The sequence below is a fragment of the Candidatus Methanoperedens sp. genome (assembly GCA_012026795.1).
Lineage (GTDB): Archaea > Halobacteriota > Methanosarcinia > Methanosarcinales > Methanoperedenaceae > Methanoperedens.
Genome location: VEPM01000011.1, coordinates 57436 through 115106 on the forward strand (window position 1 = coordinate 57436; position 57671 = coordinate 115106).

Genomic DNA, 57671 nt, shown 5'->3' on the forward strand with positions numbered 1-57671 from the left:
TTGAAACTGCATCCAGGGGGGCCGTGCAGTATGACAACATCGGTATCAAGGTCTCTTAACGTGTACAATGCGGCTACGATCGAACTGGGCCGCGGGTGCATTATAAGTGGTTCTTTTTCTTTTTTAACAGGCATCCTTTTTCTCCGAATTTAATAGAATTATTAATTATTATGAAAACGGTGGTTTTTATAGGGCACTTTATTGGATAATACTTTCGGATAAGAATTTGGTGCAGGGCTTCAATTCGGTGCGACTATATCCATTTAAGGAAGGTGCGCTGCAAGCCCTGGACCGGATGGCTTGCCATTTCCTGCGAAGTCACCTGCGCCAGGCATATATTTGATGGCAACAATATTTTAAACTTACGCTTTGATAACAGTCTTGTTTTTCTTCTTGCCCTTTCACAAACAATTATTACACAGCAACCCATTAAAGCCCAAAATCTGGGATTACAATGACACAAATCAAACCTCACGGCGGAAAATTAATCAACCGAACCTTAACCGAACAAAAACGAAACAAGATCATAGACCAGGCTTCGCAATACCAGAGCGTTCCTGTCACCGTTGACCTGATGAAGGATATTGAAAATATCGCTTCCGGGCTTTTCAGCCCTCTTGAAGGCTTCAATGGCCGGGAAGATTACGAAAGCATACTCTACAACAAGCGCCTCTCCAACGGCCTCCCCTGGACGCTTCCTATTGTTCTTGACACAGATAACAAAGATATAAAAGAAGGAGATGAAATTCTCCTCAAAAATGATGCAAATCTCGTTGCAGTGATGCAGGTTGAAGAAATCTACAGCTATGATAAAAGAGCATTCGCAGAGCAGGTTTACGGAACAAACGATGCAGCACATCCGGGCGTGGCAAAGACGTATTCCATGAAGGACACACTGCTTGGCGGAAAGATAAGCCTTATAAACGAATCGGAAACCCCTTATTTCAAATATGCGATGAAACCCGCCGAGACAAGGAATCTCTTCAAGGAAAAAGGCTGGGAAAAAGTAGTCGGTTTCCAGACAAGGAACGTCGCGCACCTGGGTCATGAATACCTGCAAAAATCAGCGCTTACAATGGTCGATGGGCTTTTCATAAATCCTGTTATCGGCAAGAAGAAGAAAGGGGACTTCAGGGACGAGGTTATCCTCGAAAGCTATGAAGTCCTGATCGACAATTATTATCCAAAGGACAGGGTCGTCCTTGGTATTTTCCAGACAGAAATGCGCTATGCGGGCCCCCGCGAAGCCATATTCCATGCCATCGTGAGAAAGAATTACGGCTGCACCCATTTCATCATCGGCAGGGATCATGCAGGTGTGGGGAGCTACTATCATCCTTTTGCTGCTCAGGAGATATTCAAGGAGTTCCCCGATATCGGTATTGAGCCGATGTTCTTCATGTCGTTCTTCTATTGCAACAAGTGCGGCGGCATATCCAACGACAAGGTCTGTCCGCATACTGACAGGGTGGATTTCAGCGGTACGAAAATGCGTCAGATGATCGAAGCGGGAAAAAGACCGCCGGCGGATTCCATGAGGCCGGAAGTTGCTGATGTGATATTGAAGTCAGGTCATCCATTTGTGGAATGACCCTTCTTTTTGATTGGAAATCATTAAGACCTTTTAATCTCTCTTTAGGAAGATCAAATAATGAGAAGGAGAGTGAATCATGCTCGATAAAGATGCCTTAAAAGGTATTATAAAATCACTGGGTCTTGTTTTCGGGGATATAGGTACAAGTCCGATATACACTCTCACAGTTATTTTTCTATTGACCCCACCTACGTTGTCTCATGTTTTAGGTATTCTTTCCCTTATTATCTGGACACTTATTATCGTAGTTACGGTAGAATATGCGTGGCTCGCCATGAGCCTTGGCCAGAAAGGTGAAGGAGGCACCATTGTTCTTCAGCAGTTGCTAATCCCCATGCTGAAATCAGGCAGGCAGATATCGTTTGTCACTTTGCTCACTTTTATTGGCATATCGCTCCTTTTCGGAGATGGGGTGATTACTCCTGCCATCAGCATACTCAGCGCTGTTGAAGGAATGAAATTGATCCCGGGACTTGAAGGAACAAGTATAGATACACTCGTTATCATAGCGGCCATTATCGCGATTATATTATTTGCAGTTCAGAAAAAAGGAACAGAAAAGGTTGCGTGGTTATTCGGACCAGTTATGGTTTTATGGTTCATATCGTTAACTTTTTCCGGTTTTATCAACATTATCAGTTTTCCGGCCATTTTGCAGTCTTTTAGCCCGTACTTTGCAATAACCTACCTTTCAGAGAACGGTATCACAGGATTTTTCTTACTTTCCCAGGTTATCCTTTGCGCTACAGGAGGAGAAGCATTATATGCAGATATGGGGCATCTGGGGAAACTTCCAATAATAAGAGCATGGTATTTTGTATTATTCGCCCTTTTATTAAATTACCTGGGGCAGGGATCGTATATCATCCAGCATCCTGATGCGCGTAATGTGCTTTTTGAAATGATATTCTACCAGGCTCCGATATTTTATATCCCATTTCTTATCTTAAGTATCCTTGCCACGGTAATAGCATCCCAGGCGATGATTAGCGGTATGTTCTCGATAGTGTACCAGGGAATTACAACGCACATTCTGCCTATGTTAAAAGTGGATTATACGTCAAAGGAAATGATGTCCCAAATATACATTGATTCTGCAAACTGGTTCCTGCTGGGTTCGGTTCTTACTATTATGTTCATTTTCAAACAATCGTACCTGCTTGCTGAGGCATATGGTCTTGCAGTTACCGGAACTATGACTCTTACCGGTGTGATGATGACCTGGATATTCTACTTAAAGGGTAATAGATTAAAGACTGTTATATCTATAATTGTTACCTTTGTTGATATGGCATTCCTGGTGTCAAGTCTTCATAAGATACCATTCGGAGGCTACTGGTCAATAATACTGGCGATAATACCTTTCAGTATAATCATGATTTACATATCAGGCCAGGCCAGACTTTACAGGGCACTTTCGCCTGTGGAGCTTGATCTATTTCTTAACGAATATAATAACGTATATAATAATATGTGTAAAATCAAAGGAACTGCCCTTTTTTTTGCCAGGGATGTAAAAAAGATACCACCATATATCGTAAACACCATGTTCAAAAATAATATCATTTACGAAGAGAATATTATCGTTTCAATTATAAGAATGGATAATCCCTTCGGTGTTTCGGGTTCTTTCAAAGGTCACCTTGGGGATGGATTGAGAGTTTATGAAATATATCTGGGTTACATGGAAGTCGTTGATGTTGAAAAGATTTTAAAAGAATCCGGCATTGAAGAAAAAACCATTTTCTACGGGCTTGAGGACATTGTTTCGGAAAATGTGATCTGGAGAATATATTCGGCTATAAAAAGAAATACTCCTGCATTCGTCCAATTTTATAAACTTCCGTCCCATAAGCTTCATGGTGTCATATCCAGGATTGAGATGTAAAAATCTAAATATATATACTTTTTTTTAGAAACAATTAAAAGGAATGAGATAAATCAGGGAGGAGGATTTAGATAGGGATAAAATAGAACATGCTTGACAGGGAAACCTTTAAAGGAATTATAAAATCGCTGGGTCTGGTATTTGGCGATATCGGAACAAGCCCCATCTATACCCTTACAGTCATTTTATTAATGACAAGCCTTACTGAAGACCATATTCTGGGTATCCTTTCACTCATCATCTGGACACTTATTATAATAGTGTCCATTGAATATGGGTGGCTTGCGATGAGCCTTGGCCAGAAAGGCGAAGGTGGCACCATAGTTCTTCGTGAAATACTTATTCCCCTGTTAAAGTCGGGAAGACAAATCGGATTTGTCTCTCTTCTGTCATTCATTGGTATATCCCTGCTTTTCGGTGATGGTGTGATAACACCCGCAATCAGCATACTCAGCGCTGTTGAAGGAATGAAATTGATCCCGGGACTTGAAGAGACGGGGCAGCAAGTACTGGTCTTTATCGCGGCGCTCATTGCTATAATCCTTTTTGCAGTCCAGAAAAAAGGAACTGAAAAAGTCGCCGGGGCGTTCGGACCTTTAATGTTTTTGTGGTTTATGTCACTTGCAGTTTCGGGTATTGTCTCGATAATACAGGTCCCATCAGTCCTTAAGGCCATTAATCCATACTATGCGATCATTTTCTTACTGGAAAACGGTGTTGCCGGATTTTTTGTGTTATCCCAGGTCATACTTTGCGCCACAGGCGGAGAGGCCCTGTTTGCTGACATGGGGCAATTGGGAAGACTTCCAATCGTCAGGGCGTGGAAATTTGTATTTGTTGCCCTTTTGTTGAATTATCTTGGCCAGGGAGCTTATGTGATCAGGCATCCTGAAACAAAAAGCGTACTTTTTGAGATGATATACCAGCAGGCACATATTCTCTATATTCCCTTCCTTGTTTTAAGTATTATTGCAACTGTTATCGCATCCCAGGCTATGATAAGCGGTATGTTCTCCATAGTATACCAGGGAATAACCACGCGTATATTGCCGATGCTCAAAGTGGATTATACATCAAGGAAACTCCAGTCACAGATATATATTGATTCAGCAAACTGGTTTTTGCTTTTTTCCGTACTCATGGTCATGTTCATCTTCAAAGAATCCAAGAGTCTTGCGGCAGCGTACGGCCTTGCTGTCACAGGTGACATGGTACTTACCGGAATAATGATGTCATGGATATTCTATTTAAGGAAGAAGATGTCAAAATTCACGATCGCAATTTTTATTACGATTATTGATATGGCGTTCCTGTTATCGAGTCTTCATAAGTTACCTTCGGGAGGGTACTGGTCAATAATACTCGCGTTGATTCCGTTCAGTATAATTATGATCTACACGTCAGGCCAGAAAAAGCTTGGAGCGGCGCTTTCACCAGTGATGCTTGATGATTTTCTTAAGAAGTATGATGAATGTTACAAAAACATGCCTAAAATTAAAGGCACCGCCCTTTTCTTTGCCAGGGAGACCGCCAGGATCCCTCCATATATGGCCAATACGATGTTTAAAAATAATATAATTTATGAGGACAATATAATTGTTTCCCTTATTAAAACAGAGAATCCATTCGGAGTTTCAGGTTCGTTAAAGGGAAGCCTTTCAGACGGGTTAAGGGTATTTGAGATATATATGGGATATATGGAAGTTGTTGATGTTGAGGCACTTTTAAAAGAGAATGGGATAGAGGAAAAGACCATCTTCTATGGTCTTGAGGATATTGTTTCGGATAATGTTATCTGGAGAATCTATTCTACAATTAAAAAGCTTACTCCGGCGTTTGTTCAATTTTATAAACTCCCGCCTCATAAGCTTCACGGGGTTATCTCAAGGATAGAGATGTAAAATATATTTAGTCATTATAAAAAGGATGCTCATAAGGTTTAAATATAATCGTATTATATACTGTTTTGCAGATGATCCCGAAACGGAAGGAAAGTTATAACTTGATGAATAAATTCTCTTTTCTATTATTATCCTTATTAATCCTCTCAATGCCTGTTGATGCCTTGAAGAACGAGTCCTTTTTCCTCGAAAACAACACCGGGTTAGATTTCATGAAGGGATATTATAAAATAGAGTTAATCGAGATCAGTAAACCCGGCGATATGCCCTTCGTTAAGGTCAACCTGATTACAGCGGGATTGACAAAATTATATTATTTACGGGAAAATGAAAATCCCTCAATCAATACTGAGCCCTTTAATAAGATCAGTCTTAATTCGTCTTTTATAACCCTGACAGCTGCAAGGGTTTCGGTGCAATACCCTGATAACTGGGAAAGTCCCATCAAATATAACATTGAAATACCCGTTGTTGCCGAGAAAATACCGGAAATCGTGTTAACAAAATCGGTCGATAAAACAACCCTGAATAAAGGTGATGTTGTTGAATTTAAAATTATAGCGGAAAACACCGGTAATGGGACTGCTTATAACCTGACTATCGAAGACAGGTTCCCGCCGGGATTTACAAGCGCGCCGGGTTCAAGGTTCCCACCTGCTATACAGGATGAACTTAAAGCTGGCGAAAGCCTTGAGCTTTTGTTCGCCCTGAAGGCAGTAGAACCCGGGTCTTATAATATTGATCCGACTATTGTCAGGTACAGTTCAAAAAGTGCGCAGTCTAATTCTGTTTCTTTAACTGTTCTTGAGGATAAAAAAGAAAAATCCAGTCTCGTTACGGTTATTACACTGGATAAAGTTAATATATTCGCAGGCGAGCCGGTAAAAGCTATTGTGAAAATCACAAACAAAGGTAATGTATCTGCTGAATCAATCCTCATAAAAGCAATTGTTCCGAAAGGAATGGAAGTGATTGAAGGAGACTTAAGGCAGGCATATACAAAAATAGGGCCGGATGAATCTGAAGAATATTCAGCTACCCTGAAAGCAGTTGAAAGTGGAAATTATTCTATTCAGTTAAAAACCAGTTATTCTGATGATATGGCGGGTTTCCCTTCTAATTCCGATCCTATTACTGTGACAGAAAAAGAAAAAAATTATCTGTATATCCTTATTCCTGTGATGATAATCATAATTGGGATAGTGTTATTTATTATGAAGAGACATAGGGAGTACAGGTTCTAGAGGAAATATGCTGAATGTACTTATTATCGGAGTTGGACAATGTGGCAACAGGATACTTGATTCAATTAACAAGGAAGCATTTGGGGGAAGTTCCCTGGCAAAGTATTATGGAACCCAGAAATTCAAAAGCCACGTTGAAACTATCGCTATTAATACTGCCATAAATGACCTGAAAGAATTGAAGCATACGAAAGCCAAAGACAGGATCCAGGTGCCGCATCTGCATGGGGTTGGAGCTAACAGGAATGTCGGGAAACAGACTTTTGAGGAAAATAAAGAACTGCTGCTTCGGATTATCGAGGAGCGCGGCGATTTTGATGTTGCATTTGTCATAGCCTCGTCATCAGGCGGGACAGGCTCATCTTTTGCGCCCCTTTTGATAAATGCGATGAAAGAACGATATAAATATAATGTGTATGGGATAATTGTCCTCCCGTTCAGGGAAGAAGGCTCTATATATCTGCAAAATTCCATCTTTTGCGTAAAAGAGATAATGGATGGAAATTGTGATGGCACAATAATTGTGGATAACCAGTATTTGAAACATCTCGGGAAGGATATAAAAAACGCTTATGATGAAATAAATTCTACTGTTGCAAAAAGATTTCTCTTCCTGTTAAAGGCGCTTGACAGTGAAATGATGATGGTGACCGATCTTGGGGATTTTAAAACCGTTATGTCAGGAGGGATAAAGCTTGCAACGATGGGTTTTGGTATCGGGGATAAAAATATGCCTGTAAAAGGTGTTATCCAGCATAGTATTTCACAATCCGGTCTGCTTTTTAAACTTGACCCGTATAAGGAATCAAACCGGGCGATGATAATAATAGAAGGAGATCAGAAATACCTGAATATCAATGATATCACAAGTGAGGTCGAGAAGCTATCTGCCGAAATAGGGCAGATATTCAAAGGTATTCTCTTACGGGATGGGCACATGCCAAAAGTGCTGACACTGCTATCGATAAGTTCTTCTTCCGAGCTTGACAGGCTATTTGAAATAGGTATTGATGCGGTGCATAAGGAACGGGAGAGAAAGGAGCAGACAACAGGATTGAACCAGGAAATAAAGAGCAGGCTTGAAGGATTGGAGCCCCAGTATTAATCGAAATATTCATATCACTATACGAGGTATCGTATGTTATGGCAAAGGACAAGAAATTAGTTCAATCTGATATTTGCAACGGATGTGGAATATGTGTATCGGTCTGCCCGCAGAATACAAAACTTTCAAAAGCGGACGATTTTGATATAAACAGGGCAAAGCTTGCGATCTCAGTGACAATGGGCGCAGCGGTTATCGACCAGACTGTGTGTATCGCCTGCGGCATATGCACCCGCAATTGCCCGGTATCGTCGTTGACGATCGTTCCGGCTTAGGTTTAATTAGATAAATACTTTAGAAATCCTTTGCGCTCTTTGCGTAATTTGCGGTTTGATCTTAGATTTTGTCTGAGAATTTGATCTACATTTGGTTTTCACACCGATTCGATGCACATAATTGGTTATGAGTGAGTATTCAGATGCATTTTTGGACAGGATTTACAGGATTTACAGGATGGAAATTAATCCTGTCCATCCTGTAAATCCTGTCCAGAATAAATATTCAGACAAGCTCTTAGACAATAACAACAAACCAATGCGAAACCGAACGAAATATGGAATTGGTCTGTTCAAGTTGACTAAATTAGAGACATTAGAGACAGATGATCAACCACAGAGCACACAGAGAGCGCAGAGCGTACCGATTTTCTCTGTGTCCTCTGTGCTCTCTGTGGTTTTTTCAAAGATATATTTGCCAATCGATGATATTTCAAATTTCAGGTTTCACTTATGCTCATAGGTACGGATATCAGGAAAGCATCAGAAATAATCAGGAATAACGGCATAGTCGTCTATCCCACAGAAACAGTATATGGCGTCGGGGCAAATATTTTTTCAGATATTGCGCTTGAAAAAGTTTTCGCCATCAAGAAAAGGGACAGGGATAAGCCTGTTTCTGTTGCTGTTTCTGATCTTAAAATGATGGAAGATCTTGTATATATCGGGAAAAAGGAAAGGCATTTTATTGAAAAGTTCCTGCCCGGACCTGTTACTGTTCTTCTTAAAAAGAAGGATAAAGTGCCTGGTGTACTCACCTCGGGATCGGAACTTGTGGGCATACGCTTTCCGGCGCATGAAACGACCATCAGGCTCATTCAGCTTGCCGGAGTCCCGATAACATCTACGAGCGCCAACTTTTCAGGTGAAGCGCCGCCACGAAGAGTGGATGAGATCAGGGTAGGTGCAGATTATATCATTGACGGCGGGGAATGCAAAGGCGAGCCTTCGACAGTGGTTGACCTTGTTAATCGAAAGATTATCAGGAAAGGCGCACAATTTGAAGAAGTGAAGGCAGCACTTGAAGATTTTTGATCCCGTTTATTATAGTCATATTGTCTGGCAACCTTCCGGGTTCATCTGGTTGTTAACTATAGCAAAATTAAAAAGCAAAAAGGACTATTTGATTAATATTAGAGTTATTATCTTATATTGCTCTATTATATTGATTGAGGCAAAATATGACACAGACGCTTGAAGAAATTATAGAAGTAATTAAGAAGCGAAAAAATGTTTTAAAGGAAAAATATAATGTAAAAGAGATTGGCATATTTGGCTCTTATGTGAGAGGGGAACAAACTGAGAAAAGCGATGTAGATATACTCGTTGATTTTTATGAATTGCCTGATGTCTTCAACCTGTTAAAATTAGAACGTTCACTTCGTGGTATCTTAAAATGTAAGGTTGACGTTATCAGAAAGCAAGCGATACGAAAGGAACTAAGAGACCAGATCTTATCCGAGGCTATCAGGATATGATACGGAATTATAAACTTTTTGTAATAGATATACTGGATGCGATTGATAAAATCGGTGAATTTATTGGAAATATGGATTATGGGGAATTCATACAGGACGATAAAACATCAACTGCAATTGTCAAAAAGATAGAAATCATAGGCGAAGCCATAAAAAAATATCCCTAAAGAGGTTAAAGTTGAATATAAGACAATACCCTGGAAAGACATAGTAGGGATGAGAAATAAGATTATTCGCAATTATGAATAAAAATTCATTTTAAACTGCTGTTAGTTGGCTTTTGTCGGAGAAATTATTTATATATGTTGAGTTCTTATGACACAAAGGTCTTATAATGCACTTTTTGCGACATAGAAGGCGATGAAGAAATGATTAAAAATGATTCAAGGGGAAAAATATGGTAAAAAGAAAATATGTTATAGAAATTGCGATTGTAGTTTTGATTTTAGGATTTTTATCAAGCGTAATGGGAATAGCAAATGTACCTGCAGGAGATCAAGGTTCAGTAAGCAATAATTCTGGTGAATCAAGAAACTTCAGCATAACAATAACAGGCCAGAATGCAACTGTCAATTGGTACATTAATGGATCTCTTGTAAAAGGACCTCAGATTAATACTACATCATCATTTTATCAGAATAACAGCGCTGCGGCAGGATTTTGGAATGTATCAGTAGTTTCATTCAATGCAAGCAATCCTTCTGATACATCCATGACAACATGGTGGTGGACTGTCACTGCTGCCCCCCCAAGTGAAACTGCTCCAGTCATCACTCCCTCCCCAATCGCTAATCCATTTGATACAAGCGCGAATATTAGCTTCATAGTCAATCAAAGTAATGCAAATACATCCGTTCGATACGGATTATCATCATTGGATTCTGTAAGCACATGGCAGAATGGATCGAGTTATGGTAATTCTAGGACTATACTGCTTATAGGATTGGAGCCTGGTAAACAATATATTTACAGCGTTTTTGCATACAACAACTCTAATACAAGCCTTTTTTCCAATTCCACACCGATTCAAACTTTCACAACGCGTAACCCAACAGCGCCAAATATTACAAGTGTGACGAATGATGGTGCATCAACTTCCAGCATAAATTTTACAATTGGAGTTAACCAAACCGATGCTTATATTGGTATAAAGTATGGAGAAACGGAATCATTGGAACTTCCTGTTAAATGGAAAAATACATCTGGCTCACCAAGAACAATAGAACTTTCTCCTTTAACATCTGGAAAGAAATATTTTTATATTGTATATGCATATAATCAGACCAATCAAACATATTCATCCAATACAACAATTCAAAATTTCACCACAAGATATCCAGGCCCGACAATAGGCACAGCTACTCCCTCAAATACAAGTGCACTGGAAATGACAACAGGTGAATCAAAAAACCTGAGTATAACAGTAGGTAGCCAGAGCGGAAATTTGAGCTGGTATGAAAACAATAATACTTCTCCTATAACTTCAAAATTAGTGACTGCTGGAGAAATTGTAAATTACACCTTCTCAAGAAGCACAAAAGGGACCTACAAAATAACTGCAAATGTGAGCAATGCAAATGGAAGCGACACCCGTGTATGGACAATAAACGTTCATCCCGCAACGTTCTCAACAGGCAACCGCATCTGGGACGGCAGTAATCAGAATGATTTCGGTCTTACTTACACCTGGACCCCCCAGAGCTTTTCAGGATTCTATTATAATGCAAAAGATGATGTAGGCACTGAAAACATAACAATTACAATGGATAGCTACTCATCCAGGACCATAGGAACGAATAAACTCGTTTACTCCACATCACCTCAGGAAGTCAGCTTTGCCCACTCAGGCTGGGGCAAATACCAGGTCATAGGTTTCATGGCTGATAAGTATTTTGCAGGTTATACTTCCAATACTTCTTCAGCTAATACTCGCCCAACTACTACTTTTTCAGGGATGAGCGCACTTGCCCAGGGAGGACTCCATAAAGTGCTTATAGATGATGATACCAAGCAGACTATAGCAGTAGGAGGATCACTTGCCCTGCGGGACGGTTATGTATTAAAAGCAACAGACATTGACCTGAATGCAAGGACAATGCTCCTTTCACTTTTAAAAGATGGAACTGAAGTCGATGTTTCTCCGCTTTCTAAGGACGAGACATATGTTTACACCAAGACCATCGGAGGCGTAGAGAACCTCCCATTGATCATGGTACGGTTCGATAATGTATTCTCAGGCCAGGAATTACAGACAGCATTCATGAAAGGCCTTTTCCAGATATCCGAGGATACTACGGTAATACGTGCAGGGGATCAGTTCGGCAGCATGAAAGTGGACAGTGTAGACCTGAGCGGGATACGGATGAAGAATAGCGGAAATATCGGCCTGAGCAAGGGAACAACTACCACTGTAATGGGCGATCTCAAAATACAAGTTGCCAATAACGATTCTGCTGTCAGGTTCGCACTTACGGTGGACAGGCCATCTAACTTTGAAGTCAGGAGCACAGTTTACAAAGACGGAATCCCTCTTGAATGGACACCCTACAATTTCGGTATTAACATCGGGGATAAAAGTTTTGGATTCTTCTATGATCTTGATGACGGAGTTGGAAGTGAAACTTTCAAACTTAAAAATAAGGTAAGTGGCAGAAGCATACCCGCAGATGATCTTGAATACTCAACAACCCCGCAGGAAGTAAAGTTCACGTACAATGGTTTCGGAAAATACCAGGCTATTGGATTCATGGCAGACAGGTATTTTGCAGGTTATACATCAAATACCCTGCCTAACGTAATAACAAGACCCACCACTGATTTTGACGGTATAAGCACGATTGCAAATGGCAACCTCAATAAAGTGCTTATTGATGATGACACCAAGACGACTATAGCAGTTGGAAGTACGATTACTCTCCAGGAAGGTTATGTTCTTAAGGCGACTGATATTGACCTGCAGGGAAGGGCGATGCTTCTTTCCCTTCTAAAAGACGGTACAGAAGTTGATGTCTCACCTCTTTCTGCCGGTGAAACTTACATATATACCAAGACTATAGGAGGCACTGAAAACCTTCCACTGATAATGGTAAGATTTGAGAATGTTTTCTCAGGCAATGAATTGCAGGTTGCGTTCCTGAGAGGCATTTTCCAGATATCCGAGAATCCCACAAAAATTGAGGTGGGAAACAAGTTCGGCAACATGGAAGTGACAGGCATTTCATCTAATAGCATCACAATGAGTAACAGCGGGAGCATTGGACTCAGCAAGAATATAAATAATGCTCTTATGGGTAATATCAAGGTAAAAGTGGCAGATAACGATGCCCTCAGGTTCTATTTCGCAGTCGATGTTACCCCTGATATGATAGTGAATAAGCTCTCGATAAATGCACCCACAAAACTAATGGCCGGGGACACACTCAAGGTCAAAGTAACGGCAGGAGGAAAAGCTGTTAATAATGCATCCCTGACATTAGATACCGATATGGGGACAACTGATATTAACGGTGAACTCAATTATACGATCCCGAAAACATTAAAAGCCGGAACATACACCATTACCGCATCAAAGACCGGGTATGAGAAAGATACAAAAAGCATTCAGATCGAGAAATATGTCGATTTGAGACTGAGCATCGAAGCACCTTCAAAGGCAAACCAGTACGAAACCATAACCATAAAAGTTTTGTACAACGGTACTGCCATGAGCGGCGCTGCCGTCCTGTTTGATAATACAAGCGCTGGTACAACAGATAGTAATGGGGAAGTGAGCTACAGGCTGGAAACAAGCGGGACGCACTCGATAACAGCGTCAAAGACATCATATATTACTGCTTCAACGGATATAGATATAAGAGCCCCATATTCGGAATTCAAGGCGCTTGATATCAATATCACTCCCAATCCTGTCTTTGCTGGCGAAGATTTCGTGGTCAGATCCAATATTACCAATGTGGGTACAAAATCTGACACACTTCCTGTTAACCTTATTATTAACGATACTGCTGTCGATAATAGGACGATAACATTAACACCCGGTCAGAAAGTTGAGATCAATTTTACCAGGCAGGAATCTTCAGTCGCAAATGTCACAGTCCAGGTCATGGGACAGAGCAATTTATTGGTGGTACAGGAAAAACCAACAAATTACTTTTTGATTGCTGCAGTGGCTACTGGTATAGGCGCTGTGATAATCTATGTTCTTACATCTAAAGGTTTGTTGAGCCTTGAAATATTAAAACAGAAATTTGGATTGTTAAGTGATAAATTCAGTAATCTTTTCAAGAAGTAAATGATCATGTAGATCATTTACTTCTGTTTTATTTTAAAATGTCTATGTTAAAACTCTAATAATATGGAAAAATTATTATAGTGTGAAAATCATTACCCAATATGGACTACTGGTTCGGTAATCTCATCAACGATTATGTTCTGTATAAGATTATCGAAGGTATTATAGCAATACTTTCAATGATCATGATCTATCTGGGCATCCAGATAGCGTTGAACTGGAAATTCTTGAATAAGGAGAATCCGAATTCAAATGAAGTAATCTCGCAAAAACAAAGTTTTAACCGAAGTATATTGTTTATTTTTATTGCCGGTTTTTTTATGTTGATACACGAATTTCTTGAAGGCCTTGAGGAAGAAGCGCCAGATTTTGTGACTTACGAACTGTTTGAGTTAGTTGCATTTACCGGATTAGTATTGTTTTTACTGGAGTGGCATAAAATATTGAAGAAATTAAGAAAAGACCGATCAAGCAAGTATTAATCATTTGAGATATAATTAACTCTTATGGGAGTTATTCGACTTGGCTGTTCGGGCTGGGACTACAGGGACTGGGCAGGCGTGTTCTATAAAGATAAAGAGGAGTCAAAACTGAGGGCATATTCAAGGATCTTCAATACTGCTGAGATCAACTCCACATTTTACAGCTATCCCCAGCCCGGCATTGTATTTGGCTGGGCAAGGTATACTCCGCAGGATTTTAAATTTGCGGTGAAGCTTAACCGCCTGATAACCCATGAAAAAATGCTAAAAATTTCAAAAGGAGTGGAAGATGACCTGAAAAGGTTTATGGTACTCATGAAACCACTTCAGGAATCAGGAAAACTTGCCTGCATTCTGATCCAGCTCCCGCCTGGAATGAAGTTCAGGAAGGACAGGATAGAAGAATTCCTCAAAATTCTGCCCTGCAATATGCGATTTGCGCTTGAATACAGGAACGAGACATGGCTGATCAATGAAGCGTATGACCTGCTGAGGGATTACAATGTTGCAGCCGTAGCAGTTGATGAACCGCTGCTTCCTCCGGAAGTCAGGCTGACCTCTGGATTTGCATACGTCCGCTGGCATGGGAGAGGCGAAAAAATGTGGTATCACTACCACTATTCGAAAGATGAGCTTGCAGCCTGGATACCGAAACTGAAGGAAATATCGCAGAGTGCAGACGTCTATGGATATTTCAACAACCACTACTATGGTTATGCGCCTGAGAATTGTATCGATGTACTGGAGATGCTGGGGATGGCTACTCCGGAGCAGAAAGAGATAAGGCAGCACATATCAGGTTACTGGAAAGGCAGGGTAATGACAAAAGTGATCCCAAAGACTCTTGGCGATTATCTTGTGCAGGAAAAAGAAGATATAGCGACCTTACTATCAGGATGTATGGAGTCTTCAAGGCTTGAGAAAGCAAAAGAGATAAAGGACATTGAGATAATGGAACTTGGAACTGATAAGATAGTGGCGGATGTAAGGGGTTATTCAGTTTACATTGATCTGGAAAAAAGGTTCATACTGCACGACTGCGCGGACTGGCAGAGAACTGCGCGAGAGGGGCGGTTTTGCAAGCATATTGGCGCACTCATGTTTGCGCTGCCTGAAGATATGGCAAGAAGTGTGCTTGAGCGTATCAAAATGCAGCAGTGGGAGTTCAGCCAGTATACGGGGAGAGGGGAGACTTATTGATAGGCATTCATGCGGCTAAAATAGTGTAAGCAAGTCTCAACTATTGAGTCTCCATATCATGAAATTAAGGATCGCTGCAAAGCTCACCCAGATTAAGTATGGGATGAGCAAAAGACCTGCTGTTCTTGATATCTTCATGAAAATCATTATTGTAAATGCTATTGATATCCACAGGATGGAAATTTCTATCAGACCGGAAAGTGGGGACCGGAGACCAAAGAACGCTGCCGACCATAGCACGTTCAGAATCAACTGGACCGCAAAGATGACAAGAGCATTTTTGACCTGTTGACCTTCAAGACCCCTTCGCCATACCAGATAAAGCGAGATACCCATCATCACGAAAAGAGTTGTCCATACCGGAAAGAATAACCAGTCCGGAGGGGCAAAAGAAGGTTTGGTGAGCGTTGCATACCATGTGGGAATCGCCGGGGTCGTGAAAAGAGAACCAAGAAAACCCGCGAAAAGACATATTGTAATGCTGATGATCAGTTTGATTGACTCAGGTACATTTTTGTTTATCATGTATTATCTCCTTATTTTGAACTGATTAGCTCTATCTTCTATCAACCAGGCGCTTTGGTCTGCCCTTTATCCGGTAGAGTTCCAGATCCCGAAGACCTGCAAAGTTGAAAATAATCTTGAACATTCCTTCTGCATGTACTTGCTCAAGTAGCGGCTTATATCTGAAAAATGTCCTCAGGAAGTTCTCTTCCACAGCTTTTCTATCGCACTTATCTCTGTCAAGACATTCAACGCTCACTCTCAAAATCGTCTCTCCTTCATCATCGCCGCCATAAAGGAATGCCTCATATTCCCCTGTGAGGTATTCCATATTCTCGCGCTGGAATACTCCCCGCTCCACATCCACACGGTTAAAGGCCGTTTCTGCGACCCAGAAAGTCTCAGATTCACGTTGGGGATTCATGATCTTCATATGAGTTCTGCCGCAGGCGCATCGTTTCCTTGTGACCACAGCGGTAGTGTCTTCGGTATCATAGTTCAGCAACAGGGTACCGGATTTTCCACCTGCTGGCAAAAGTGTTGTAAGGACGACCCTGCCGCAGTCACCATCGCGTACAAAGTTTTTCAATGCAGGATCATAGATGTCAAGGTGAACGAGGTCTTCAGGCACATGAAGCCCACCCAGATCGGTGCACTCACCGCACATCGTTCCTTCCGTGCTTCCGTAGGTGTTATAGACCTGGCAACCCCACACCTCGGCAAGGTATGCACGCGACTCATCGGCAAAACTTTCCCCACCGACAACAAGGCGCCTGATACTTGATTCCTGAGGAAGGATGTTTTCATTTTTCATCTGCCTGGCAAGAGCCAGCAGTTTGAAAACGCTCCCGACTATCCCCGTGGGTTTATAATTCTTTATGACGCGGGATGGAAATGTGCACTTTCCCATCGGGATGATCGTTATACCAATTTCACGGGCAGCAAGGGTCATTGTATTGGCGCCAACGTTCATACCGTATGACGCACAAATAACCACCCTGTCTCCAGGGCCAAAACCCTGTGAGACAAAGCTCCTCGCATATTTTTCAGCATACCGTTCCCAATCCTGCCATGTGAGAAAGAATGCTTTTGGAGTCCCGCTTGTTCCTGATGTCTCATGAAGTGTAAAAACATCCCTCCAATCTACACTTCTGAACTGGAAATCCGTACTTTCTGGCGGCTGGTATTCTCTTATTGTTTTTCCAGATATTATGGGTAATTCCTGAAGATCTTCGTGTGTGCGTACATCGGATGGATTTATTCCGTGTTCCTTGAACCACTTTTTATAGAAAGGCGAGTTTTCGCTGGCATACTTGACAGTATAGCGTATGCGCTCTTCTATTAGCGAATCAAGATCTCCCCTACTCATGGTCTCTATTTTTTCATTAAAGAACACAATAACAGATACAACCTCAAGAATAATATGGTTTTCCTATTGATATGCAAGCGTTAACTATACCATTATTATAGATTGTAGAAGCATTGATATATACCGGGGATACAATAAAGAAGTGTCAGAATGGGTAAAGTAAAATATGGAAAAGCAAACTGAGAACAGTAATCTTTCTACAGTATCGCTTGTAAAGTGCCAGACCTATGATCAGTCAAATATCGATGCTGCGGTTGAAAAGGCGCTGGGGCTTATTGGCGGGATTAAAAGCTATGTTAAACCCGGTGATAATGTTCTTCTGAAGATAAATCTCCTGACAGGTGATGTTCCTGAAAAAGCAGTTACCACCCATCCTGCTTTGGTAAGGGCTATGATTCTTCAGGTTAAAGCTGCCGGAGGAATCCCGCAGGTTGGCGATTGTAGCGGCTATGAGGGAAATCCGAATTATAAAAGATATATTACAGCCTGCCGTAATACAGGTATTATGAAAGTATGCGAGGAGGAAGGAGCCCGGATACTGCATCTCAGTGCAGAGTCTATCGATGTAAAAAATCCGGGTGGCCGCGTATTCAAGAGCTTCATTTTATCAAGGCATGTTCAGGAAGCTGATGTGCTTATATCTTTACCAAAACTCAAGACCCATGGGCTGACATTATTTACCGGAGGGGTAAAAAATAATTTCGGCTGTGTAACAGGTCTCAATAAAGCAAAAATGCATCTTCGTGCCCAGGATCCGGAAACATTTTCCCGGATGCTTGTGGATCTCCTTGGCATAGTGCGGCCTGAACTGACAGTAATGGATGCAGTGGTTGGTATGGAGGGGAACGGGCCAAGCAACGGCACGCCAAGACAGGTCAATGCAATTCTGGCAAGCTGTGACCCTGTGGCACTTGATGCAGTGGCCTGCAAGATGATCGGCATAGACCCGCTCACAGTACCTTCCACCCGCCTGGCACACGAACAGGGTATGGGAACCGGAGATATTTCCCGTATCGATGTACGTGGAGAGGATCTGAAGGACATGCAAATTGAGGGCTTCAAGCTACCATCTGGCACAGCATCATTTTTCCGCGCAAGGGGCCTGATGCGTTTCCTTCGCAGTATGCTGGTTGCAAAACCAGAACTGGTAAGACAGCAATGCAAAAAATGCTGGATATGTATGGAACACTGCCCTTCTTGTGCGATATCAAAAAAAGAAGATTATCCTTCGTTTGATTATAAGAAATGTATCAGATGCTACTGTTGCCAGGAACTATGTCCGGGTAATGCCATTGAATTGAAGACTCCTTTTATGGGCAGGTTTGTGAAATAATTAAATGATCTTGCAGTTCATTCTCATTTTGCCAATATACTGAAATACCATGACGTAATTAAGAAAACCTAACTATGGAGATAAGATTTCATAAAAAGCCGGAAATGGACAAACCTCGCATGCTAGTGGGTCTTCCAGGCATGGGAATGGTTGCCAAAAACACTGTTGACTATATTACGAACTGCCTGGAGCCGGAATTTTTTGCGGATATTCACGTTCCTTATCTTTCACCTTCTGTTGCTTGTTTTGATAAAGGTCTTGTAATACCTATGGACCGGGAAGTCAGTCCGTTCAAATTTTACTATTCGCAGGAAAAAAATATCATCTTATTCTCAGGTGAGATGCAATTTGGCCATGCTACAAAAGATAATGAGCTTGCCGAGAAAATTGTGGAAGCTGCAAAGCTAATGGGTGTTGAAATAATTTATACTGTAATCGCTACACATATAAACAATTATGTTGAAGACCCTGAAGTATCAGGAGTTGTAACTTCACCCGAACTATTAACTCTTCTTGAGAGCAAGGGAATAAAAATATCAGATGGCAGGCTTCAGATAAGCGGAGTCAACGGGGTTGTGATAGAATCCGCGTTGCGAAATGGGATAAAAGGGATATCGCTTCTTAGCCAGACAGCATTTCCCGAAGCCCTGGATATAAAAGCATGTTACGCAGGGATAAAAAAAGTTTCCGAGCTTCTGGAGATCGATATTGACCTGAATAAGATCGAGACAGAAGTAAAAAAATTTGATGACAGCTTAAAGAGACACTTAAAAGAGATCAAGGAAAAGATAAAAAAAGATGAAGATTTAAGTTATATAGGCTGAATATAGCAGTTTGCATAAGCAATTAGAAAAATAAGAATAATCAGGATTAAACTTTATCCTCCAGAAACCTCTCGCAAACAGCAAGGTCCCCGGGCGCATTAACATTAAGCGCCAGCTCCTCCTCATCCAGGATAAGATTATAATCCTCCTGCTCCTCACTTATTCTCTGTGCATCAAGGATATTTATCCCGCATGGGACGATAAAATCGCTATTCTTATGAAAAACAGTATCCGGTCTTAATCCAAGCCTTGTGAATACCTCAAGTTTCATGTGAACTGAAAGCGCAGGCGTGTTCACCTCAAAATATTTTTCGATTATCCTGTCTATGAGTCCGCTTGTGACAAGAGGAAGGTCAGCCATTATGATGAGTACACGCCCCCTGATACCTGCCTCTTCCACTGCGCCTATCATGTCATGAACAAAACCTGCGCCTTGCGTATGAATAATTTCAATTTCACGGTGATCTTTCTTAAAATCATCCAGCCACTCATTCGTCTTTTCCACTCTTAATGACGTGGCCACAAAGATACGTTCGATGTTCTTTGAACCAAGAAGAGCTTCGAGGACATATTGTATCAGCGGTTTCCCGGAAAGCTGGGTGAGGGGTTTTTCATCCTTACCAAGGCGCGCTCCCTTGCCGCCAGCCATTACAACTGCATCCATCCAATACCTCCGATATAAAGCAGGGCTGCAAGCCGCCCGATCTCATTTGCTGCGCCCACGACATCCCCGCTCACCCCCCCAAAATGGCGGTTTGCAGTGTTAAGAACAAGAAGCCCTGACAATTGCGATACTATGAATGCTCCAATACCCATGATACCGAGAACAACAAAACAAACTGCCACCGAAAAAAAAGTCCCGATAATTAAATCTGACTGCTTTGTATTATCAACTGTCATTGCCCCGAAACCCGGATGCAGCCTCGTGCCAAAAGCCGCTACAGTGACCATGGATTGCTTGGCGCTTGTTTCTGCAACTATCAATGCATACGGAAGAAGGAGGAATCGATCTGGTTCCTGGATTGAAACAAGAGATACGAAAACGCCAAGGAGCGTTATCATACAAAAAACAATACCGCCGGTACCAATAGCAGTGTCACGCATGGCAGCGATCTTTTTCTCTTTTGTCCCATGCGCTGCCAGACCGTCGCCAAAATCAGCAAGCCCGTCAATATGATTGAATCCTGTGAAATAATAGACCGCTATAATTACAAATAGTGAGACAATTATTGGTGGCAATATCGTAAATGAAGTTAGCCCGATCACGATTAATGCGAAAATAATACCGATAACTGCGCCTACTACAGGGAACAGGTAGATGTGCTTCATCAGGTTTTCGATACCTTCCATTGTTATACCCACAGGTATCGTAGAAAGAAAACCAAAACCGCTTCGGATGGCCGACAGGAACTTCTTCATCCTGCGAAACCGCCTGCTTTTATATCGGGTGCTGACTTCCTGGTTTTTGTCTTTTTTACTTTCTTTTTTTCAGGTTTTGCCCCATCGCCTTTTCCCCTTGAATACATATTTGCGGATGCCCCGCCTATAAGCCCTGCGACCACATCATCCATAAAAGGTCCAAGTGTTGACAGGATACCGGGTTTTAATTTGTCAAATCTCACGTATTCAAAGATCCCCTTATCCCCGCTGATGTATTTTGCTATACTCATCCCGATTACTTCATCCACAATAAGAAATGTCAGGTCTTTATTGAAGATCTCTTTGCTCATGCCCGGAAGCTCGCCCTTCTCCCCGGCTTTTTCAAGAAGCATTCCTGAATATATCAGGATGCACAGGTTGGGATCAGAGAGCGCGTGCTTTAATTCTCTTTTAAATACCTTTTCTGCTATTTCCCTGGTTTCGACTCCGGGATGGGGTACATAAAGTTCCATGGCAGCATTAACGAGAACATTTTCAGAAAGCCCGGCATCTTCAAGGACTCTCATGATGTCTATCGTATTAGAAGAATCAACATCATCGGGCTGGTTTTTTTTCTTTTTTTCATTTTTGATATTTGATAATTTCATAAGTTTCTCCTTCTGCGGCTTTTTTTCAAAATAAGACTAAAGGAATCTTTCCTATTAAAAATATTACTCCAATGACAACCAGAGAGGAAAAACCTACTAAAAAAACTGCTTTTTTTATATGTACTGTCCCAGGATGCTGATATCTATCTCCCAGTACATGGAACCCGACTTTCTCAAGCCTTACATTAAGCGCTCCTGAAACAGCAGCCATCGACCATCCCGAATTGGGCGAAGCAGTCTTATTATGGTCACTGATGCAGGTTTTCAGGGCATCAACAGGTTTTCCGAAGAAAATTGAAGAAATAAAGATAATTACAATTGAGATTCTTGCAGGCGCGAAATTGACGATATCATCAAGCCTGGCAGCCGCAAATCCAAGCTCTTTGAAAGGCTCTTTTTTATAACCAACCATTGAATCAAGCGTATTTATCATGCGGTAAACAAGCGCACCAGGAAGGCCGAATATCAGGAAATAAAATAATGGTGATAAAACGCTATCAACAAAGCTCTCGGCGACTGATTCTATGACAGCTGATGCCGATTGGTGCGCGCTGAGGTTTGATGTATCCCTGCCCACAAAAGTTTTCAGGTCACTTCTTACTTTTCCTATCTTTCCGGAATCAAGGTCTTTTTGTATACCGATGGCAGAAACAAGCAGCATGCGAATGGAAAAGCTGGATTTCAGGAAATACGCCGTAATCACAAGCCCGATAATTCCTGTTCCAATGAATTCAAGGGATCTTGCCAGTAAAACCGTTATCCCGATACAAAAAATCACCATGAACAGGCCGTATATTTTCCTGAAGCGATGAGGGGCAGCGCCCACGAACAGGTTGATCAGTCTTCCCATCCATACGACAGGATGAAAAAACGAAGGCATTTCCCCGAATATAATGTCAAAAAGAACTGCAAGAAGTAAAACCTGTATCCTGAAATCCATCATAAAACAGGCTCCATCACATGTTTCCAGACGTCTTTTATTTTCTTGCCGCCCATCAACTCTTTTAACACCTTTTCCGCAATATGTCCCTGATGGATAAGAGTGCAGCCCGCGCAGCTCCAGACCGTTCCGCCTGTTGACCTGTGAATAAGTTCCCCTCCTGTTCTAATATTTTCACACGGGTAAAATGGACAGAAACAGAACGTGCAATCCTGTCCTGCGAAGTGGCACGGGTAATACTCACAGTCTATCCTGCTCCTGGCAGCAACTCCACGGTCAAGTGCTTTTCCGATCTCTTTTTCTGCAAGTTCGCTTCCCCACTCTTTTATGACACTTGAAAAGGCCGCGATCAGGGCGCGGTTCTCGTTTCTTTTTCGCACAGCCACACGAATGTGATTTTCAAGACCAAAGGAAGTGCAGTCGCGAATAATGATGCCATGTCTTAACATACGCCCTGTCAGGTCAGCAGAACTTAAACCAAACCCCCTCAAATCTATGAGGATAAAATTCGTATCGCTGGGATATGGTCTAAAGCCCCTGATACCAGCAAGTTTTGATGCCATCCATTCACGTTCTTTCTTTAATAATCCAAGTGACCTGTTGATATAATCCTGATTACGCTTAAGAAGATTTTCACCAACTGCTGCGGCAATTGAATTCATGTTCCAGTGAAGGCGTATATTGTTCATAAGATCTGATAAAACAGGTGATGCAACAGCAAAACCGATCCTTAATCCAGGGACTGCAAACGTTTTTGTAAGGGAGCGCAAAACGATCACAAAATCGCTACATGCCGCAATATCTGCAATACTTTCGCGTGGATCGGCAAGTTCGATGAATGCCTCATCCACAAATAAAAAAACCTCAGCGCCACTGCATTTTTCAGCAAACAAACAGACTTTTTTTCGATCCAGGAGCTTTCCTGTGGGATTATTCGGATTGCACAGGAAAACAGCTTTACAATTATCAATATTTATGTTTAAAATATCATCATAATCGACATATTCAATACGCGCACCCAGGAGGCGGCACTGGAATTCATACTCCGAGAACGTGGGAGCCGGAATAATTACCCGGTCCTGCGGCTCAATAACAGTTTCTGCAAAAAGGCGGATCAGTTCTGACGAGCCATTTCCCGGGACGATATTTTCGGAGGATACCTTAAGATAATCAGCCGCAGCTTTTTTAAAACCCGGATACCTGTTATCCGGGTAATTGTTTATGTCCTTGCAGGCAGCCGATAATACAGATCTTGATTTCGGCGGCCCAAGTGGATTGATGTTAACACTGAAATCGAGCATCTCTTGCGTGGTCTTTCCTGCTGTCCTGGCACTTTCCGATAATCTTGCTCCATGAATGCATGGTACAAGGTCAAACACGTTTTTCCGGACTCTGTTGTTAAGGGACACATTCCCTTTTTTGTTTGAAGGGAATATTAAAGTGCTGGAAGAAATTCCTATCAAATAACATTGTTATTTTCAATAATTTCATGGTTTTATGATTATACCTCTAGATACTGCTTTATTCGTTTCCCAATTGTCTAACTATTCTATGACGATTGTTTTTTATTCATGTAATTATAATTTTACTCCACCTGAATCGGTTTTTTCAAGTGGTGAAATACCATTACGTATGGGATCATTTTATTAAAACAATAGGCTTTGCCACAGTATTCACAACAACATTTATATACTATGATGCATGATTGTACTACAAGACAACAAAACGTTGTCGGGGTATGAATAAAATATGGCAGAAATAAGAAATTTTGTATTAAGGGAAAAGAATGGTAAAGAGACTGGAGTATTTACCGGTCACCAGCCGCGCCAGGCAGCATTAAAGGCAGCCAACCGCAGCAAAGGAACAAAATCAAAACCAGTTGAATTGAGATTAAGGGAGAGAGGAACAAAGAAGATTCACATCTACAAGGGATGGACAGAAGTCGTTGCTGCTCCAAAGAACAAACCAAAGTGGATGCCTGCAAAGATCAACAAGCCTAATGTAAAGAAAACAGGCGTTGAACTGCTGGATAAAGTTTAAATAATAATTTTTTCTTTTTTTCTTTTTTTATAATTTTGCTTTCAGTTCTAAAAACGTCTCATTTAGGAAATTATTATATATCATAAGCAATCTATACATTAATGACATAACCGGGGATATGTAATAACAATTGGGGTTGGCCCGGGTCTTCAGTACATTGTATTTCCGGGAAATCCATTGAATTGAAATAGGGGGTTAATATGAATAAATTAGTTTTATTTGTTATTGTTCTTCAGGTACTTTCACTGACTGTAAGTGCCCAGAAAAATTCATCGGTAAATAATAGCTCTGAACTGGTAGAAAAAGGCAATTCGATTGAAAAAGTCGCTGCCAGTATCGGACTGGCTCCCTCTTCAGACCCGAACGGGCCTTATACGGGAACTGAAGGTTCTCCGGTATCTTTTGACGGTTCGAAATCATCTGATCCGGATGGAAGCATAAAATCCTATTTCTGGGATTTTGGTGATGGAAATACCAGTATTTCAAATAAACCAAAACACGTTTATATCCAAAATGGAGTATACACTGTTTCCCTTAAAGTAACAGATAATTCAGGTCTCAGTAACACAGGTACAACTGTTGCAATAATAGAAGAAAAAAAAATAAAAGCGGATTTCATGGGAACTCCAAGAACCGGGTTAGAGCCTTTGAACGTAACGTTCACAGATTCCTCGGAATCTTATGATGGAATTACATCCTGGAAATGGGATTTCAATAACGATGGAAAAATAGATAGCACAATAAAGAACCCAACATATAAATTCACAGCAGGTAAATATACTGTTGCACTGACAGTGTGCGAAACAGACGGGGATTGCGATACCAGGAAGAAAACCAATTACATAACTGCCAGTACCACTAAACAAAAAAAAATTGTTCCCTCTTCAGCCCCGAACGGACCTTACACAGGAACTGAAGGTTCCCCGGTATCTTTTGATGGTTCAAAATCCTTTGATCCTGATGGAATTATAAAATCTTATTCCTGGAATTTTGGCGATGGAAATATTAGCAATACAAAAAATCCAGAGCACACTTATATTCAGAATGGAACATATACTGTTTCCCTTGAAGTAACAGATAATGATGGTCTCAATGCCACAAACACAACAACTGCAATAATAGCACGGGCAAATAACAAGCCAGTTTCGAATTTCAGCGCAATACCAACGAGCGGGTTAGAACCATTGAATGTAACATTCACAGATTCCTCCGGATCTTATGATGGAATTACATCCTGGAAATGGGATTTCGATAATGACGGAAAAACAGATAGCACAGTACAGAACCCAATGCATGGATATGCGGCAGGTACCTATACTGTTGCCCTGACAGTATGCGAAACCGATGGGGATTGCGATACCAGGACAAGGACGGATTATATTAATGCGACAATAAAGGACACCATAAAACCAGTTATTACAATCACATACCCTTCAAACGGCCAGGCATTTACGACTTCTTCTATAAGGGTTAGCGGAACAATAGATAATACTACAGAAGTGAGCAAGGTAGAAGTAAAGGTCGGAAATGAATTCTGGGTATTAGCACCTGTAAACACCTCATGGACAGTTCCTTCTATGAATCTCTCAGCAGGATCGAACAGGATCACGGCAAGAGCTACGGATAATTCAAGTAACATATATGAAACGTCAGTGAATGTTACGTATTCTCTGCCGGACAATACACCCGTAAATACCGGTGGTGGAAGTAATGCCGCATGGGGAGGTGGTGGAGGTGGTCCGTCCGGAGAGAACATATCCAATATTGAGCTGATCGAAAAATATGACCTGCCGATATCCAGGAATGTAACCACATTTTACAGATTTACGCATGCGAAGAATCCTGTAATGTTCGTCAATATAACGGGCAACACCACCATGGGTATAATAACGGCCTCAGGGGAAGTATTGAAAGGTACTTCTACCCTTGTTAAAACTCCGCCGGACGGTCTTGTTTATAAGAACTTCAATATCTGGGTGGGAACATCGGGCTTTGCAACACCCAGGAACATTAAGGAAGCTTTCATCAGATTCAGGGTAGATAATACCTGGATGAGCGCTAACAATATTGCAGGCAGCGATCTCATTTTGATGAGATGGAACGGAGATAGCTGGGTAGGACTTGAAACCAGGGTATTGTCAAAAGACGATACAAACACATTCTTTGAAGGAAAAACATATGAATTCTCACCGTTTGCAATAACTACGAAGGAAACCGGGATGAAATCCATCGATAAAGAGAATGTACCAGTTCCTGAAATCCTGCAGCAGTCCGCTGTCAAAGCGCCGGATAATGATAAAAATTCATCGCAACCTGCACAGGCAGCCAACACCACCACAGCATCTTCAGGGAAATCCACGTGGTCTACAATATTGATCTTATTAATTATCAATATTATAGCGGTTATAATGTACTATCGGTGGGTAAAAAAATAAAAGCATTTCTCTTCTGAGAAGGAACCAGATGAGCCCATCCAATAAATGGATAGGATAACAGAATTCAGAAATTTGGAATTAATGGATGGGCTAGAAATCCTTTAACCGGATAGCGAATATCCATTTGTGGATCTAAATTTCATAGTCATAATTATCATATCATTTTTATATCCAGTATTAAATCGATCAATTTATATACTTGTAGATACTATTACCAATTTTATGGTAGGTGTATATTCCACAGGAGTGCTATTGATATTATGAATCTGAAAATAATCCTATTGCTATTGGTAATAATGTTAAGTAACTTAGTTCCGGCAGTATCAGCAACAATTGTAAGTTCAACAGGCAACACAATCGAAAACCTTACAGATGCATATACAGACGGTTACACTTTAGCAGGCAAATACAATGACGAATTTAACCAGGGGGTTCTGGATACTTCAAGATGGGAATGGATAAGAGAGAATAGAAGTGCATGGTGGATGAGTTCATGGTATCTGGGAATGAATATCACGAACACATCATTATACCAGGGCACAGCCACCTCACCCTTATTATTACAAAATTACGGGGGAGAAGATATAACCATTATTTCAAAACAATGGTTCAACCCAATTACATCAGTGGAGAACGCTGGAATAATAATATATGCGAATGATGATAATTTTGTAAATGCACAGTATTTCATTATTGGCGGTGTAAGAAAGGTAGTAATCCAGAAAGAGGATAATAATTTAGGGAATTCTACTGCCACAACAGTCACTTTATCCCAACCACACTATATAAAATTAGTAAAAGCCGGGACAAATTACAGTTTATATTATAGCAATGATACGAAAACATGGACTTATTCTGCAAGTGTTAACCACCCTGGTACAATGACTAAAATAGGTTATGTAACCGGGGGTGCGCCCTCTAATCACCCGGTTTATTATGATGCATTTGTGACTGATAATTTTATCACCACAGGCAACCTCACATCAGTATTTAATGCAGGGTTCGGAGGAGTAATAAAATCCACTTTATTCATGTATACAAATGCAAGCGACTCTCATATAGATGGATATGCAAGCAAGGATAATATCACATGGACACTTTTGCAAACCGACATGCCTAATAATACTTATTATACAATACCCCCTGAGATCCAGAACCGGACCGTATATGTGAGAGCAGTATTAAGGGGGACCAGCACCTCAACCCCGGTACTTCAACAGATCACAGCCCAATCCGGGGTCACGCCGATACCACCCAGGTCTGATGATTTTAATAGCCCTGCTCTTAACACTACTTTATGGGAGGTAATTGACCCGGCCGGTGATTCAAAATTTACTATGGAAGGTAAAGATACTGCCGATGCATTCCTGAATATCACTGTCCCATGTTGTGTGACACATGCACCATTTACCACAAACAATGCGCCAAGAATAATGCAGGAGGTAAGTAATGTTGACTTTGAAATAGAAGCAAAATTCCAGTCCTTATTAACCGAACAACACCAGGAGCAAGGATTCATAATTGAGGAATCACCTGGAAATTACATACGCATAGACTTTAATGGTGATGGCAACAATCTAAAAAGCTATGCAGGAACCTTTCGTAATAACGTAGCCACTCAAGGATATAACACTCTTATCCATTCAGAATTTTCCCAGCCCGTGCCTTTATATTTAAGGGTAAATCGGTCAGGCAATAATTGGTCATACAGATATTCATATAATGGCGTAACATGGACTAATGTGACCAACTTCACATATGATATGAATGTGGCAAAGGTAGGGGTGTTTATAGGAAATGAGAATACAATTGCATCCCTGACGCCAAAATTTACAGGCAACATTGATTATTTTTTCAATACTGCCTCGCCAATAATCCCGGAGGATATTCCAGATACTACCCCACCTGTAATTAATGTCTGGTACGGACTTAACCAGAGATTTGGTCACTTAGGCACACCCCAGACATGGATTAATATCCTGGGTAATGTATCAGACTCATCATCTGCCGTAGTTGCACTCAATTATTCATTGAATAATGGAGCAACTCATCAACTTGTGCTTGGTAAGGATAACCTGAGATTAGAAAATATAAATGACTTCAATATAGAAGAAGGCTACACAAATTTTAGCTGTGGCAGCAATCATATTGACCTGAGTGCCAATGACAGCGCCGGAAATGTAAATAACACAAGAGTCAACATCAATTATACTTGTGGGATTGATTGGCCTATGCCTTATACAGTGGACTGGTCAACCGTATCGGACATCCAGGATGTTGCACAGGTCGTGGACGGGCAATGGGTTATTAACAATGGGAAAGCAACTCCGGTCCCTGGATATGATCGAATAATCGCTATGGGCAATATGGCCTGGAAAAATTATACAGTAACTGTTCCCATAACATTAAACTCTGCAATGACTGTTCCGGGTGCAAACTTCGGGATAGTCATGAGGTGGAAAGAGCATGTATTCTGGAGTCCCCGTGGTGCGTATCCAAGGGAAGGATGGTATCCATTGGGGGCGATCGCAGGATACTTTAATAATACTAAATCATTCGGGGGTAATAGATTAGCACTTCTCGGAAATAAAATGATCTTATTTGCAAATGATACAACAGCAACGCAATTAGAGGTTGGATCAACATACAATTTTAAAGTAAGTGCGCAGACTGCTGGCATAAATCAGGTATTTTCATTAAAGGTATGGAAGCAGGGGACGCAAGAGCCTGCGAACTGGACAGTTAGCGGAAATGCACCTGCCGGGGCATTAACACAGGGGTCAGTACTGTTTACTTCATATTATTCTGACGTAAGCTTTGGCAATGTCGCTATAACGAACCTGGACACCCAGGCAAAGATTCCTCCCTCCTCAAATCCCAATGGGTCTTATACAGGCATGGAAGGAAAAGCAGTTTACTTTGACGGTTCAAAATCATTCGATCCTGATGGAAACATAATGTCCTATTATTGGGACTTCGGTGACGGGAATAGCAGTATAGGTATGAGTACAACTCATATCTACGCCCAGAACGGGACATACACTGTCTCCCTTAAAGTAACTGATAATGATGGTCTCAATGCCATAAATTCAACTAAGGCTGTAATAGCAGATAAAAACCCCGTCCCGAACTTTACCGGAACACCAACAACAGGACCGGCACCATTGAATATCTTATTTACGGATTCATCCACATCCTATGACGGTATTGTTTCATGGAGCTGGGATTTCACTAATGATGGAACACCTGACAGCAATTTACCTAACCCATCCCATTCGTATCCCGCAGGCACATATACAGTTGCACTGACAGTTTGTGAGAATGACGGGGACTGCAATACGGAAATAAAAACAAATTACATTACTGCGACATCAGGAGATATCGTAAAACCGGTTATTTCAATTACATATCCGGCTAACGGCCAGATACTCAATACTTCATCTATCATTGTAAGCGGAACTTCTTCTGGTGACGTTGCTATGAATAATGTAGATGTTAAAATCAGAGAAGGAGCATGGCAGAGAGCTACTGGTACTGCATCGTGGACTATCCATGCCACCCTTTCACCAGGTTTAAATACAATATATGCCAGGGCTAACGATACTTCCGGGAATTCCAATGAAACATCAATAATAGTAACCTATGATGTAACCGCTCCTTCCGGCGTGACAGGACTGGCCAATATTACCTACGCGCAAAACTACATCAACTGGACCTGGTTTGATCCTGATGAACCTGATTTTGATCATGTTGAAGTCTATCTAAACGGCTTATTCAAATCAAATATCACAAAAGGGATACGATCCTATAATGCTACCGGCCTCACATCCGCTACTTCATATACGATCGGCCTGAAATCCGTAGATATCTCCGGCAATGTAAATTCATCAATGGTCAATCATACCGCAAGGACTGTGCGAAATACAATTACTTCATCTGTAAACCTCACAGGAAATAACATTTCAAAGCCAATAATATTAGAGAACCAGGCATTAATAGATATAACAGCAAACAATTCTTCTGTTAGCGGATATATAACATTGACAGCTGATACGAATATCACACGCCTGAATGGGAGTGTAAACATTGCGAACTCAACATCTGGCATCCAGGCAGGTGGAAAAGCTCTTAACAGATATGTCGAAATAGATTCTACAGGTATAAATAAATCGAATATATCTTCTGTTAACCTGACAATGTTTTATACGGATGAGGATATTTCAGGTCTGGATGAAAATACCCTGAAGGTATATTGGTGGAATGGGTCCATATGGAAGCCCCTGGATCCGAAAGGTAAGGATTATTCAAATGAAAATGGTCCTATTGTTATTGATATTAGAAGAAACCAAACAGCAAATAAACTAACTGTCCAGTTGAACCATTTTTCAACATTTGCTTTAGCAGGCACACCGTCCACTCCACCCAATACGCCATGTAATTATTGCAGCAGTGGAAGTTCGGGTGGAGGAGGCGGCGGAGGTGGTTCATCAGGAGAGAGCGCATCCAATATCGAGTTGATTGAAAAATACGACATGCAAATATCAAAGGATGTGACAACATCTTACAGGTTCACCCATGTGAAAAATCCTGTAATGTTCGTCAATATAACGGGCAACACCAGCCTTGGCATAATTACGGTCTCGGAGGAAGTATTGAAAAGTACTTCAAGCCTCGTTAAGATCCCGCCGGGTGGTCTTGTTTATAAGAACATCAATATCTGGGTGGGAACATCGGGCTATGCGACACCAAAGAACATAAAGGAAGCTTCCATCAAATTCAGGGTAGATAATACCTGGATGAGCGCCAATGGTGTTGCGAGCAGCGATATCGTCCTGGTAAAATGGAACGGAGATAGCTGGATAGAACTTGAAACCAGTGTATTATCAGGAGATGATACAAATACATTCTTTGAAGGAAAGACAAATGCATTTTCACCATTTGCTATAGCCGTGAAGATGGGTGGAGTTGCTGTAGAGGCACCCTCTGTTGAAATCACACAACAGATCAAGGCCAAAGCACCGGATAATAATGAAAATTCATCACAGCCTGCAAAAACAGCGATTAATACCTGGATTGCACCGTCAGGGGTACCGACATGGTCCGCAATACTGATTATATTAGTTATCATAATTATCCTGGTCGCAATGTACTTCAGGTGGATGAAAAAATAGATGTGTTTTCAGTAAAAGTGTGAAAGTCGTTTTCCAGCGACTTCACTCTAATACGTTTTTGCCATTATGGCAATATTTTCCGTTTCTTTCTTACATACTGGACAGATACCGAGTCCTTTCCCGATTTCACCTTCAGGTACCCCTAAAATCCCTGCGCCAACAGCTTCTTCCATAGCAAGCCCGCATTCATGAACACCGCACCACGGTATCTTAACGATCCCATTGGAGATCTTCTCTTTTACTTCTTCAATGGTCGTACACGCGATCAAACGTCCTTCCAGGATCTCCCGGGCCTTCTTGAACAGGCTTTCATGGATCGCGAAAAATCGTTTTTCGATTTCATTTTCGATGTCTATCAAAGGTACATTTTCCTTGTTCCCGGTGTCCCTTCTAACAACTGTGGCCGCATTATTCTTAAGGTCGCGCGGGCCGATCTCGACCCTTAGCGGGACGCCTTTCATTTCCCATTTGTAATATTTTGCTCCGGGGCGCTCGTCGGTTTCATCAAGGGCGACCCTTATATTTTTTGCTTTTAATCTCCCTGCAATGTCATGGCATGCATTCAATGTCTCATCGCTCTTCCCGAATAATATCGGGATAATGACGACCTGGATGGGCGCTATCTCCGGCGGGAATACAAGTCCTTTATCGTCCCCGTGTAATGATATTAACGCTGCGATACTTCGTTCCGAGATCCCGTAGCATGTCTGGTGCGCAAGCACCTGTTCGCCGTTTATATCCTCGTATTTGATATCAAATGTTTTTGCGAAATTGCTTCCGAGGTGATGTGCTGTTCCGATCTGCAGGGTCTTGTTATCCGGCATCAGTGTATCCACTGCCATCGTATAATCAGCGCCGGGGAATTTATCCCAGTCCGGACGTTTTGATACGATGGTCGGGATTGCAAGTCTCCTGTAGAACTCCTGGTAGATCCTTGTGGCTTCCTTTACCTGATCAGCAGCTTCATCCCATGTTGCATGAACTGTATGCGCTTCTTTAAAAGATGTTATCTCACGAAGACGAATAAGCGGGCGCGTGTGCTTTGTTTCATATCTGAAGGTATTTACGACCTGGTATATCTTGATGGGCAGGTCCGCATGTGAGCGCACCCATACTTTATACATCGGATAAATAGCGGTCTCACTTGTCGGGCGAAGAGCAAGTTTTACATCAAGTTCGTTCTTTCCGCCGTGTGTGACCCAGTAAACTTCATTTTCAAAACCTTTAATGTGTTCCGCTTCCTTCATGAATTCGTTTTCAGGGATCAGAAGTGGAAAAAGAGCTTCCTTATGGTCTTTATCCAGGAGTTCACGTATTATCGCATAAGTTCGTTTTCGTACATCGAACCCGAACGGGAACCAGACATAAAGCCCTTTAACAGGATAGCGAACATCCATTATTTCCGCCATTAGAAGTAGTTCATTATACCATTCACTGAAATTTGATTTTGCGGGAAGAACAGGTTTTTTTTCCTGTAATGTTTTATATTTATCTTTATCTTTTGTTTCTGCCATGGATGTCACCGATTGGATTATGCTAATATTGTTTCAGGGCTATAAATTGTATAGTAGCAAATAATTTTATAACTCTTTTATCTTCCTGGCAGTATTCTGGACATTAATAAGTACAAGCCCCATCTGGACATTCTTTCCTGTAAGTACTATCAACAGGGCATATTTTCCCGCACGAGCCGTCACAACCCTGTGGTTTATTGATTCATATATTAACATATCAATATTCTCACCAGTTAGCTCTTCCATGGTTTCGCCGGCACGTTTGAATGTAGCCGCCCCATAAGCAGCAAATGTTTCTCTGTTCATGGTATCCGATCTTGTGCTTGCCATAATAAGCCCGTCATACGTTATGATAGCTGTAGAGATGATATCTCCGGTGGAACTCTCCAGTTCCGAAAGTGCATGTAAATATAATTCCGCTTTGGTTGTCATTTTAATCGTTATGAAATACTTATAGATAATTTTCTCAACATTTTTTCAAGGATATACATGGAGATTATTGCACATACTCCGAATAGTGTCTCCATAAGTTCACGGATTGAATAAGGAATGGGGCAGCTGAGAGTGCCTAATATGCCAAGGAACTTCCATAAAATGGCAAAAATAGCTGCTAATTGGAAAAACATAAAAACCCGGATAAAATTTCCAGTTGATTTCGTTCCAAGCATATAAGTTGTATATACTGTTATTGAGCCCCCTGTTATCCATATAATATTTTCCATTTTAAAAAAAATATTTTTTATATTTTCATATTGCATTCCGGAAAAATACATGTAAATTAAAAGGATCGGAAATAAAAGAGCAAATATTAACGGAATGAAACTCATAGATTTTGAGATAGTTTTTCTTTTATATAGTTTAATATAAATGAGTATTAATGCGGATGTCAGGAATATCGCAGAACTTATGCCAAAAATATATCTTATAGAGTCGAAAACAGGCGATTTAGTCAAATGTCCCAATTCACGAATCCCGAAAAATAAAAAAGAAAGGAACATATATGTCCATGGCATTTCACCAACATTCCAGATACGCCGGTTCTTGTAGGCTGTAATGACCAGAAGTAGCGATATCCACCAGAAGAGATTCGAAAGAATTACATGAATTCTGATAGTTTCTTCAATGCCATATGAAAATAAACCGTTAAACATAATGACAATAATTATCAAAACAAATATATTAGCTTGGTGCCTGGCAACATCATGATTTCGTCTATGGACCTGTCTGGCTCAATTCATGTAATGTTCACAAAGAATTGATTATTTCATTGATATGCTCATTTCATTATATATAATTGGAAAAGACCTTCCGGTGTATGCCTTTTGACGATATATTATCTGAAATGACTTATACTGTGATACTAAAATTTATTATCAGAACGATCAATTCAACGAAAGAATAACATGAGTAAACTTGAAAAAATATTAAGAGAAAAAGGCCCGATACGCAAAGTTGGCGTGATCGGAATGGGCTATGTGGGGATCCCATCAGCTGTTTTATTTGCAGAAAAGTTTGATTTTGTATGGGGTTTCCAGAGAGCATCCCGAAGTTCAGGTTATAAAATCGAAATGCTGAACAATGGGATAAGCCCGCTTAAAGGAGAAGAACCAGGACTTGAAGACCTGATCAAAAAAGTCCGTACACAGGGTAAATTCGAAAGCACATCTGATTTTTCAAAAATTAAAGACGTGGATGCAGTCACTCTTGCCATCCAGACACCATTTAAGGATAAGGGGGAACTTGAGCCTGATTTTGGCGCGCTGGAGGAAGGAATACGCCAGATCGGAAAGTACCTCAACGAGGGAATTCTTGTAGTACTTGAGTCAACGATAACACCCGGAACTACAAAAAATTTTGCAGCAGATATCCTGAAGGAAGAATCCGGCCTTATGCCGGGTGAAGATTTTGCGCTGGCCCATGCTCCAGAAAGAGTAATGGTTGGAAGACTTATACGCAATATCCAGGAACACGACAGGATAGTTGGCGGGATAAATAAGGAAAGTACACAGCGTGCAGTGGAACTCTATACCCCTGTCCTGACCACAGGCAAAATAATACCCATGGATTCAACAGCAGCCGAGGTTACAAAGACTGCTGAAAATACATTCAGGGATTTACAAATTGCTGCTATCAATGAATTAGCTCTTTATTGCGAAGCTATGAGAATAAATGTATATGATGTAAGGACAGGCATTGACAGCTTGAAAGGAGAAGGAATAACAAGAGCCATCCTTTACCCCGGAGCAGGTGTTGGGGGGCATTGTTTAACAAAAGATACTTATCATCTTGAAAGGGGAGTCAAAATTTCCGGTTCAAAACCGGATTATCCTGCGGATTCCGAATCCCTCTATGTCCTTGCCCGGAAAATAAATGATTTTATGCCCCAGCATATGTATAATCTTACAAATGAGGGATTAAAAGGTACAGGGAAAAAATTCAAAGGTTCAAAAATAGCATTACTTGGCTGGGCTTTTATTAATAACTCCGATGATACGAGAAATACGCCTTCTGAACCTTATCTGGAGATGGTGGAAAAAGCTGGCGCCAGAGTTGCGATACATGATCCGTATGTCTTCCAGGATGGCAGCCATAAAATATTACAGGATCTTAATGAATGCATTAAAGGAGCAGATGCGATAGTTATTTTTGCAGGACATAAACAATATTTGAATATTAATGCAAGTGCCACCAGGAAATTATCAGGGCATAAGCATCCCGTCATAATCGATGGAAGGAATGTGATTGATCCGGATGCTTTCATCAAGGAAGGATTCGTGTATAAAGGGATTGGCAGGGGAGATAAGAACTACCACGAAATCTCCAATAAATAAATTATTATATGTTTTATATTTTTTATAAATAAAATTTCATTTTTCAGCAATTCCTATTGCTTTCTTTTGTTCATATGATTCAATTGCAGCCATTGCTACTTCAAGTGCATGCCTGCTTGTTTCCCCATTGGAGATTACAGCCGTGTTATCCCTCACGGATTTAATGAAATGCTCCAGTTCATTCTTTAAAGGCTCTTTTGGTTCAACCTTGGCTGTGCGCACCCAGGCCTCATCATGCAATTCCACTGTCTGTTTAATATAATCGAGATATGCAACACCCTTTAATCCTATAGCAGTAAGATTCCGTATTTTATGCGGCGTTAACCAGTTTGTTTCGACCATTCCTGAAAGATTTGTATCGCATCTTAAAAGGATCGATGCATGATCTTCGAATGAATGGATATCTTTGCCGGCTATCGTATAAACTTCATTGATCTTGCGGCCGTAAAGATATGAAATAACATCGATATCGTGTACGCCAAGATCCATTATTATCCCGACATCACGTATCCGGGGATTGAATGGCCCGACACGTCTTGAAGAAATGGACACTATCTTACCGAGCATGCCAGAATCTACAATATCTTTTAATTTTGAGACCGCAGGATTAAATCTTTCAATATGTCCTACCATCAGCTTTACCTTTGCATCATGTGCCGCATGTATCATTGTATCGGCGTTCTTGAGGGTATCAGCGATAGGTTTTTCGACAAGCAAATGAGTTCCCGAATCAATAACATCAAGGGCAACTCTTGAATGAAAAGTCGTTGGCACTACCACGCTTACTGCATCAAGGTCCTGTTTTAGCAACTCATTGTGGTCAAAATATGGTGTGGTATTATTTGCCTTAGCCAGTGAAACAGCCCTGTTCCTGTCCGTATCACATATCCCCACAAGTTCTACGTCTTTCATTTCTTTATATATTCTTATATGGTGCTGCCCCATGGCGCCACCACCTATTACAGCAACTTTCATTTTTTGAATCACCCCGATATAATTATTCATTTAACCGGTTAATCACCATTTGTTAAATCATTTTGTTTGTTTATTCATAATCTTTTTCAGGGATTACTTATCAAGATTTCAAGTTATTTAAATCTATATGAGATTAAAATATAATAATATATATAAACATCATCATAATCATTGAATCTGATTCTACTCCCCATCCATAGTAATACTTTTATACATCATGGTTTAACAGACAGACCAACACCAGGTCACATATTATTGGAGAAAAATTGATAATTATACGAAAATTCCAGCCCTCTGATTTCCAGTGGGTCATCGACATCGAAAGGAAGGTTTTCAATGAACATGATCCTTATCTTTACATGCAGTTCTATGAGACATATCCCGATACTTTTATTGTGGCTGATATTAACGGTTTTGTTATAGGCTATGTGGCAGGATTTCTGGCGCAGCCTGAATTAGGGCGTATCTTTTCACTTGCGGTAGACCCTAAATATCAAAACAGGAGTGTTGGTAGCAACCTGTTAAAAGAAATAATTAACATTTTCCGAAAGAAGGGGGTCAGTGAAATAATCCTTGAGGTCAGGATGGATAATATCAAAGCGACAAGGTTCTATGAGAGACTTGGATTTTTCCAGTTCGGGATAGCTGAAAAATACTATAATGACGGCCAGAACGCCCGTTTAATGAAACTGACGTTATAGCTGTAATCACAGGGGGCTTTTTTTACCCACATTTTTCAAAAACCCTATCCATCGCCGTGCATCATCAACTTTTCGTTTTATGTCATCACGAGGCTCTTTTAACCTGACCTTACCTGCTTCACATTCCTTTAGATCCATAATTGCGCGTATGAGACTTGCGATCTCATTGTATAATTTTTTTGCCTCTTCTTTTGTGATATTCTCTCTTAGAAGGATCTCTTCATCATGTTTCGCTTTAGTTTCAAGAAGAGTCACAAGTTCCAGTAAACGATCTTTTTCCTGTTCCGAAAGCTCCTTATTATGTATGCAACGCCATATTATCTCGTGGAGTTTGATGTTTTCCCCATTCACCTGAACTTCATCGGGTACTTTTTCTCCCACCCATATAAGATATCTGTGTAACCCATTAAGTAAATGCTCCCTTTCTTCAAGGGATATGTAATCATCCAGATTTAATTCTTTCTCGTTCAAATTGCCTTCCTCCGGTTGATTTTCAATAATCTGAATGAATTAACAGAAATTATAACGGATCATAATTCTTCAAGATACCTTTCTGCAGATACCGCAGCGATCGCCCCGTCGCCGACTGCTGTTGTTATCTGGCGAAGTGGTGTGACCCTGCAATCTCCTGCAGCAAATATACCTTTGACTGAAGTTTCCATTTTAGCGTTTGCAATTATAAATCCCCATTCATCCTTTTTTACATCTGTAAATTTTGTATTGGGGATCAGACCCACATATATGAAGACCCCGTCTGTTTTTACCTCAGAGGTCACATTCGTCTTCAGGTTCTTCAAAATGACCTTCTCAACGACGTTTTTCCCCACAATTTCTTCAAGTACCGAATCCCAGATAAAACTTATTTTCGGATTTGAAAAAGCATGCTCCTGGTTAATCTTTTCAGCACGCAGCTCATTGCGCCTGTGGACCACAGTTACTTTTTTTGCAAGCTTTGTCAGGTAAATAGCTTCAGTAATCGCGGAATCTCCTCCGCCTATTACTACAACCTCTTTTTCTTTGAAGAAAAAACCGTCACATGTGGCGCAATATGAAACACCCCTGCCTGTTAATTCGATCTCCCCTTTTGCCCCCAGCCTTTTTGGCGTTGTGCCGGACGCTATTATGACCGATTTAGCTTCTATGTCGCCTTCTGTTGTTTTAATGATCTTTATATTTCCTTTATCCTCAATTGAATCAACTTCTGCCATACTTTTCATTTCAAGCCCGAATTTGAGTGCCTGTTCTTCGAATTTCGCTGCAAGGTCAGCGCCCGATACCTCAAGGAAGCCCGGGAAGTTCTCGACTTTGTCAGTGACAATTATCTGTCCTCCGATACCCATTTTTTCAAGAAGGACAGCATTCAGCATAGCGCGCTTTACATAAATTCCCGCAGTGAGACCCGCAGGCCCGCCGCCGATAATGACTACATCATAAATCATAATTATCCAGTCCTTGTATGGTGATTGTGGTATATAATTTCTTACAGGTTTAAAGGAGATTGCTTAAGAACATGAAATCGAATTACTCAAACCCAGGCGGGAAAAGATTTATGCCAGGTAAAAAGGTCTTAATCATTATCACACAGGAGATTTAAAATTGAGGAGCAAAATAACAATCAGGAATATTTCAAAACGTCCGGTAAATTTCGATTATCAATATGGTCTTGCATCGATGTTATACTTTAAACTTGCACAAGCCGATATCAGGTTAGCTAATGAGACACATGCTCACCAGGGATTTAAATTCTATACTTTTTCCAATCTTGTTTTTATAAATAGGAGTTTTTGCAAATCAGGTCTTCTTTTTGAGAATGCATATTTTATCTTATCTTCGCCAGATGATAGATTTATCAAGAGTTTTGCTGAAGGGCTACTTATAGCGCCGGGGTTTTACCTGGATGGACCTGCCGGGAAGGTTGATCTGGTAATTGAGCGCATTGAAATCCTGGAAGAAATAAGTTTTGGGGATGAATGCCGGTTCAGGGCAATTTCTCCAGTTTATGTAAAGACGATACGAAAAGAAAATGAGGACCTAAGAGAAGTTGATCTTTACCCGAAAGATCCGAAGTTCTACGAGAATCTTCATAAGAATCTGGTCCAGCGTTTCAATGAATTCTATGGTGAAGCTCCGCTGGATCATTTTGACATAATAGAGATAAACGATATGAAACCCAAACGGATCAGGATATCTGAAGGTTACAGGCGCTGCAGCCTGTTCCGGATGCGGCTCCAGGCAAGCCCGGAACTTTTGAAGTTCGCGTTTGATGCTGGACTCGGGGAGAAGAATGCGATGGGGTTCGGGTGTGTGGATGTTGTAAGGCAGCCAACATGAGATATTAAGCATTATTAGAATTGCGTTTTAATCCGTAACAAATCTATCATTTATTGCGGTCATTACCGCAACTTATTTAAGTAGCATGCCCTGCGAAGATGTTCTTTTTACTGGGCGCAAACTCGATGCCTGGGCTTTTGATCAGCACGGGGATGCTCCCGCCGTTCCTGGATGATCTGAAGGAGGAGATAGGGGGAAGAAGAAAAAGGGAAGGCAGAGCGAACTTGAAAAAAATCGATTGAATTTGCGAAATATTGAAGCATGATTTATATAGAATAAAACTAATTGATACTTGCATGAGATATCAAGCAAAACAGCCCAAGACAGTTGTAAGAAACGAAGAAGGGCTTACATCCAAAGAAAAAGAAGAAGTATTGGAAATAATGAAAAAAAATGATAAAGCTCTCAAGATATTAGCCCGGATGTAGTTCTCTGATTGATTTTTTGACCCATTTTTCTATTGTTTTTACCGAACATTTGTATTCTGCTATTTTTATCATAAAATCAACTTTTTTTTCAGCTTCTGCATGAATGTAATATCCTTCATCGTAAAGCATTTTTTCTGCCGTCACCAGGGCTGTTCTTTTATTTCCATCAAAAAACGGGTGTTGGGACGTTATCATGTGCAGAACCATAGATGATTGTCTTAACACATTATGCTCACGATTCACTTTATAGACGAGCATTTCCAGTGTAGCTTCACTTAATACACCACTTGTCCCGCCATATTTTTGTATGATCTCGTCATGGATTTCGATTATTTTCCTGACTGTGAGTTCTGCCATCTGGTTCCCTTTTGATCGAACTTGCTTAAAAACTCGACTATCATATATAGTCATTCAGCGTCAAATAACCCGATAGGAATTCAAAGATTAATTGAACGCTCACCCCAAAGAACGCAAAGGGCGCAAAGATTTGCTGCTATGCTTTGCGACCTTTGCGGTTTATTGTCTCGTTTCCTTTCGGGCGAAATATGAACGATCCACTATAAGTTTTCGATAAAATAAATTAGTTTCACCCCACTCTCAAAAGATTTATAATCTCAGAGATTATTTAAAGAGTTCATGAAGGCGGAGAAGAGAAGTGGTAAAGCAAAAAGCAAGAAAAAGAATCTTGCGTCTGAGTGCCCTTCTCCGAAAGAAACGGAGATGACACCCGAAGACATTTCGAAGCATATTCCACAATGTGAAAATGTCGCTGATGGATTGATGGCTCTTACAGACGATGCATATTGGAAACAGATGCTGGAGATAGGCAAGAAACATTTTGATAATGAATCTCTTGCAAAAGAGTTTTTCAAAAGGGGCTCGGTTTCGATGCTGCTCCTGATGATAAGCCTGGAGATGCCCCCTGAGTTCCTGGATCGGATAGATGAGATTTTGAGGGAGGCGAAGAAGATGAGGGTGGGGGAGGGGAAGTGATGAATAAAGATATTGAAATGAAAAATGAATTTGTTGGGGATCCACTCGTTGATTCCGGTTTGCTCGCAATTAAATTATTGGGAAAGAAAGAAATAAATGACTGTTCAAAGGATGAATTAAGAAAGATATCAAATGAACTTGTTGAGCTTTATCTAACTCCTGCTTGGTCAAAAGATATTTTATCCATATTTCCAAATAGCACTTATATTCAATATGCAAAGAATTATGATAGGGAAGGAAAGTCCAAAGAGTTCTTATATGAATTAATAGATGGTTTAAATAAATATGAAACGGATGGAGATTATTGTATTTTTTGTGGGAAACCTGCATTCAAGAGGAAAGATGATAAACCATTCGTCAAAACTCAAATACCTTTAGTCGGTTCATCTGATTTTACTAATTTTTCTCCATCATTTAAAAATGGCATTGCAATTTGTGCAAAATGTGCTTTTGTAGTCCAATTTGCACCGATTCTATTTTATAAAACAGGTGGGAAACCAAGTTGCATAAGCTGTAACAATATTAAGATAATGAAGAGATTTGGAGAGGAATGTATAGAATATATTACTCAAAATAAATTACTGAATGGTTATAAATCCAAAGATGTCTCTGGCATATTTGATGAGGGTTTTAAATCAACACAAAATGCATTGTTTCATTTAGCATATAAAACCTCTACAAAATATAAAAAATTAGGACTTTTAAAACAAAACGAAGAAATTGTAATATATCGCATTGATAATTATAATCAAAGTCCAGCCGGGGTTACAATACATAAAATACCGAATAATATTTTCAGGTTTGTTATCAATGTAATGACAAGTCCTCAATACAAAAAAAATTGGTATGATTTACTTTCAAAACATTATGCAAAATCAGATACAAAAAGTGATTCTCCAGTCTGGAAAATCAGTTATAATAGGATTCATGATTCTTTATTAAAAAATGAAACTATATTATGGGCTTTCAGAGATGATATCGAAAAGAAACCTACATTACCGTGGATTATAGTTGAATATTATATGGAGTTAGTGAGAAATATGAATAAACAGAGAATTGAGGGCATCAAAAATCTGGCTGATAAAATCGCCATCTGCATCGAAGAGAGTAAAAATAAAAAGAGGATTAACGATATTATTTCAGCCAGAGATTTACCAACTTTTAGAAATCAATTGAGATTAGTTTTCAGGGATTGGCAAAAATTGGGTAAGGAACAACCAATGATAACATATGAAGAATATATCTCAATAATCATCCCTGAAGATTATTCCAATTGGAAAGAAGTTCAGGATTTAATAATAATAAGGTTATACGAAAAATTGCATAATATTCTATCGAGTGTAGTAAACGATGAAGTCGAACAAGAAAAATCAAAAGGTGATGAGGAATGAAAACAATAATAGGAACTTATTTAATTGATGCGCCATTTTCGGCGCTGAATAATCGAGGAATAGATCAGAGAGCAGCGAACGAGAATGAAGTAGCAACAAAAGTAATTCAATCTCCAGAAGGGATGAGACCATACGTTTCAGCACAGGCGTTAAGATACTGGTGGAGAATGGTTTTAGAAAATAAATTTGGATGGAAATGCTCACCTGTGGAAAAAATTGGAAAAAATCAAGCTGTTACGAAAGGTGATCCATTGGAATACGATGATGACGATATTTTTGGGTATATGAGCGCCAGAAAAATTGAAACTTTAGAGAAAGATAAAAAAGATAAGTTAAAGATGGAAAATGTGACTGTTACAAGAGTATCTCCATTAAAATGCTCGCCTTTAATTGGATTTCCAATAAGACCTACTTCAGATTTTGGTGTATTAGTGAGAAAACTTGAAACTGATCCAATACTTTTCACTCATCAATTTTATAGCAATATATTTAAAGGTATTTTTGCGCTGGATATTGATTCAGTCGGAAAATTTACAATAATTGATAAACCCGGTAGCAAAAACTTATCAAAAGACCTCGCAGAAAAGTATGAAAAAAATGGATTAAAAAAAGATGAAAAAACATATGTACTTACGTTAGAAAAAAAGAAGACGCGAATTTCTGATACCATTAAAGCTCTGAAGTTTTTGAATGGTGGTGCCATGCAGACATTGCATCACACTGATGTAACTCCTAAGTTAATTATGCTGGCGGTATTGAACAATGGCAATAATATATTCATGGATGTAATGCCTCACAATAAATACGATAATGGATTGGTCAATATCGATGCATTATCTGAAATGTTGGAGGATTATAAGGATTCACTATTGAGCAAAGTCTATATCGGTAAATTATCAGGCTTTGGATCAGATAAAGATAAAGAATTGGATAGTTTCAAAGCGCCAGATGGAGTTAACGTTGTGATTACGACTCCAGTTAAAGCAATTGATCAATTCATAGAGGAGATATTGACAAATACTAAAATTATTGGCGAATAATATGGAAGTTCTTCGTGTTGAAATACGGGCGATTACAGCTTCATTTAGATACCCTATGTTTGTGGTATCTTATCAGCCTACATATAAAATTCCTCCAATATCTACGATATATGGTTTGCTCTCCGCTGCAAAGGGTGAAAAAGTCAGTGTTTATGATTTATCCATTGGTTATGATTTTACATCTAAAGGAAGCGGTGTTGATCTGGAGCGGATTCTTGAGTTCGGTGGGGGGGATAAAAATAAACCCGTTTCATATCTTGGCAGCAATATAATACATAGGGAATTTTTATATGATTGCATATTGACATTATATATATCGGATTTAGGTTTTAAAAAATATTTAGAGAACCCGCACTTCACTCTTTTACTTGGCAGACAATCAGATTTAGCTAAGATAACAAAGATAGAAGAAATGACTTTGATTCCAAAAGAAAATGTTGAAATATATAATACAATGATACTTTTCGATGGGAAAGTGCCAGGACAAATCGTTGCTTTACCCTCTGATTATACAGATGAAGCTGAAAGAAAACCAATTGAAGTAAGAACTTATTGTATCGTAGAATCAAAACAACTGATTGAAAGAGCATACTATGATACTGAGCTAAATAAGGGCGTATATATGCATGAGTTCAACGATAAAAGCAAAAAGTAATGGCGAATCACTTGAAGAACATACAAATAATTGTCTTAATATTTTCGCTCAGCTAAAGGATATTTATCCAGACTTACAAAAATTTACAAATTATCCTTCTTTTTATAATGATACTTTTGATGCTTTGTTTTTTCATGATTTTGGTAAGGCTGCAGAAGGTTTTCAAAAATCATTATCTCCAAAAGGAGAAGAATGGAAGTATAGGCATGAAATTCTTTCAACACCACTTATTAATTGCCTGAACAAAGAAAATCTCGATTTTGTCAAGATATTAGTACTAACTCACCACAAAGATATTAATAAATTAGTAGAATATATTGAAGATAGCGATTTTTTGGGTATTCGTTATGAAGAACGATTAGAGGAAATCAAACCTAATATAAATGCACTGAATGAAATAATAACCAAATATCCAGAAATCTCTAAAAAAATATTAGGCACAATAGAATGCAAAGTCGATCTTATTGAGAATATATCGAAAGATAAGTCGATATGGGAGGAAATAATACAAAAGAAAAGAATGGATTTTTCATCAAAGATGGGGATATTTGGAAAAGGGATGATAAATTCTTGTGATTATTTAGCTTCCAGTGGGATAAAAACGATTCTTAAACCATTACCAAGCTTGAGTAATGTATATAATTTTAAGTCCGTTACGAGTGTTCAGGAAAAGTGTTTATCAACTAAAGGTAATGCGATTATTATTTCACCAACCGGTTCTGGAAAAACTGAAGCATCCCTATTTTGGGCTACAAATAATCTCGATAAAACACTAGGAAATAGAATATTTTATGTTTTACCCTACACTGCGAGTATAAATGCAATGTATAGGCGATTGTTGATTAAATTAAGCCCATATTATTCAGATGATAGTTGTGTATCATTATTACATGGAAAAGCGTCTTATTTTTTATATAAGATGTTCTATGATGGTGATTTTAGAGGAATACATAATTTATCTAAGAAAATTTATAGTCCATATAAAGTAATGACACCTTTTCAAATTTTAAAACATTTCTTTTCATTGAAAGGATATGAGATGGGATTATTAGAAATGTACCGCGGGAGATTTATTTTTGACGAGATACATTCTTATGATGCCAAAACAGCGGGATTGATATTATCTATGTGTGAGTATTTGATAGAGGAGAATGATGCCAAAATATTGATAATGTCTGCAACGATGCCATCATTTCTGAAAAATATGTTTTTAGATAATCTTCATATTGGGAATGAAATGTTTATGGATAAAAAAGAATTGAGCAAATACCTTCGCCATAAATGCAAGATAATCGATGGAGATATCCTTGCAAATATTGATCTAATAATAAAAAGATTGCAGAATAAAGAAAAAGTTTTGGTTGTATGTAATACCGTAAATAGAGCCCAGAATGTTTATAATAAATTGAAAAATGTAGTTACCGAATCTGCTTTGTTGCATGGTAGATTTATCTTGAAAGACAGGGAAACAATTGAAAAAAATCTTGAAAATCTGAATTTATTAGTGGGTACACAAGTCATTGAAGTTTCGCTTGATATTGATTATGATGTATGTTTCTCTGAACCGGCTCCAATTGATGCTTTAATACAGCGATTTGGAAGAATTAATAGACGAAAAAATAGCGATGGATTACCACTCAAAGGCATTTGCGATGTATTTGTTTTTTCAAAAGGTTCTGAAAATGATCGATATATCTATGATAAAATGATTGTAAATAAAACTTTAAAAGTTCTCAGTGAAATTGACTTATTGTTTGAAGATAAATTATATCAAGCAGTCGATGAAATATATATTAATGGTTTTGGCAATAAACAAAAAGAATTTGAAGATACGAAAACTTCATTTAGAAAAATGATAGATAGTATAGTACCTTTCAATAATTCAAACACAAGAGAATCAGACTTTTATAATTTATTTAATTCCATAGAAGCAGTTCCTGAAAAATATCGGCAGGAATATCTTGACCGTATCCGAAATAAAAAGTTATTCGATGCCATGCAATATTGTCTGCAATTAACGAATGGTCAATTTCAAAAACTACTCAAAGAAGGACGGGTTGATTTCGACAAAAAGACTTTTATAACTGCAAAATATGATCCAGAATTGGGATTATTGATAAATGAACATGAAGAAAATCAAAATATAATATAAAGTTGAAAAAAAACTCATCTTCTTATTAAGGAAATGCACTCCTCCGCCACATCCATCTTCCCTTATCCCCGCGCCTCCTCCTCTTCGCGGACTCCTGTGCTTTTTGCGGTGACGCCCCCCTGATTCTTGCGGATAAAAACAGCTCTGTATCATATTATGCAATGCAACCAATGATTTTCATATTAAACCCCGCCATCGGCGGCGCCTCACCGGGGTCTGGGGTCGCAACCCCGGCGCCGTTAAGATAATGTTCACTAGAATATATTTTGCGTATTTAAAATCATTCATGCCAATATGTAAGAATCCTTTCTCTCTTTTTTTCGGGATAGTTATCAATCTGTCACCAACGAGCTTTAAATCTTTATGCTTAATGAAAGCTGCAACATCCAGTTCGCTTATCGCCATTTTCTCACTAATACTCATTATAAATGGCATTATATATAATTTTTCATTTACCCAAGGGCCCCCAGAACGCAATCCTCAGCCGCTTCTTCTTTGCGAACTTATTGCCCATGCTCCTCCGGTCCTCCCTTACTGCTCTTCAATAATGCTTATATAAGACAATATCAAAATATAACATATGGCTGAATTAAAAGTAAATATACCTGAAGAACTCTGGCGAAAAATGGCAAGCTTTGAATTAGACTGGAATGTAGTCACTAGGGATTTACTTAAAAAGAAAGTCAATGAATTGAGTGAATTGAAATCCATTGTTTCCAAAAGCAAGATGAACGAAGAGGATGCGTTGGAACTCGGAAGAAAGGTCAATAGGTCACTTGCAAAAAGATTTAAAGATTCAGCGATAGAATAAATGCTTCTTGTTGTTGATGCAAATGTTGTTTTTTCCGTTCTTATCAAAGGTGGGAAAACATTTGATATTTTTATTTTGAATAGAGCAAATAAAAGATTTGAATTCGTGGCTCCTGAATTTCTTATGGTGGAAGTTGAAAAACACTCCAGAGAGATACTTAAGAAAACTGGACTTTCAAGTGAAGAGCTTGGGAAAGTACTTAATTTTCTTGGAAAAGAAATTGATTTTGTTTCATTTGAGGAGTTTGCAGAATTTTTCAGCGACGCAGAAAAAATATCCCCTGACCCTAATGATGTTCAGTATTTTGCACTTGCTCTGAAATTAAACGGAGTTATTTGGTCTAACGATAAACTATTGAAAAAGCAGTTTGCAATTAAAGTACTATCAACAGGTGAAGTGATAAAATTGATGCAATTTGAATAGTTCCAGCCAGATGCTCCACACCCTCGCTTTTCCCGCTGCGCAGCCTTTAGAGATTCTGCACTTCCAACATTCTCCCTGCCGGCGCCGCAGTAAACAGAAGCGAACAAGCGCGAGATATTACCCATGTATCCGATCCACGTTCATCGGCCTGCGGTTTCTTATTTCGCCAAGCACCAGAAGTTTATCACATAGTAAATATATTGATTATGGAGAAAGCCCCTCCCTTCCGATCAAACTTTCCCCGCCCCCTATTTTTCATCAATTTCCGCGCCGCCATCTCTTGGCAAACCCTTCGCGCTTTGCGGTGATGCCCCCTGATTCTTGCGGATAAAAACAGCCCTGTATTATATTATACAATGCAACCGCTGATTTCATATTAAACCCCGCCATCGGCGCACCGGGGTCTGGTGTCGCAACCCCGGCGCCGTATAATGTTGGCCAAAAGTTGTTTATAGTAAGTTCATTTGCGGTTTTGGTTTTCGCGTAGCTCCGGAAATTAATTTAAGATTATTTATATAATCTACCAAGGAGTGATGCCCTGCGCCCGATCTCTTCCGGGAATGAACAGCTATTTTTCCAGTTTACTTCGCACGAATGCCAGTACGCACATCACATTTTCCTCTATTGTATTGTCGATCTCAGTAATCGAATCCTCAACTACATTCTCTTCCTTTCCGATATGCATGTGTCTTGGAAAAGTCGAAAGCTTGCGATGGTGGGGCGCAGTATCAATCCTTATCATTTCATCTTCACGCTGCCAGTGGAATGAGTATTTGGAATCAACAGGGTATCTTATGTCCATATATGAGCCATCGACAAAAACAAGTCTCACCTTATCACTATAAATTATTGGTGCCTCGCTTAAAATATTCAAAAAATGCTCTTGCGCGCATTGAGCAACAATAAAAAGCCTGTGCATTATATTCTCTTTACGAGATTATCCAGCAGCTTCTTGAGGTCTTTTATATTATGTTCATAAGAAAGCGCTGAAAGGTAATCTTCATATGCCGGATGCTCCTCAATCTTACCTTGCTCAATCATTTTTTCAATAGTTTCTGGATTTTTTGCATTATATTTCTGTAATATACTTTTTAACAATTCCTTTTCCTCTGAGATTTTAGATAAAATAAGAAATGTTTCCGTCTCTACACCTCTTACATGCGGGCTTATTATTGTCGGTTGAGCTGCTTCAGATGCACTATTCATAAAATCTGCCTATAAACTAACAATTAATAAGTTTCAGTATATAAAAAGATGTCGGGAAATTATCTGTGCTGCCCCTCAAAATCCTTTCCTGACATGAAAGCACTTTTTTACTATGATCTATAGTCTCTATTTTCCGATTTTCACCCCCAAATGGTCTCTTTGCGGACTCTGCCCCCGCATCTTCCGGACGACCCCGCAATAAAAAGAGACGGGCGTATTATTTTATTCTACAATGCAAGTATGGATTGTTGTAATTCCATGCAAGAGATGATTTCATGCCAAACCCCGCCATCGGCGGCGCCTCACCGGGGTTCTGGGGTCGTAACCCCGGCGCCGTTGATAATATTCTCTGGAATTTCACATTTGGGGGATTTCCTTCTTCCTCCGCAAAGCGCTGGAAATTTATCATAAAGTAATTATATTTTTAATAACACAGATATAGCGCCGCTATCGGAACTCCCCACATTCCCATAACCTTCCAGCATCATGCTATATTCCCATTCTTTTCGCAGTTTCAATATCTTCATTGAGTTCCGAAATCCCATAGTTCAAAGGGATATTCGAATCTTTCATGATCCCCAGCATCTCGGTTCGACTCACTCCAAGCAAAGCCGCCATTTTGGCAAGAGATATCTTCCCTTCCCTGTAAAGTTCCAGCAGGAAATTCTTCTTCACAAAATATTCAATACGAGTTTTATCGATACCAAGTGAATATAAAATATCAACAGGTAATTGTATCTCTGTTTTGATGGTTTTTGCAGCTACTGTCATAATAACTAATTTTAGTTCTTTTATTATAAGCGTTTGCATAACTGCTTCCAAATCCACAAAAATACGATCCTGCCCCCACCGCATCCATTTTTCTTCCGCGAATATGTTCCTGCCATAAGCAACCGGTTGATATCTTATAAACCCCGCCATCGGCGGCGCCTCACCGGGGTTCTGGGGTGGCAACCCCGGCGCCGTTGATAATATTCTCAGGAATATATTTCGCATTTGGGTTGCCTATGCCTCCGCGAAGCGCCAGAAATTTATTGCACAATAATTATACTTTCCGATAACACAGAAATAGCACCGCTTTTCAGCACGCGCCACTGACCTGCCCATATTCCTTCCAAGTCAAAAGCTGGCGGTGATGAGGCGCAGTATTAATCCGTATCCTATCATTACGTTGCAAGTGGAATGAGTATTTGGAATCGCTTAAACAGCATAACATTATAAATATTTGTAAAAATAATATGAATATACCGGAGCAGGATGGCAATATCAAATCCAACGTTGAAAAAAGAAGAAAAAGCGCAACCTGACGACATAATAGCCGGAGCCATGCGCATCACTGGCGTTAAAGTAACATACTATTTCATATGTCATACAAAACTCTGGTTATTCTCGCACAACATCACACTTGAGAAGGATCATGACAATGTGAATATCGGGAAACAGCTGCATGAAGACCGCTATAAGCGCGACTCAAAAGAGATCACCATTGACCAGACGATAAGCATCGATTTCATCAGGAAGGGAGATACCATTGTTCTCCATGAAATAAAGAAGACAAAAAGCATGGAAGAGGCGCACCGCTGGCAGATGCTGTATTACCTGTATTATCTCAAATCAAAAGGCATACAGGCCACCGGGGAGATAAATTACCCCCTCGTTAGCAAGAAAGAAGAGATAACTCTTCTTGGAAAGGATGAATCCGATATGGAAAATGTGATAAATGATATCAGGAAGATCGCGATGGGAAGAATGCCCGTGCCTGAGAAGACCAGGATATGCCCGAAATGCGCTTATTATGAATTTTGTTTCGGAGATGAAGTATGAAGGAAGATTACTATATTACCCAGGACGGAGGCCTCACAAGGCATGAGAATACCGTATATTTCGAGAACGATAACACAAAACGCGCCCTTCCGGTAAATAAGATTTATTCAATATACGCATACGGGCGGCTAAGTTTTTCCTCCGGTGTAGTGGATTACCTTGCAAAGAGCGGGATACCCATACATTTCTTTAATTATTATGGTTTTTATGAAGGGTCTTTCTACCCGCGCGAAACGTTGATAAGCGGTGACCTGACAGTGAAACAGACATCGAATTATCTTGACAGCGCAAAGAGGCTGATCCTTGCGAAATGTTTTGTGGAAGGCGCATGCGGCAACATTCTGCGCAACCTTAACTATTATGCGCGTGATAATAAAAGCCTGGAAACGCATATCGGCGGGATCGAATCCGAGATAGCAAGATTGCCAGGGACAGAAACCATCCCCGAAGTCATGAATGTGGAGGGGCGGATAAGGAACCTGTATTATACGGCGCTTGATGAAATATTCCCTGAGAATTATAAGATAATCAAACGGTCAAGGATGCCCCCGGAGAACAGGATGAACACACTCATCAGTTTCGGGAATTCCCTGATGTACACAACCACCCTTTCTGAGATATACAATACCCAGCTTAATCCCACCATTTCTTTCCTCCATGAGCCTTTTGAGCGAAGATTCTCGCTTGCTCTTGATGTTAGCGAGATTTTCAAGCCCATTATTATCGACAGGATCATCCTGAAGCTTGTGAATAAGAACATGCTTGATGATGATTGTTTCAGGGGCGAAATCGGGGATATGCTGCTCAGTGAGAAAGGGAAAAAATTGTTCCTGACAGAATATAATGAGAAGCTTTCCACAACCATCAAGCACAGGGGATTGGAACAAAACGTTTCATTCAAGCGGCTCATAAGACTTGAGTTATATAAACTGGTGAAGCACTGCCTCGGTGAAAAGGACTATAAGCCGCTGATTATGTGGTGGTAACCCTGTACGTAATAATCGTTTATGATGTCGGGATTGAAAGAGTGAATAAGGTAAGGGTTTACCTGAAGCAGTATCTGAATTGGGTGCAGAACAGCGTGCTGGAAGGTGAACTAACAGAGGCTGAATACATGAAGGTTATGAATGGTCTCAAGGATGTGATCGATGAATCAGTGGATAATGTCATTTGCTACAAAACGAAAGACAGGAAGTATCTTGCTATTGATGAGATCGGGACGAAGAAAGCTGAGATAACAACGATAATATGAGGGATTCCTGAAAAAGTCGTGGATCTTTATAAAGGAAATACAAAACCCAAGATGCACGATAATAAATTCTATTTTTGCAAAGGTTTTTGTGGAATGAGTTCTAATTAGATTTGAGAGAAAATCAATAGACAATACCTGAAAAAATAGTCTATTTTTCCAAGAGATTCACCTGAAAATTCGGCTGGAAAAAGCTTGGTTAAAATCAGCCCTTAGAGGGATTGAAACAAGCAATTCGTAACGGCAGCTATGAGGCAGGCATAAGTTAAAATCAGCCCTTAGAGGGATTGAAACTAATTTATCACCTTCCTTCATACCAGGACAACAGCGTGTTAAAATCAGCCCTTAGAGGGATTGAAACAAATCCTCCTTTTCCCATCTCCGTCGTTGTCATCGTGTTAAAATCAGCCCTTAGAGGGATTGAAACTTCTGTTAACTTGTCCGCGTGCTCCTGGTCATATCCCGTTAAAATCAGCCCTTAGAGGGATTGAAACATTCATTCCGCTGATTTATATACGGTAATTTATATGGTTAAAATCAGCCCTTAGAGGGATTGAAACCGATATACTTGAAGCATATCAATTCACCCGTGACAGTTAAAATCAGCCCTTAGAGGGATTGAAACGCTTAAAGGTGAGGACATGGAAACAATAATTGATAGGGTTAAAATCAGCCCTTAGAGGGATTGAAACACCTCAAGGATTCGACGCAAGCGCGGCTACAAATGAGTTAAAATCAGCCCTTAGAGGGATTGAAACGCAGTATACCGCCTGCTGCTGACGCTATCGCCGATAGTTAAAATCAGCCCTTAGAGGGATTGAAACGAAACAAAGGATAACCCCGCTATCGCTGTCCTTTTGGTTAAAATCAGCCCTTAGAGGGATTGAAACCGGTATGAGGATGAAATATCTTTTACTGCTTATGCGCGTTAAAATCAGCCCTTAGAGGGATTGAAACAATAATTTCATGGTTGATCAATTTATTGTGGAATCTGTTAAAATCAGCCCTTAGAGGGATTGAAACCTGTTAAACGGTTCGATTGACCTAAGAACGTGGAATAGTTAAAATCAGCCCTTAGAGGGATTGAAACAAATGTTGGCATCATTCGGCAAAAAACCCGTAAAGAGTTAAAATCAGCCCTTAGAGGGATTGAAACAATAACGATAGCCCGAAGAGCTGTTACCCACGTTCCCGTTAAAATCAGCCCTTAGAGGGATTGAAACATATCACCTGATATCTTACTGTACAACAGGTATGCAGTTAAAATCAGCCCTTAGAGGGATTGAAACCTCCGTAAAACAGACAGGGAAGCGATAGAAAGACGCGTTAAAATCAGCCCTTAGAGGGATTGAAACACGGTTGGTCGTGGTTTATAAGGGGTACGCATCATGATCGTTAAAATCAGCCCTTAGAGGGATTGAAACATTTCCAACATTGGCAACGACGCACCTCAAATTCCGGGTTAAAATCAGCCCTTAGAGGGATTGAAACCTATCTCTTGTTTCGTCAGATAACTATAAAAATGTCCGGTTAAAATCAGCCCTTAGAGGGATTGAAACACAGCGGCAGAAGGTGTTAGAGGAGATTTCAGAATAGTTAAAATCAGCCCTTAGAGGGATTGAAACCACGGTTGATACCAGTAATGCTCAGATAATCGTTTGAGTTAAAATCAGCCCTTAGAGGGATTGAAACTGGGAAACATGAAGAAAATGGTCAACAAAAAAGCCTTGTTAAAATCAGCCCTTAGAGGGATTGAAACTTAAAAGCAATATCAAGTTTATCTCAAATTGAAAGAGGTTAAAATCAGCCCTTAGAGGGATTGAAACGAAAAATTGATATGTCCAAATTCGGAACATAATCCAGTTAAAATCAGCCCTTAGAGGGATTGAAACATAGTCCTCAAGGGCACGCTGTTTGTTCATCCCGGCCGTTAAAATCAGCCCTTAGAGGGATTGAAACTCCGCATGCTCCGATTCACCTAAACCGCTATCGGTCTGCGTTAAAATCAGCCCTTAGAGGGATTGAAACTGTCTTCAAGTCTCTTGTTCTATACGGATAGCGTCTTGTTAAAATCAGCCCTTAGAGGGATTGAAACTCTGTTTCCCATGTGAAATTCTTCTCTTCAGACACAGTTAAAATCAGCCCTTAGAGGGATTGAAACGTCGTTACAGGAATATCAACGTCGTACTCCTGATTTGGTTAAAATCAGCCCTTAGAGGGATTGAAACAAGCAATTCGTAACGGCAGCTATGAGGCAGGCATAGTTAAAATCAGCCCTTAGAGGGATTGAAACGGGAGTTCGGGACTTATATTGCGAATGTTATTGTATAGTTAAAATCAGCCCTTAGAGGGATTGAAACGCGTCAGGCTTCGTTCGATCGCTGCCATATGCCTGTGTTAAAATCAGCCCTTAGAGGGATTGAAACTGTATAACTTCAATATCGGCATACTTTGAATACGCCGTTAAAATCAGCCCTTAGAGGGATTGAAACCCGGGCGGTATTGTTCCCATAAGCAAACCCTGAACTGTTAAAATCAGCCCTTAGAGGGATTGAAACACCGAAATCAAAGAGATTGTCATTTCACATGGCGTAGTTAAAATCAGCCCTTAGAGGGATTGAAACATTTCCGTATCAAGGGGATTGATACGGAGACCTACAGAGTTAAAATCAGCCCTTAGAGGGATTGAAACGTGTAACATCTCATACATTTGATTGGGACTTGGCAATGTTAAAATCAGCCCTTAGAGGGATTGAAACACGGCAGATACCTGGAATGTACTGGGTAATTTCGTTGGTTAAAATCAGCCCTTAGAGGGATTGAAACATAACATATTTACCAAGGAATCGAAACGAAGTAGTTGTTAAAATCAGCCCTTAGAGGGATTGAAACAAGCAATGCTTTTTTCGGCAGGGTTATTGATTAATAGTTAAAATCAGCCCTTAGAGGGATTGAAACTCTGATCAATCTGTTCAATCTGTTCATACTAAAGAAGTTAAAATCAGCCCTTAGAGGGATTGAAACTTATTTTTGTATCCATATCAAAACTAATATTTTTATTGTTAAAATCAGCCCTTAGAGGGATTGAAACAAGGTATGCGAGGACAGAACACAAAAAAGCAAAAAAGTTAAAATCAGCCCTTAGAGGGATTGAAACATGATAGATGGTTCCGCGGCTGTAGCTATTATGTCGGTTAAAATCAGCCCTTAGAGGGATTGAAACTTGGTAATGACTGCAATAAATCCATCAATTATCATCCGTTAAAATCAGCCCTTAGAGGGATTGAAACAACAATGTTTGTATCAAGTAGGTAGCACGTACACTTAGTTAAAATCAGCCCTTAGAGGGATTGAAACGAAGTTACCCTTACTGTGGTTCCTCTGGGGGGAGGGTTAAAATCAGCCCTTAGAGGGATTGAAACATGTCATTGTTGCTAATTTTGGAGTTAACAACCAGGCGTTAAAATCAGCCCTTAGAGGGATTGAAACGCCTAAAGGCATGGGGCTTCTCCTGAGCTAACTTCTGTTAAAATCAGCCCTTAGAGGGATTGAAACTTCATATGCTTCATTATTACAGAAAATACATTTCCTCGTTAAAATCAGCCCTTAGAGGGATTGAAACATATTAAATGTAGTCGATCAGACAAGTTTGTATCCTTGTTAAAATCAGCCCTTAGAGGGATTGAAACTTACTAAACGGTTCGATTGACTTACGGACATGGCATGTTAAAATCAGCCCTTAGAGGGATTGAAACTTAACTCAATATTGCATACTCTGCAATTCATTTTATAGTTAAAATCAGCCCTTAGAGGGATTGAAACATCTGTACTGCCTGATTAATTGTGAACTCGCCTATTTTCGTTAAAATCAGCCCTTAGAGGGATTGAAACATTTTCTATTACCCATCATATTGATATGTTTAATGGTGTTAAAATCAGCCCTTAGAGGGATTGAAACTATTTTGTTTTGTCTATTGACATTTTTCTACCTCTTGTTAAAATCAGCCCTTAGAGGGATTGAAACTTCTATACATGGATATGACGTAAATATGTTTATTTCGTTAAAATCAGCCCTTAGAGGGATTGAAACATTTTTTTAGAAGTAAATCTTACACCATTACCAACAAGTTAAAATCAGCCCTTAGAGGGATTGAAACTGCGAACAAAACCACTAATAGTGGACACCGAAATTAAGTTAAAATCAGCCCTTAGAGGGATTGAAACATGGCTCCCATCAGATTACTTCAATAAATACAAACCGTTAAAATCAGCCCTTAGAGGGATTGAAACGAGAGCAGAATGCGAAAATAGAGTGATGGTCAGTTTAGTTAAAATCAGCCCTTAGAGGGATTGAAACCTTACTAATAAGGTCTATGCTGGCTCGGAGTCTTCAGTTAAAATCAGCCCTTAGAGGGATTGAAACTTAAAATAACAGAAAGGTGGTTGGGCAGGTGAAGGCTGTTAAAATCAGCCCTTAGAGGGATTGAAACACATGAGTTTTATATATTCTTTTTTATCGAATTGATAGTTAAAATCAGCCCTTAGAGGGATTGAAACACCCAACTCATATAACACACTGAGAGGTGGCGAATGTTAAAATCAGCCCTTAGAGGGATTGAAACAAAATATCTTCTGGAGTTGTGCTTTCAAATACGTCATGTTAAAATCAGCCCTTAGAGGGATTGAAACTATTAATCCTGACTACTCGAATTAATCTTTACGAACGTTAAAATCAGCCCTTAGAGGGATTGAAACTCTAAAGTAGACTTTGGAAAGACACCAGTAGAGATTCGTTAAAATCAGCCCTTAGAGGGATTGAAACTTGTGAGCTATAATCATATCGGGATCATTCACTTTAAGTTAAAATCAGCCCTTAGAGGGATTGAAACACATTTCGGCATTGAGTTGTTCTATTTCGTGTTTCGTGTTAAAATCAGCCCTTAGAGGGATTGAAACTAAGTCAATCGTGCCATTCAAAAGCGGAAATTTCACGTTAAAATCAGCCCTTAGAGGGATTGAAACTCGATTCGGATGGCAAAGCGCTGA

At 39.9% G+C, this 57671-nt stretch carries 53 protein-coding genes and 1 CRISPR repeat array (2 of these 54 only partly in view); of the genes, 33 read left to right on the top strand and 20 right to left on the bottom strand.

Features of this window, described 5'->3' with window-relative positions; genetic code table 11:
- Positions 1-134, bottom strand: partial view of a Ni-sirohydrochlorin a,c-diamide reductive cyclase catalytic subunit gene (locus FIB07_06150; GenBank protein ID NJD52435.1) — the 5' end (the start) only. The gene continues 988 nt to the left of window position 1, outside the view; the window shows 134 of its 1122 coding nt (coding positions 1-134); the start codon lies at positions 132-134; its stop codon lies off the left edge, out of view.
- A 320-nt stretch (positions 135-454) separates the two neighbouring features.
- Here FIB07_06150 and sat point away from each other — a divergent pair, with 320 nt between their 5' ends.
- The 14 genes from sat (at position 455) to FIB07_06220 (ending at position 15458) form a co-directional block, all read left to right on the top strand.
- Positions 455-1591, top strand: a complete 1137-nt coding sequence (gene sat, locus FIB07_06155; GenBank protein NJD52436.1) for a sulfate adenylyltransferase — start codon at positions 455-457, stop codon at positions 1589-1591.
- 79 nt (positions 1592-1670) lie between these two features.
- Positions 1671-3482 (top strand): potassium transporter Kup, encoded by a 1812-nt coding sequence (locus FIB07_06160; protein ID NJD52437.1) that lies wholly within the window; start codon positions 1671-1673, stop codon positions 3480-3482.
- 89 nt (positions 3483-3571) lie between these two features.
- On the top strand, positions 3572-5383 hold the full coding sequence (locus FIB07_06165) for a potassium transporter Kup (GenBank protein ID NJD52438.1): 1812 nt from the start codon (positions 3572-3574) through the stop codon (positions 5381-5383).
- A 71-nt stretch (positions 5384-5454) separates the two neighbouring features.
- Positions 5455-6627 carry a DUF11 domain-containing protein gene (locus tag FIB07_06170; protein NJD52439.1) on the top strand — a complete coding sequence of 391 codons (1173 nt, stop codon included), beginning with the start codon at positions 5455-5457 and terminating at the stop codon, positions 6625-6627.
- A 7-nt stretch (positions 6628-6634) separates the two neighbouring features.
- Positions 6635-7732 (top strand): cell division protein FtsZ, encoded by a 1098-nt coding sequence (locus tag FIB07_06175; protein ID NJD52440.1) that lies wholly within the window; start codon positions 6635-6637, stop codon positions 7730-7732.
- Positions 7733-7770: 38 nt separating this feature from the next.
- On the top strand, positions 7771-8007 hold the full coding sequence (locus FIB07_06180; GenBank protein NJD52441.1) for a 4Fe-4S dicluster domain-containing protein: 237 nt from the start codon (positions 7771-7773) through the stop codon (positions 8005-8007).
- Between the two features lie 127 nt (positions 8008-8134).
- A complete protein-coding gene (locus FIB07_06185; protein ID NJD52442.1) occupies positions 8135-8470 on the top strand; it encodes a hypothetical protein in 336 nt (111 codons plus the stop codon).
- The gene (locus tag FIB07_06190) at positions 8461-9042 is read left to right on the top strand and encodes a threonylcarbamoyl-AMP synthase (protein ID NJD52443.1); all 582 of its coding nucleotides are present in this window, start codon (positions 8461-8463) and stop codon (positions 9040-9042) included. The genes FIB07_06185 and FIB07_06190 overlap by 10 nt, the downstream gene beginning before the upstream one ends.
- A gap of 146 nt (positions 9043-9188) precedes the next feature.
- Entirely contained in the window at positions 9189-9485 is a 297-nt protein-coding gene (locus tag FIB07_06195) for a nucleotidyltransferase family protein (GenBank protein NJD52444.1), read from the top strand.
- Positions 9482-9652 (top strand): DUF86 domain-containing protein, encoded by a 171-nt coding sequence (locus FIB07_06200; GenBank protein NJD52445.1) that lies wholly within the window; start codon positions 9482-9484, stop codon positions 9650-9652. The genes FIB07_06195 and FIB07_06200 overlap by 4 nt, the downstream gene beginning before the upstream one ends.
- Positions 9645-9734, top strand: a complete 90-nt coding sequence (locus FIB07_06205; protein NJD52446.1) for a DUF86 domain-containing protein — start codon at positions 9645-9647, stop codon at positions 9732-9734. The genes FIB07_06200 and FIB07_06205 overlap by 8 nt, the downstream gene beginning before the upstream one ends.
- Positions 9735-9882: 148 nt before the next feature.
- Positions 9883-13776 carry a hypothetical protein gene (locus FIB07_06210; protein NJD52447.1) on the top strand — a complete coding sequence of 1298 codons (3894 nt, stop codon included), beginning with the start codon at positions 9883-9885 and terminating at the stop codon, positions 13774-13776.
- A 101-nt stretch (positions 13777-13877) separates the two neighbouring features.
- Positions 13878-14258: a hypothetical protein gene (locus tag FIB07_06215; GenBank protein NJD52448.1), complete on the top strand. Its 381-nt coding sequence runs from the start codon at positions 13878-13880 to the stop codon at positions 14256-14258.
- A 24-nt stretch (positions 14259-14282) separates the two neighbouring features.
- Positions 14283-15458, top strand: coding sequence for a DUF72 domain-containing protein (locus FIB07_06220; protein ID NJD52449.1), 1176 nt, complete (start codon positions 14283-14285; stop codon positions 15456-15458).
- A 36-nt stretch (positions 15459-15494) separates the two neighbouring features.
- Here FIB07_06220 and FIB07_06225 read toward each other — a convergent pair whose 3' ends face one another.
- Complete coding sequence (locus FIB07_06225; protein ID NJD52450.1) at positions 15495-15983, bottom strand: tryptophan-rich sensory protein; 489 nt, start codon at positions 15981-15983, stop codon at positions 15495-15497.
- Positions 15984-16014: 31 nt separating this feature from the next.
- Complete coding sequence (gene ftsA / locus FIB07_06230; protein ID NJD52451.1) at positions 16015-17331, bottom strand: coenzyme F390 synthetase; 1317 nt, start codon at positions 17329-17331, stop codon at positions 16015-16017.
- 166 nt (positions 17332-17497) lie between these two features.
- Here ftsA and FIB07_06235 point away from each other — a divergent pair, with 166 nt between their 5' ends.
- Both FIB07_06235 and FIB07_06240 read left to right on the top strand, forming a co-directional pair.
- Positions 17498-18664, top strand: coding sequence for a DUF362 domain-containing protein (locus FIB07_06235; protein ID NJD52452.1), 1167 nt, complete (start codon positions 17498-17500; stop codon positions 18662-18664).
- 74 nt (positions 18665-18738) lie between these two features.
- On the top strand, positions 18739-19488 hold the full coding sequence (locus FIB07_06240) for a hypothetical protein (GenBank protein NJD52453.1): 750 nt from the start codon (positions 18739-18741) through the stop codon (positions 19486-19488).
- Positions 19489-19534: 46 nt separating this feature from the next.
- Here the strand turns inward: FIB07_06240 and FIB07_06245 are convergent, their stop codons facing one another.
- The 5 genes from FIB07_06245 to FIB07_06265 are packed head-to-tail and all read right to left on the bottom strand — an operon-like array spanning position 19535 to position 23918.
- Positions 19535-20152: a nucleotidyltransferase gene (locus FIB07_06245; GenBank protein ID NJD52454.1), complete on the bottom strand. Its 618-nt coding sequence runs from the start codon at positions 20150-20152 to the stop codon at positions 19535-19537.
- Complete coding sequence (gene cobS, locus FIB07_06250) at positions 20137-20907, bottom strand: adenosylcobinamide-GDP ribazoletransferase (GenBank protein ID NJD52455.1); 771 nt, start codon at positions 20905-20907, stop codon at positions 20137-20139. Before cobS ends, FIB07_06245 begins: the two co-directional genes overlap by 16 nt.
- A complete protein-coding gene (locus FIB07_06255; protein NJD52456.1) occupies positions 20904-21515 on the bottom strand; it encodes an alpha-ribazole phosphatase CobZ in 612 nt (203 codons plus the stop codon). Before FIB07_06255 ends, cobS begins: the two co-directional genes overlap by 4 nt.
- Before the next feature lie 25 nt (positions 21516-21540).
- Entirely contained in the window at positions 21541-22458 is a 918-nt protein-coding gene (locus FIB07_06260; GenBank protein NJD52457.1) for a cobalamin biosynthesis protein, read from the bottom strand.
- The gene (locus FIB07_06265; protein ID NJD52458.1) at positions 22455-23918 is read right to left on the bottom strand and encodes a threonine-phosphate decarboxylase; all 1464 of its coding nucleotides are present in this window, start codon (positions 23916-23918) and stop codon (positions 22455-22457) included. Before FIB07_06265 ends, FIB07_06260 begins: the two co-directional genes overlap by 4 nt.
- Positions 23919-24204: 286 nt before the next feature.
- On the opposite strand from FIB07_06265, the gene FIB07_06270 reads away from it, so the two are divergent.
- The 3 genes from FIB07_06270 (at position 24205) to FIB07_06280 (ending at position 32101) form a co-directional block, all read left to right on the top strand.
- Complete coding sequence (locus tag FIB07_06270) at positions 24205-24495, top strand: chromosomal protein MC1 (protein NJD52459.1); 291 nt, start codon at positions 24205-24207, stop codon at positions 24493-24495.
- A 200-nt stretch (positions 24496-24695) separates the two neighbouring features.
- Complete coding sequence (locus FIB07_06275; GenBank protein ID NJD52460.1) at positions 24696-26930, top strand: PGF-pre-PGF domain-containing protein; 2235 nt, start codon at positions 24696-24698, stop codon at positions 26928-26930.
- Between the two features lie 260 nt (positions 26931-27190).
- Positions 27191-32101, top strand: coding sequence for a PGF-pre-PGF domain-containing protein (locus tag FIB07_06280; GenBank protein ID NJD52461.1), 4911 nt, complete (start codon positions 27191-27193; stop codon positions 32099-32101).
- 47 nt (positions 32102-32148) lie between these two features.
- Here the strand turns inward: FIB07_06280 and FIB07_06285 are convergent, their stop codons facing one another.
- The 3 genes from FIB07_06285 to FIB07_06295 all read right to left on the bottom strand — a co-directional run bounded on the left by FIB07_06285 (position 32149) and on the right by FIB07_06295 (position 34337).
- On the bottom strand, positions 32149-33615 hold the full coding sequence (locus tag FIB07_06285; GenBank protein ID NJD52462.1) for a proline--tRNA ligase: 1467 nt from the start codon (positions 33613-33615) through the stop codon (positions 32149-32151).
- A 66-nt stretch (positions 33616-33681) separates the two neighbouring features.
- Positions 33682-34047 carry a hypothetical protein gene (locus tag FIB07_06290; protein ID NJD52463.1) on the bottom strand — a complete coding sequence of 122 codons (366 nt, stop codon included), beginning with the start codon at positions 34045-34047 and terminating at the stop codon, positions 33682-33684.
- Positions 34048-34055: 8 nt separating this feature from the next.
- Entirely contained in the window at positions 34056-34337 is a 282-nt protein-coding gene (locus FIB07_06295) for a hypothetical protein (GenBank protein NJD52464.1), read from the bottom strand.
- Positions 34338-34482: 145 nt separating this feature from the next.
- Between FIB07_06295 and FIB07_06300 the strand changes: the two genes are divergently transcribed.
- Positions 34483-34662: a hypothetical protein gene (locus tag FIB07_06300; protein ID NJD52465.1), complete on the top strand. Its 180-nt coding sequence runs from the start codon at positions 34483-34485 to the stop codon at positions 34660-34662.
- A 356-nt stretch (positions 34663-35018) separates the two neighbouring features.
- Complete coding sequence (locus FIB07_06305) at positions 35019-36446, top strand: nucleotide sugar dehydrogenase (GenBank protein NJD52466.1); 1428 nt, start codon at positions 35019-35021, stop codon at positions 36444-36446.
- A gap of 36 nt (positions 36447-36482) precedes the next feature.
- On the opposite strand, the gene FIB07_06310 is transcribed toward FIB07_06305, so the two are convergent.
- Positions 36483-37439, bottom strand: coding sequence for a Gfo/Idh/MocA family oxidoreductase (locus FIB07_06310; GenBank protein ID NJD52467.1), 957 nt, complete (start codon positions 37437-37439; stop codon positions 36483-36485).
- Positions 37440-37672: 233 nt separating this feature from the next.
- Here FIB07_06310 and rimI point away from each other — a divergent pair, with 233 nt between their 5' ends.
- Positions 37673-38122, top strand: coding sequence for a ribosomal-protein-alanine N-acetyltransferase (rimI, locus tag FIB07_06315; GenBank protein NJD52468.1), 450 nt, complete (start codon positions 37673-37675; stop codon positions 38120-38122).
- Positions 38123-38128: 6 nt separating this feature from the next.
- Here rimI and FIB07_06320 read toward each other — a convergent pair whose 3' ends face one another.
- Together FIB07_06320 and trxB are read right to left on the bottom strand one after the other, a co-directional pair.
- Positions 38129-38593, bottom strand: a complete 465-nt coding sequence (locus tag FIB07_06320) for a methyl-accepting chemotaxis protein (protein NJD52469.1) — start codon at positions 38591-38593, stop codon at positions 38129-38131.
- Positions 38594-38652: 59 nt separating this feature from the next.
- The gene (trxB, locus tag FIB07_06325) at positions 38653-39567 is read right to left on the bottom strand and encodes a thioredoxin-disulfide reductase (protein ID NJD52470.1); all 915 of its coding nucleotides are present in this window, start codon (positions 39565-39567) and stop codon (positions 38653-38655) included.
- 151 nt (positions 39568-39718) lie between these two features.
- On the opposite strand from trxB, the gene cas6 reads away from it, so the two are divergent.
- Complete coding sequence (cas6, locus tag FIB07_06330; protein ID NJD52471.1) at positions 39719-40453, top strand: CRISPR-associated endoribonuclease Cas6; 735 nt, start codon at positions 39719-39721, stop codon at positions 40451-40453.
- Between the two features lie 413 nt (positions 40454-40866).
- Here cas6 and FIB07_06335 read toward each other — a convergent pair whose 3' ends face one another.
- A complete protein-coding gene (locus tag FIB07_06335) occupies positions 40867-41292 on the bottom strand; it encodes a type II toxin-antitoxin system death-on-curing family toxin (protein NJD52472.1) in 426 nt (141 codons plus the stop codon).
- 225 nt (positions 41293-41517) lie between these two features.
- Between FIB07_06335 and FIB07_06340 the strand changes: the two genes are divergently transcribed.
- Genes FIB07_06340 through cas3 form a run of 5 tightly spaced genes read left to right on the top strand, consistent with a single transcriptional unit; the run spans position 41518 to position 47112 of the window.
- Entirely contained in the window at positions 41518-41874 is a 357-nt protein-coding gene (locus FIB07_06340; protein ID NJD52473.1) for a hypothetical protein, read from the top strand.
- On the top strand, positions 41874-43265 hold the full coding sequence (gene cas8a1, locus FIB07_06345; protein NJD52474.1) for a type I-B CRISPR-associated protein Cas8b1/Cst1: 1392 nt from the start codon (positions 41874-41876) through the stop codon (positions 43263-43265). The genes FIB07_06340 and cas8a1 overlap by 1 nt, the downstream gene beginning before the upstream one ends.
- Positions 43262-44305, top strand: a complete 1044-nt coding sequence (gene cas7i / locus FIB07_06350) for a type I-B CRISPR-associated protein Cas7/Cst2/DevR (protein ID NJD52475.1) — start codon at positions 43262-43264, stop codon at positions 44303-44305. Before cas8a1 ends, cas7i begins: the two co-directional genes overlap by 4 nt.
- A gap of 1 nt (position 44306) precedes the next feature.
- Positions 44307-44960, top strand: coding sequence for a type I-B CRISPR-associated protein Cas5 (gene cas5b, locus FIB07_06355; GenBank protein ID NJD52476.1), 654 nt, complete (start codon positions 44307-44309; stop codon positions 44958-44960).
- On the top strand, positions 44932-47112 hold the full coding sequence (cas3, locus tag FIB07_06360; GenBank protein NJD52477.1) for a CRISPR-associated helicase Cas3': 2181 nt from the start codon (positions 44932-44934) through the stop codon (positions 47110-47112). The genes cas5b and cas3 overlap by 29 nt, the downstream gene beginning before the upstream one ends.
- A 177-nt stretch (positions 47113-47289) precedes the next feature.
- Here the strand turns inward: cas3 and FIB07_06365 are convergent, their stop codons facing one another.
- Positions 47290-47547: a hypothetical protein gene (locus FIB07_06365; GenBank protein NJD52478.1), complete on the bottom strand. Its 258-nt coding sequence runs from the start codon at positions 47545-47547 to the stop codon at positions 47290-47292.
- Between the two features lie 145 nt (positions 47548-47692).
- On the opposite strand from FIB07_06365, the gene FIB07_06370 reads away from it, so the two are divergent.
- Together FIB07_06370 and FIB07_06375 are read left to right on the top strand one after the other, a co-directional pair.
- Complete coding sequence (locus tag FIB07_06370; protein ID NJD52479.1) at positions 47693-47923, top strand: hypothetical protein; 231 nt, start codon at positions 47693-47695, stop codon at positions 47921-47923.
- The gene (locus FIB07_06375) at positions 47924-48346 is read left to right on the top strand and encodes a hypothetical protein (protein NJD52480.1); all 423 of its coding nucleotides are present in this window, start codon (positions 47924-47926) and stop codon (positions 48344-48346) included.
- A gap of 568 nt (positions 48347-48914) precedes the next feature.
- On the opposite strand, the gene FIB07_06380 is transcribed toward FIB07_06375, so the two are convergent.
- The 4 genes from FIB07_06380 to FIB07_06395 all read right to left on the bottom strand — a co-directional run bounded on the left by FIB07_06380 (position 48915) and on the right by FIB07_06395 (position 50548).
- On the bottom strand, positions 48915-49265 hold the full coding sequence (locus FIB07_06380; GenBank protein NJD52481.1) for a hypothetical protein: 351 nt from the start codon (positions 49263-49265) through the stop codon (positions 48915-48917).
- Positions 49265-49552, bottom strand: a complete 288-nt coding sequence (locus FIB07_06385) for a hypothetical protein (GenBank protein ID NJD52482.1) — start codon at positions 49550-49552, stop codon at positions 49265-49267. Before FIB07_06385 ends, FIB07_06380 begins: the two co-directional genes overlap by 1 nt.
- Before the next feature lie 217 nt (positions 49553-49769).
- Complete coding sequence (locus FIB07_06390) at positions 49770-49961, bottom strand: hypothetical protein (protein ID NJD52483.1); 192 nt, start codon at positions 49959-49961, stop codon at positions 49770-49772.
- Between the two features lie 80 nt (positions 49962-50041).
- Positions 50042-50548, bottom strand: coding sequence for a UPF0175 family protein (locus tag FIB07_06395; GenBank protein ID NJD52484.1), 507 nt, complete (start codon positions 50546-50548; stop codon positions 50042-50044).
- A 261-nt stretch (positions 50549-50809) separates the two neighbouring features.
- Here FIB07_06395 and cas4 point away from each other — a divergent pair, with 261 nt between their 5' ends.
- Genes cas4 through cas2 form a run of 3 tightly spaced genes read left to right on the top strand, consistent with a single transcriptional unit; the run spans position 50810 to position 52628 of the window.
- On the top strand, positions 50810-51376 hold the full coding sequence (cas4, locus tag FIB07_06400) for a CRISPR-associated protein Cas4 (GenBank protein ID NJD52485.1): 567 nt from the start codon (positions 50810-50812) through the stop codon (positions 51374-51376).
- Positions 51373-52362, top strand: a complete 990-nt coding sequence (gene cas1b / locus FIB07_06405) for a type I-B CRISPR-associated endonuclease Cas1 (GenBank protein NJD52486.1) — start codon at positions 51373-51375, stop codon at positions 52360-52362. The genes cas4 and cas1b overlap by 4 nt, the downstream gene beginning before the upstream one ends.
- 2 nt (positions 52363-52364) lie before the next feature.
- The gene (gene cas2, locus FIB07_06410) at positions 52365-52628 is read left to right on the top strand and encodes a CRISPR-associated endonuclease Cas2 (protein NJD52487.1); all 264 of its coding nucleotides are present in this window, start codon (positions 52365-52367) and stop codon (positions 52626-52628) included.
- A gap of 195 nt (positions 52629-52823) precedes the next feature.
- A CRISPR array of direct repeats spans positions 52824-57671; the repeat unit is 30 nt; unit sequence GTTAAAATCAGCCCTTAGAGGGATTGAAAC (it continues 2038 nt past the right edge of the window).

Coding starts and splice junctions, on each gene's coding strand:
- cas1b (NJD52486.1), top strand. CDS start 51,373: ATGAAGGAAGATTACTATATTACCCAGGACGGAGGCCTCACAAGGCAT.
- FIB07_06180 (NJD52441.1), top strand. CDS start 7,771: ATGGCAAAGGACAAGAAATTAGTTCAATCTGATATTTGCAACGGATGT.
- FIB07_06335 (NJD52472.1), bottom strand. CDS start 41,292: ATGACTATATATGATAGTCGAGTTTTTAAGCAAGTTCGATCAAAAGGG.
- FIB07_06275 (NJD52460.1), top strand. CDS start 24,696: ATGAATAAATTAGTTTTATTTGTTATTGTTCTTCAGGTACTTTCACTG.
- FIB07_06370 (NJD52479.1), top strand. CDS start 47,693: ATGGCTGAATTAAAAGTAAATATACCTGAAGAACTCTGGCGAAAAATG.
- FIB07_06295 (NJD52464.1), bottom strand. CDS start 34,337: ATGGAAAATATTATATGGATAACAGGGGGCTCAATAACAGTATATACA.
- FIB07_06365 (NJD52478.1), bottom strand. CDS start 47,547: ATGCCATTTATAATGAGTATTAGTGAGAAAATGGCGATAAGCGAACTG.
- FIB07_06380 (NJD52481.1), bottom strand. CDS start 49,265: ATGCACAGGCTTTTTATTGTTGCTCAATGCGCGCAAGAGCATTTTTTG.
- FIB07_06215 (NJD52448.1), top strand. CDS start 13,878: ATGGACTACTGGTTCGGTAATCTCATCAACGATTATGTTCTGTATAAG.
- ftsA (NJD52451.1), bottom strand. CDS start 17,331: ATGAGTAGGGGAGATCTTGATTCGCTAATAGAAGAGCGCATACGCTAT.
- FIB07_06165 (NJD52438.1), top strand. CDS start 3,572: ATGCTTGACAGGGAAACCTTTAAAGGAATTATAAAATCGCTGGGTCTG.
- FIB07_06240 (NJD52453.1), top strand. CDS start 18,739: ATGGAGATAAGATTTCATAAAAAGCCGGAAATGGACAAACCTCGCATG.
- FIB07_06225 (NJD52450.1), bottom strand. CDS start 15,983: ATGATAAACAAAAATGTACCTGAGTCAATCAAACTGATCATCAGCATT.
- cas7i (NJD52475.1), top strand. CDS start 43,262: ATGAAAACAATAATAGGAACTTATTTAATTGATGCGCCATTTTCGGCG.
- FIB07_06200 (NJD52445.1), top strand. CDS start 9,482: ATGATACGGAATTATAAACTTTTTGTAATAGATATACTGGATGCGATT.
- cas8a1 (NJD52474.1), top strand. CDS start 41,874: ATGAATAAAGATATTGAAATGAAAAATGAATTTGTTGGGGATCCACTC.
- FIB07_06340 (NJD52473.1), top strand. CDS start 41,518: ATGAAGGCGGAGAAGAGAAGTGGTAAAGCAAAAAGCAAGAAAAAGAAT.
- FIB07_06260 (NJD52457.1), bottom strand. CDS start 22,458: ATGATGGATTTCAGGATACAGGTTTTACTTCTTGCAGTTCTTTTTGAC.
- cas3 (NJD52477.1), top strand. CDS start 44,932: ATGAGTTCAACGATAAAAGCAAAAAGTAATGGCGAATCACTTGAAGAA.
- FIB07_06300 (NJD52465.1), top strand. CDS start 34,483: ATGAGTATTAATGCGGATGTCAGGAATATCGCAGAACTTATGCCAAAA.
- FIB07_06235 (NJD52452.1), top strand. CDS start 17,498: ATGGAAAAGCAAACTGAGAACAGTAATCTTTCTACAGTATCGCTTGTA.
- FIB07_06220 (NJD52449.1), top strand. CDS start 14,283: ATGGGAGTTATTCGACTTGGCTGTTCGGGCTGGGACTACAGGGACTGG.
- FIB07_06195 (NJD52444.1), top strand. CDS start 9,189: ATGACACAGACGCTTGAAGAAATTATAGAAGTAATTAAGAAGCGAAAA.
- FIB07_06395 (NJD52484.1), bottom strand. CDS start 50,548: ATGCGAAATATATTCCTGAGAATATTATCAACGGCGCCGGGGTTGCCA.
- FIB07_06255 (NJD52456.1), bottom strand. CDS start 21,515: ATGAAATTATCAAATATCAAAAATGAAAAAAAGAAAAAAAACCAGCCC.
- FIB07_06285 (NJD52462.1), bottom strand. CDS start 33,615: ATGGCAGAAACAAAAGATAAAGATAAATATAAAACATTACAGGAAAAA.
- FIB07_06280 (NJD52461.1), top strand. CDS start 27,191: ATGAATCTGAAAATAATCCTATTGCTATTGGTAATAATGTTAAGTAAC.
- FIB07_06245 (NJD52454.1), bottom strand. CDS start 20,152: ATGGATGCAGTTGTAATGGCTGGCGGCAAGGGAGCGCGCCTTGGTAAG.
- FIB07_06170 (NJD52439.1), top strand. CDS start 5,455: ATGATCCCGAAACGGAAGGAAAGTTATAACTTGATGAATAAATTCTCT.
- cas4 (NJD52485.1), top strand. CDS start 50,810: ATGGCAATATCAAATCCAACGTTGAAAAAAGAAGAAAAAGCGCAACCT.
- cobS (NJD52455.1), bottom strand. CDS start 20,907: ATGAAGAAGTTCCTGTCGGCCATCCGAAGCGGTTTTGGTTTTCTTTCT.
- FIB07_06385 (NJD52482.1), bottom strand. CDS start 49,552: ATGAATAGTGCATCTGAAGCAGCTCAACCGACAATAATAAGCCCGCAT.
- FIB07_06390 (NJD52483.1), bottom strand. CDS start 49,961: ATGATAAATTTCCAGCGCTTTGCGGAGGAAGAAGGAAATCCCCCAAAT.
- FIB07_06270 (NJD52459.1), top strand. CDS start 24,205: ATGGCAGAAATAAGAAATTTTGTATTAAGGGAAAAGAATGGTAAAGAG.
- sat (NJD52436.1), top strand. CDS start 455: ATGACACAAATCAAACCTCACGGCGGAAAATTAATCAACCGAACCTTA.
- FIB07_06185 (NJD52442.1), top strand. CDS start 8,135: ATGAGTGAGTATTCAGATGCATTTTTGGACAGGATTTACAGGATTTAC.
- FIB07_06305 (NJD52466.1), top strand. CDS start 35,019: ATGAGTAAACTTGAAAAAATATTAAGAGAAAAAGGCCCGATACGCAAA.
- cas5b (NJD52476.1), top strand. CDS start 44,307: ATGGAAGTTCTTCGTGTTGAAATACGGGCGATTACAGCTTCATTTAGA.
- FIB07_06190 (NJD52443.1), top strand. CDS start 8,461: ATGCTCATAGGTACGGATATCAGGAAAGCATCAGAAATAATCAGGAAT.
- FIB07_06375 (NJD52480.1), top strand. CDS start 47,924: ATGCTTCTTGTTGTTGATGCAAATGTTGTTTTTTCCGTTCTTATCAAA.
- FIB07_06210 (NJD52447.1), top strand. CDS start 9,883: ATGGTAAAAAGAAAATATGTTATAGAAATTGCGATTGTAGTTTTGATT.
- FIB07_06175 (NJD52440.1), top strand. CDS start 6,635: ATGCTGAATGTACTTATTATCGGAGTTGGACAATGTGGCAACAGGATA.
- FIB07_06290 (NJD52463.1), bottom strand. CDS start 34,047: ATGACAACCAAAGCGGAATTATATTTACATGCACTTTCGGAACTGGAG.
- FIB07_06160 (NJD52437.1), top strand. CDS start 1,671: ATGCTCGATAAAGATGCCTTAAAAGGTATTATAAAATCACTGGGTCTT.